Source organism: Butyrivibrio sp. WCD3002 (genome assembly GCF_000424265.1).
Lineage (GTDB): Bacteria > Bacillota > Clostridia > Lachnospirales > Lachnospiraceae > Butyrivibrio.
This window is the reverse complement of sequence record NZ_AUJO01000001.1, coordinates 230,685-288,355: the sequence shown is the minus strand read 5'-3', so window position 1 is coordinate 288,355 and position 57,671 is coordinate 230,685. Positions and strand designations below refer to the sequence as shown.

39 protein-coding genes (2 of these 39 cut by a window edge) are annotated in these 57,671 nt (G+C 40.8%); 3 read left to right on the top strand and 36 right to left on the bottom strand.

What is annotated here, in order from left to right; all coding sequences use genetic code 11:
* The 12 genes from G608_RS22075 to G608_RS0101075 form a co-directional block, all read right to left on the bottom strand.
* Positions 1-2,755, bottom strand: the 5' portion of a protein-coding gene (locus G608_RS22075; protein WP_051208682.1) for a SpoIIE family protein phosphatase. The gene continues 326 nt to the left of window position 1, outside the view; only the first 2,755 of its 3,081 coding nucleotides appear in the window; the start codon lies at positions 2,753-2,755; the stop codon falls past the left edge of the window.
* A gap of 29 nt (positions 2,756-2,784) precedes the next feature.
* A complete protein-coding gene (locus tag G608_RS0101125; RefSeq protein WP_026494452.1) occupies positions 2,785-3,711 on the bottom strand; it encodes a DUF2156 domain-containing protein in 927 nt (308 codons plus the stop codon).
* Positions 3,712-3,875: 164 nt separating this feature from the next.
* On the bottom strand, positions 3,876-5,150 hold the full coding sequence (locus G608_RS0101120) for an SLC13 family permease (RefSeq protein WP_026494451.1): 1,275 nt from the start codon (positions 5,148-5,150) through the stop codon (positions 3,876-3,878).
* Positions 5,151-5,384: 234 nt separating this feature from the next.
* Positions 5,385-6,488: a radical SAM/SPASM domain-containing protein gene (locus G608_RS0101115; protein WP_026494450.1), complete on the bottom strand. Its 1,104-nt coding sequence runs from the start codon at positions 6,486-6,488 to the stop codon at positions 5,385-5,387.
* Entirely contained in the window at positions 6,488-7,318 is an 831-nt protein-coding gene (locus tag G608_RS19465; RefSeq protein WP_051208680.1) for a sulfite exporter TauE/SafE family protein, read from the bottom strand. Before G608_RS19465 ends, G608_RS0101115 begins: the two co-directional genes overlap by 1 nt.
* 10 nt (positions 7,319-7,328) lie before the next feature.
* Positions 7,329-8,207, bottom strand: coding sequence for a carbohydrate ABC transporter permease (locus G608_RS0101105; protein WP_026494449.1), 879 nt, complete (start codon positions 8,205-8,207; stop codon positions 7,329-7,331).
* A 12-nt stretch (positions 8,208-8,219) separates the two neighbouring features.
* A complete protein-coding gene (locus G608_RS0101100) occupies positions 8,220-9,128 on the bottom strand; it encodes an ABC transporter permease (protein ID WP_051208678.1) in 909 nt (302 codons plus the stop codon).
* A gap of 17 nt (positions 9,129-9,145) precedes the next feature.
* Complete coding sequence (locus G608_RS0101095; protein ID WP_035794259.1) at positions 9,146-10,732, bottom strand: extracellular solute-binding protein; 1,587 nt, start codon at positions 10,730-10,732, stop codon at positions 9,146-9,148.
* A 102-nt stretch (positions 10,733-10,834) separates the two neighbouring features.
* The gene (locus tag G608_RS0101090) at positions 10,835-11,566 is read right to left on the bottom strand and encodes a helix-turn-helix domain-containing protein (RefSeq protein WP_026494446.1); all 732 of its coding nucleotides are present in this window, start codon (positions 11,564-11,566) and stop codon (positions 10,835-10,837) included.
* Between the two features lie 9 nt (positions 11,567-11,575).
* Positions 11,576-13,096, bottom strand: a complete 1,521-nt coding sequence (locus tag G608_RS0101085) for a sensor histidine kinase (RefSeq protein WP_026494445.1) — start codon at positions 13,094-13,096, stop codon at positions 11,576-11,578.
* Between the two features lie 27 nt (positions 13,097-13,123).
* Positions 13,124-14,158, bottom strand: coding sequence for a cellulase family glycosylhydrolase (locus G608_RS19460; protein ID WP_155833195.1), 1,035 nt, complete (start codon positions 14,156-14,158; stop codon positions 13,124-13,126).
* A 19-nt stretch (positions 14,159-14,177) separates the two neighbouring features.
* Positions 14,178-15,683 carry a sulfatase-like hydrolase/transferase gene (locus G608_RS0101075; protein ID WP_026494444.1) on the bottom strand — a complete coding sequence of 502 codons (1,506 nt, stop codon included), beginning with the start codon at positions 15,681-15,683 and terminating at the stop codon, positions 14,178-14,180.
* 127 nt (positions 15,684-15,810) lie between these two features.
* Here G608_RS0101075 and G608_RS0101070 point away from each other — a divergent pair, with 127 nt between their 5' ends.
* Positions 15,811-16,647: an AraC family transcriptional regulator gene (locus tag G608_RS0101070; RefSeq protein WP_026494443.1), complete on the top strand. Its 837-nt coding sequence runs from the start codon at positions 15,811-15,813 to the stop codon at positions 16,645-16,647.
* Positions 16,648-16,654: 7 nt separating this feature from the next.
* On the opposite strand, the gene G608_RS0101065 is transcribed toward G608_RS0101070, so the two are convergent.
* From G608_RS0101065 to G608_RS0101005, 13 genes are all read right to left on the bottom strand, one after another.
* Entirely contained in the window at positions 16,655-18,949 is a 2,295-nt protein-coding gene (locus G608_RS0101065; RefSeq protein ID WP_026494442.1) for an ABC transporter substrate-binding protein, read from the bottom strand.
* 49 nt (positions 18,950-18,998) lie between these two features.
* On the bottom strand, positions 18,999-20,636 hold the full coding sequence (locus G608_RS0101060; protein WP_026494441.1) for an Mbeg1-like protein: 1,638 nt from the start codon (positions 20,634-20,636) through the stop codon (positions 18,999-19,001).
* Between the two features lie 66 nt (positions 20,637-20,702).
* On the bottom strand, positions 20,703-22,805 hold the full coding sequence (locus G608_RS0101055; RefSeq protein ID WP_026494440.1) for a DUF6449 domain-containing protein: 2,103 nt from the start codon (positions 22,803-22,805) through the stop codon (positions 20,703-20,705).
* Positions 22,780-23,682 carry an ABC transporter ATP-binding protein gene (locus G608_RS0101050; RefSeq protein ID WP_026494439.1) on the bottom strand — a complete coding sequence of 301 codons (903 nt, stop codon included), beginning with the start codon at positions 23,680-23,682 and terminating at the stop codon, positions 22,780-22,782. The genes G608_RS0101055 and G608_RS0101050 overlap by 26 nt, the downstream gene beginning before the upstream one ends.
* Before the next feature lie 13 nt (positions 23,683-23,695).
* On the bottom strand, positions 23,696-24,082 hold the full coding sequence (locus tag G608_RS0101045; RefSeq protein WP_026494438.1) for a GntR family transcriptional regulator: 387 nt from the start codon (positions 24,080-24,082) through the stop codon (positions 23,696-23,698).
* Between the two features lie 92 nt (positions 24,083-24,174).
* A complete protein-coding gene (locus G608_RS0101040) occupies positions 24,175-25,515 on the bottom strand; it encodes an MATE family efflux transporter (protein WP_026494437.1) in 1,341 nt (446 codons plus the stop codon).
* A gap of 107 nt (positions 25,516-25,622) precedes the next feature.
* Entirely contained in the window at positions 25,623-27,119 is a 1,497-nt protein-coding gene (gene hemZ / locus G608_RS0101035) for a coproporphyrinogen dehydrogenase HemZ (RefSeq protein ID WP_330366824.1), read from the bottom strand.
* 484 nt (positions 27,120-27,603) lie between these two features.
* The gene (locus tag G608_RS0101030) at positions 27,604-28,284 is read right to left on the bottom strand and encodes an MBL fold metallo-hydrolase (RefSeq protein ID WP_051208675.1); all 681 of its coding nucleotides are present in this window, start codon (positions 28,282-28,284) and stop codon (positions 27,604-27,606) included.
* 137 nt (positions 28,285-28,421) lie between these two features.
* Positions 28,422-30,701 (bottom strand): RelA/SpoT family protein, encoded by a 2,280-nt coding sequence (locus G608_RS0101025; protein ID WP_026494434.1) that lies wholly within the window; start codon positions 30,699-30,701, stop codon positions 28,422-28,424.
* Positions 30,702-30,752: 51 nt separating this feature from the next.
* A complete protein-coding gene (locus G608_RS0101020) occupies positions 30,753-31,277 on the bottom strand; it encodes an adenine phosphoribosyltransferase (protein WP_026494433.1) in 525 nt (174 codons plus the stop codon).
* Between the two features lie 135 nt (positions 31,278-31,412).
* Positions 31,413-31,784: a helix-turn-helix domain-containing protein gene (locus G608_RS0101015; RefSeq protein ID WP_026494432.1), complete on the bottom strand. Its 372-nt coding sequence runs from the start codon at positions 31,782-31,784 to the stop codon at positions 31,413-31,415.
* 54 nt (positions 31,785-31,838) lie between these two features.
* A complete protein-coding gene (locus G608_RS23785; RefSeq protein WP_026494431.1) occupies positions 31,839-32,090 on the bottom strand; it encodes a hypothetical protein in 252 nt (83 codons plus the stop codon).
* Positions 32,091-32,311: 221 nt separating this feature from the next.
* Entirely contained in the window at positions 32,312-40,417 is an 8,106-nt protein-coding gene (locus G608_RS0101005) for a hypothetical protein (RefSeq protein WP_155833194.1), read from the bottom strand.
* 877 nt (positions 40,418-41,294) lie between these two features.
* Between G608_RS0101005 and G608_RS0101000 the strand changes: the two genes are divergently transcribed.
* Positions 41,295-42,275: an Rpn family recombination-promoting nuclease/putative transposase gene (locus tag G608_RS0101000; protein ID WP_026494429.1), complete on the top strand. Its 981-nt coding sequence runs from the start codon at positions 41,295-41,297 to the stop codon at positions 42,273-42,275.
* A gap of 97 nt (positions 42,276-42,372) precedes the next feature.
* On the opposite strand, the gene G608_RS0100995 is transcribed toward G608_RS0101000, so the two are convergent.
* From G608_RS0100995 to glgX, 7 genes are all read right to left on the bottom strand, one after another.
* Positions 42,373-43,467: a hypothetical protein gene (locus G608_RS0100995; RefSeq protein WP_026494428.1), complete on the bottom strand. Its 1,095-nt coding sequence runs from the start codon at positions 43,465-43,467 to the stop codon at positions 42,373-42,375.
* Positions 43,468-43,481: 14 nt separating this feature from the next.
* Positions 43,482-44,996, bottom strand: coding sequence for a sensor histidine kinase (locus G608_RS0100990; RefSeq protein ID WP_026494427.1), 1,515 nt, complete (start codon positions 44,994-44,996; stop codon positions 43,482-43,484).
* Between the two features lie 95 nt (positions 44,997-45,091).
* Positions 45,092-45,856 (bottom strand): response regulator, encoded by a 765-nt coding sequence (locus tag G608_RS0100985; RefSeq protein WP_026494426.1) that lies wholly within the window; start codon positions 45,854-45,856, stop codon positions 45,092-45,094.
* A gap of 20 nt (positions 45,857-45,876) precedes the next feature.
* Positions 45,877-48,672 (bottom strand): ATP-binding protein, encoded by a 2,796-nt coding sequence (locus G608_RS0100980; protein ID WP_442852206.1) that lies wholly within the window; start codon positions 48,670-48,672, stop codon positions 45,877-45,879.
* Positions 48,673-48,951: 279 nt separating this feature from the next.
* Positions 48,952-49,629, bottom strand: coding sequence for a response regulator transcription factor (locus G608_RS0100975; protein WP_026494424.1), 678 nt, complete (start codon positions 49,627-49,629; stop codon positions 48,952-48,954).
* 1 nt (position 49,630) lies between these two features.
* Positions 49,631-50,254: a hypothetical protein gene (locus G608_RS0100970; protein WP_026494423.1), complete on the bottom strand. Its 624-nt coding sequence runs from the start codon at positions 50,252-50,254 to the stop codon at positions 49,631-49,633.
* A complete protein-coding gene (gene glgX, locus G608_RS19455; RefSeq protein WP_035794414.1) occupies positions 50,244-52,352 on the bottom strand; it encodes a glycogen debranching protein GlgX in 2,109 nt (702 codons plus the stop codon). The genes G608_RS0100970 and glgX overlap by 11 nt, the downstream gene beginning before the upstream one ends.
* Positions 52,353-52,668: 316 nt before the next feature.
* Here glgX and G608_RS0100960 point away from each other — a divergent pair, with 316 nt between their 5' ends.
* On the top strand, positions 52,669-53,889 hold the full coding sequence (locus tag G608_RS0100960; RefSeq protein WP_026494422.1) for a hypothetical protein: 1,221 nt from the start codon (positions 52,669-52,671) through the stop codon (positions 53,887-53,889).
* Between the two features lie 114 nt (positions 53,890-54,003).
* Here the strand turns inward: G608_RS0100960 and G608_RS0100955 are convergent, their stop codons facing one another.
* The 4 genes from G608_RS0100955 to G608_RS22070 all read right to left on the bottom strand — a co-directional run.
* Positions 54,004-55,404: an oxaloacetate decarboxylase subunit alpha gene (locus G608_RS0100955; protein WP_026494421.1), complete on the bottom strand. Its 1,401-nt coding sequence runs from the start codon at positions 55,402-55,404 to the stop codon at positions 54,004-54,006.
* Between the two features lie 83 nt (positions 55,405-55,487).
* Entirely contained in the window at positions 55,488-56,639 is a 1,152-nt protein-coding gene (locus G608_RS0100950) for a sodium ion-translocating decarboxylase subunit beta (RefSeq protein WP_026494420.1), read from the bottom strand.
* Positions 56,640-56,668: 29 nt separating this feature from the next.
* The gene (locus tag G608_RS0100945; RefSeq protein WP_026494419.1) at positions 56,669-57,037 is read right to left on the bottom strand and encodes a biotin/lipoyl-containing protein; all 369 of its coding nucleotides are present in this window, start codon (positions 57,035-57,037) and stop codon (positions 56,669-56,671) included.
* Positions 57,038-57,068: 31 nt separating this feature from the next.
* On the bottom strand, positions 57,069-57,671 hold the 3' portion of the coding sequence (locus G608_RS22070) for an OadG family protein (protein WP_051208672.1). It continues 240 nt past the right edge of the window; only the last 603 of its 843 coding nucleotides appear in the window; the start codon falls outside the window, past its right edge; the stop codon is at positions 57,069-57,071.

Here is a 57,671-nt window from a genome sequence, read left to right as displayed (position 1 = left end):
CCCTTCTGATTGCGGGATGCTCATGTCCGGCATTTGCTGCCATTCCTTTTCCTGTAGTTATATCAATGATTCCGAGCCATACAGTAACGAAGAGCTCAGCATCATTTCCTTCGCATAGCTGCTCATTGGCATACTCAAGAACCTCTGCAGGACTTCCGCCAAGCTGTGCCCTGTTCTTAATAAGAGTCTTGGCAATGACCATGAAAAGTGCGGCAGGCACTCCCTTTCCTGAAACATCAGCCATAACAAGAGCAAGGTGCGTATCATCAATCATAAAGAAATCATAGAAGTCTCCGCCAACCTCCTTGGCAGGGGTCATTGTAGCGAAAAGATTAAATTCCTTATGCTCTGAAATCTCATCAAAATTCCTTGGCAGCATACTTGCCTGAATCTCAGTAGCAATGGAAAGCTCTCCGGCAATTCTTTCTTCCTTTGCCGTCACTTCCTTAAGATCCTTAATATACTTCTGCAGAGAGTCCGCCATGTTATTAAAGGATCTTGCAAGACTTCCAATCTCATCATTAGTATCAACTTCCGTTCTGTTCTCCAGATTGCCGCCGCTTATACTGCGAACGTCTTTTTCCAGAACCTTAAGAGGATCCGAAATCCTTCTTGAAATAATACCTGCAACAGATGTAACCACAAGCAAAATCAGCGCAACAAGTACAAGGCAGCTCTGGATGACACCAAGAATACCTCGTATTACAGAATTGACCACATTATTGGTATTCTCATCGATACTGTCGTGAATAGTCTGAGCAGGCTTTATTACTGAGCTTACAGGGCTAATAATGCAAAGCTTCCAGCCTGTGGATTCTATGGTTGAAAAGGCAATATAGTTCTCTTTCTCACCTTCACCGGCACTTAAAACTCCGCTTTCGTTTGAAAGAATCTCTTTACCGGCAATCCTGAGGGCCTCATTCTTATCCTCATCAAAGATACTGCCCATATCCTCAAGTGATGGATCAATCTCTCTTCCTGCGATATATCCTCCGTTAGCATCGATCATCACAGCTTCACTTGGAATAACTATTCCATCATTAACCATAGCTTCATTGAGCTCGCTCATGAGAACATCCATGGCAACACAGCCTGCAAATTCACCGTTTTCATCGGTAAACGGCGCAACGCAGGTAATAGTCAGACCTCTTCCATAGCTATCCTGATAGGTATCGGTAAACTTAGCACCGCTGCCACTTTTAGCCATTTCCCACCAACCGGTTTCTCTATATTCGTAATAGCCTTCGCCAACAGTATCACTGTTGTCGGAATTAGGATCATAGCTCACAAGGAGACCGTCATTTGTGCCCATGTAAATTGTTACAAGATTAGGAATAGTATCTCTTAAGGGCTCAAAAACCTTCTCCATGTTTCCAAGGAGCTTACTCTCATCCATAAGACTTTCATAGGCTATATCAGGATTTGCTATAGTTCTTTGCATTACCCATTTGCCGGCATTTTCCTTAAGAGGCTTATTTACCTCTATTTCAGGAAAATCGCCTTTATTTGCATATAAAAGATGAGCATAAGATGCGGCAGTTAAAACAGCATCAGAATAAGCATCAAGCTTCTGCTCTGCAAGAAGGGTCTTATCTCTTGCCTGATTTGAAATCTTCTCCTCAAGCTGATCCATCATGGCAGAGGTACTGATCTCAGTAGCGTTAAGACCAAGCTCCTTTGATCCGGTAACCGCATCTTCCCTGATAAAATGAATTGCAGACAGACAGATAATAGTTGATAATACCAGCGTTACAAGGGAAAAAGTAAGGGTTGTCAGTATTACCTTTCTTGCAACGGAAACCTTTTTACGATCGCCCTCCTCTAAATCTTCTGTCTCAAGAAGGTCCTCATAGCCTATTCTCGCCATGATAGTTTCATCAACCATCAGGGTTGCTATGATCAGCAAAAATGCACCTATAATCTGGAAAACCGTAGCCGGGGTATACTGATTTCCAAAGATCCTGCTAAGTATAGGATTAGTCACCAGAGTTATTATGATTTCAGCTGAAAAAATAAGAGATGCCTTCAATGCTGATACATATTTCTGACATTTGATCTGCAAAAGACCATAGATTGCGCGAATAAATATACCCATAAACAAGGCGCTAACCCAAAAGCTGATTTCCTTTGGAATAGACATTCCTGTATTAGATGCAGCACTTTGAATAGCCCATCCAACGAAAGCAAATACAGATGAAAAAATCATCTGTGACATGGTCAGCTGGGTTGAGTCTTCTTCTTTTCCAAGAATTGATACGCTGACAACGTAGGATGCAAAGAATATATCTGCAATTATCAGATAAATTACTTCCTTTGATGAAAAAAGCGCATCCGTATCTGCCCCAAACATAAGCAGCAGCGCGATAACCGCAATTACTGAGGCTATGGATGAGAAGAAGCTTACTTTTTTCTTTAATAAAATTAAAAGTGGAGTAATAAAGATAAAATATAGACTGACAACGCTTGAAACAATGACAACATCAAGATTTTTTGAGCCTAGTAATACAAAGTAGTTAAAGCCTGTCAGCTCAACCGCAAAGACAATGCCCTTTAACAGGGTCTTTTTCTTTAACCCAATTACCTTCTTGAACTGAACAAGACCAAGAATAAGAATACCTATCAGGTTTGTAATACATACAAACGCAAAGGTAGATACTGTATCCGGCACGTTTTGAAGAAAAATATACTGAATAGCTGCCAGAAAAGTAATAAAAATAAGACCTAGTGATGCTAAACCTTCTTTCTTATATCCCAAAACGATTCCCCTCTTTTAGAAAAATATGATTATTTGTATGATGCAATAAATTTATGTAATAAATACTCAGGCTTATAGGAATTCTTTAATGCACGAAGACCTTCTATTCCGACATCCTCTTCCATATTCACATATTCACAGTCCATGGCGCACTGCTTCACAGACTCCAGCCTTAGCACCTTGTAAATATGGGGTATTTCGCGATTACCTTTTTCTATAATGGCATCATAGAAAGTGTCGCTAAGCTTACCGCCATAGCCAAAGCCCTGAACTACTCCGTCAATTCTAAGCACGATACCGGATAGTCCAAGCTCGTCAAAATGCTGAAGCTGCTTATCTATCATTCTGGATTCTCTTCTCAAAGCATATAAATAGCTTTTATCTGCTTTGCTCTCGATCCATTTTTTCTCAAACTTTAATATTTCAGGAAAATCCTCAGGGGTTATATGCTTAATATGCGCTCTGTCCCCATATATATTCCAGAAAGTATTTGCTTCTGATCTGCGCTTCCTTAAGCTGTTTCCGGAAAAAGTAGACATTCTCTTCGTGGTAAACATGTACTCCGCAAGATCAATGTTTTCTTCTATAGTGAACTCTGCTGGAAATGCCTCAATAAGCGCATCTTTACATTTCTCTGTAAGAGAGATGAATTTGACCTTTTCCCCATATGAAGCGGCATCAGTCATTATTCTTTTAAAGTGTTCTTTTATGTCACCCTCGCCCATGGGAGCAAGATATACTCTGTATTCATCTCCGCAAAGATTTCTTCTGAGAACGTATAGCACATCATCCTCTATGCAATACTCATCACCGTACTTCTCAGACAAGGACCACATACTTACAGGTGAATGCTGACAGGATCCTTCTCCGAACCTTGAAGTATACTTATATATCTTCTGTAGATCATCAAGTGTTATCTGCTTAAATTCCAGCTTGTTATTTTCACTATTATTCATTTTTGCCTTTTCCTGATTTCATATTTCTTCTAGTTTATATTACCATATTTCGTAAATTACTTTTGTTAAAATTGTATAAAACAATTCTAATAGAGTTAATAAAAAACAGCTCCGGGATAGGCTTACCACAGAGCTGTTTATATACATCAATCTACTTTTTAAGTTTATCTCCAAAGCACCCATAAGAATACATAGGCACCGATAACCGCTGCCAGGGTGAAGGGAATACCGATTCTTGTGAAATCTTTAAAGCTTACTTCATAGCCTTCTTTTCTGAGCATTCCTACACCTGCGATATTGCAGCTTGCTCCAACGGGAGTAATGTTACCGCCAAGGGTTGCTCCGCACAGAAGTCCGAAGTACAGAAGGCAGGGATTAACACCAAGGGTTGCAGTAACTGATTTAAGAATGGGAAGCATTGTTGCAACATAAGGAATGTTGTCAATAAATGCAGATATAAGCACTGATCCCCATACTACAATCGTGAAAAGTGCAAACAGGTTATTGCCGCCAACAGAAACTATAAGGTTAGCAAGATCGTTAACAAGACCAACGTTCTTTACTCCGCCGATTACCATAAAGAGGCCTGTAAGAAGGAGTACTGTATCGTAGTCAAGGCTCTTAACTACTCTCTTTATTCTCTCAGCATCATGGTCCTTGAAATATTCCCAAACCATACCGATAAGTGAGCAGATAAGGCAGATCATACCGTTTGTGATCTCGGGCTTTTCAGGAATAAAGGAAGCAGCCATAAGAAGAACTACGTGAGCAACCATCATGATTGTAGGAACATAGTCTTTTACTACTGTCTTCTCTGTAGCTTCAACGGGCTCCTTATCCTTTCTGAATAAGAACATCATGATCGGAACTGTAAGAAGTGCACCAAGCTCAACTGCAAAGAAAATACCAAGACGTCCGTCCATCCAGAAGAAATCGTTGAAGTCCATGTTGGCATACTCTTTTGCTGCCAGCATGATGGATGTGGTATCACCAACAAGAGTTGCAGCTCCCTGAAGGTTTGATGAAACCGCAATTGAGATGATCATGGGTACAGGGTTGATCTTAAGCTTTTTACAGATAGCAAGGCCAACCGGAGCCACCATGAGCAAGGTTGCCACATTATCGATAAATGCAGATATAAGTCCTGAAAAAAGTGACATAAATATTGTTACCCACATAACGTTGGGGGCAAGATCCATGAGCTTTTCTGCGATAAGATTGGGCATCTTGGATTCGATGAAGTAGTCAACCAGAAGAAGTGTACCAAATATCATAAGAAGTACGTTCCAGTCAACGGCTGTTCCGATCTGAGAAACAGGGAGAATTCCCGTAGCCACATAGATAGCAGCAACGATAAGTGCAGTAACAGCTCTTCTCTTGGGAAAAGCTATAAGACACACATACATTGATACAAATAAGATGATTGCAAGTGTTTTCATTTTCATTGTCCTTTCAGTTTTAGGGTGAAATTGTTATCAGCTGCGCATCTCACGAAGTGCTTTTTTTATCTTACGGATAAAAAAAGACCTTCGCTGCATTGCATTTGCAGCGAAAGTCTCGTTAATTACAGCGTATCCGGGGATGAATCCCGTACTGACGAATATGCAACATGCCGAGGCATGATAACTACTCCCTTTCACTAAAAAATAAAATAACAGATTTAGAATTTAGTGTCAATTCAAAATACTGTGTATAATTTGTTGTAACTCCGGTAAACAATTATCCAGAAAAAGCCTGTATCCACACTCATTTTCGCCGTCAAAACCACAAACTTCTTTCCTCATTCGGAGGCATCCGCCATGACAAATTTTTAAATATGGACATCGGCAACAAAAATCTGCTTCCGCATCATCCCGTGTTATAAAGCTGCTTTTTGCAGCCTTATTATATATGTCCTCCACATTCTCACAGGCAAGATTCCCAATGCAGTATTCATCAAGAGCATAGAAGTCGCAGGGAAACACCCTTCCGTCTGCTTCTACCACAAACTGCGGACTGCACTTTCCGGTTATTCCGCAGGCTGTCTGTTTTCCGTAAGCAAGCAGATTTATCAGATCATCAAAGAGCTTAATACTTCTGTACTTTCCGGCTTTAAAAGCTTTTGCCCAAAGGAAAAATAAGTGGCTATAGAAGCCTGCAAAGCTGCAGGGGTTCAGCCGGCAAGACTTCTTTTCGCCCTCTATTTTTCCAAGGCATGGAATAAACTGCGTATACCCTATATTCTCTCTGCACAGATAATCCCAAACCTTTTCAGGTTCCTTAGCGAGGTCATTAGTAAGTACAGAAAGAATATTATATTCTACTCCATAGCTTAGGAGCGCCTTCCTTGCCGCATTTACTCTTTCATAGGTGTCGCTCCCATTCGTATCTTTCCTGTATTTATCGTGAACTTCAGGAAGGATATCCTGAGAAATTCCCACAAGAAAATTATTACTTTTGAAAAACCGGCACCAGCTCTTATCTATAAGAATGCCGTTTGTCTGGATTGCATAGTTTACTAAAACGCTGCCCTTTTTCTTTTCCACTTCTTCTGTAAAGTGTAGAAAAAACGGGAGCCCTGCCAGAGTGGGTTCTCCTCCCTGAAAAACAAAGGAAACCGCATCCATATCATTCAGGCAGGATAACACATTATCTATTATTTTATTAGCAGTCTCCCGCTTCATAACGCCGCAGGATGACATGGCTCTTTTACTGCTTACATCCTCATAAAAGCAATACTCACAGCTCAAATTACACAGTGAAGATGCAGGCTTTATCATTATCGAAATATTTTTCATTATGTATTTACAGATAATATGGCATTTTCATATCCCGTAAGAAGAATGAAATTATGCCTGAAATTGTAAAGGGTTATTCCCATGATTACCACAAGAAGCAGCAAAAACAGTCTGTCTACAGACTTCTGATTTATAAGATCATTTATCCTTCTGCCTGCTATGCCTCCTGCTATTCCCATTGCCACCATCATTAAAAGAAGTACCACATCTACCTTCGGTACAGTGCCAGTTGCAATGGTTGTTACAAAGGAAGCCAGCTGTGACAGCAATATTATAAAAAGGGAGCTTTCCGCTGCCTCCTTTGCCTTCATGGAAAAACAGTAGCTAAGAACCACAATATTTATCGGGCCTCCGCCAATCCCCAAAAACGCTGATATAACGCCAAGTATTGCGCCTATAGTAAAAATCCAGGCCAGTCCTGTAATTTTCTTTTTACTTATCCTTACCTTAAACAGTGTGTATATAAAGGTTCCTGCAGTAATCACAAGTAAAACCAGTGACTGAAGCTCTCCAACCAGGAAGTCATTACCAATATCAGACAAAAGCACAGTAAACATGCTCTTTCCGATCACACCGCCTGCTATGCTGCCTGCAGCAAGGATTATCATCTCATTTGATGCAGACTTAAATCTGCTTTTTCCCGCTTCTCTTGCTATTGAATATGCTGTCATTGAAAGCACTGTGCATCCGGACAGAAAGCTTATTACAGAAACACTGTATACGTTAACAGCATCCAGCACAGGCTTTATTATTACTCCACCTCCGATACCGCAGATGGAGCCGACAAGTGAAGCCAGGAAACAAATATCCGCAATAATAACATATTCCATTTTTAGCCCTTTATCCTTTTACAGCTCCAACCATGATTCCCTTGGTGAAATACTTCTGGACGAAAGGATAAAAGATAAGAATCGGCACACTAGCAACAATAATAAGTGCATATTTCATGGTCTCGCCCTGCATAACCTTTTCATACATGCCGGTCATATCTCCGCCCACTGCTTCAAGACTGTTTTGTAACAGGATTTCTCTTAAAACTATCTGCAAAGGATATAGCTTCTCGTTTCGAAGATAAATTATTGCATTAAAGAAGGCATTCCAGTGCTGCACCGCATAAAACAGCGTAATTACGGCAAGTATAGGCTTGGATAATGGAAGAACCACATGTATAAGTGTCTGAAAATGGCTGCAGCCGTCTATTGATGCTGCCTCCTGCAGCTCTCCCGGTATGCTTGTCTGAAAATAGTTTTTCATAACCAGCATATTGTAGGTATTAAGCGCGTTAGGAATTACCATGGCCCAGATACTGTCTGTGATTCCAAGATTTTTCACCACAAGATAAACAGGAATCATACCGCCGCCAAAAAGCATGGTAAAGGATACTAAAAAGGTAAGCAGAGTCCTGTATGGCATGTCTTTTCTTGAAAGCGGAAATGCACAAAGTGTAGTCAGCAAAAGGTTTATAACGGTTCCAAGTCCGGTATAGATCAGAGTATTGCGATATCCGATCCATATTTGGGGCTCCTGAAAAACCATCTGGTAGGATTTTACGTTAAATCCCACAGGTAAAAAGGTCAGTTGTCCTGAAAGAACAGCCTCCGGCTTACTGAAGGAGGCGATGATGACAAAGTAAAGCGGATACGCCACCATGATCATGATAAGGACACTGATAAAAACAATTACATAATCAAATATTCTGTCATTTAAACTCTTTTTCATCGCTACTCTCCATTACCACAGACTTATTTCAAAATATTTCTTACAAATCCTGTTTGTAAGTATTATCAGTGCCAGATTGATAACAGAGTTAAAAAGTCCGACTGCTGTTGCATAGCCATAGCTTCCCTGCAAAATACCCTGCTTATAAACAAGGGTTGATATTATTTCGCTGGATCTGATATTCAGATTATTCTGAAGAAGATATGCCTTTTCAAAACCAATGGTCATCACCTGTCCTATTCTCAGGATAAGCAGCGTTACGATAGTAGGCGCTATTCCCGGTAAAGACACATGAATGATTCGCTTAAGTCTGCCTGCTCCGTCAATTTTTGCAGCCTCGTAGAGCTCCGGATCAATTCCTGCAAGTGCAGCAATGTAGATTACAGAATTCCATCCGCTCTCCTGCCAAATATCAGATAAAACATACACAGCCTTAAAATATTTGTTGGATTCCAGAAAACCAATGGATTCAAACCCTAAAAAGTTCAAAAAGGTATTAAGAACACCATATTGAGGTGACAGAAACAGATATAACATACCGCACAAAACTACAACTGATATAAAGTGCGGAACATAAGTCAGATTCTGCAGCACCTTTTTAAAGTGCACTCCCGGCAGTTCGTTCAATATGATAGCCAGTAATATGGGAATCGGAAAACCAAAGATTATAGAATATAAGCTGATGGACACTGTGTTCCAGATAATGTCTATGTTATAGTACGAAGAAAAAAATTGCTTAAAGTATCTTAGTCCAACCCAGGGGCTTCCAAGATAACCAAGCCTTGGATTGTAGTTTCTAAAAGCCAGCTGAATTCCGTACATCGGTACATAGCAAAACACTATGTACCAGATGAACGGTATGAGAAACATCACTATCAACTGCCATTTAGAAAAGAATCTCTTCCGAAATGACTTCTTCATGTTGATGTGATTCTCCTTTATTTAATATTGTCATAGGCTTCCTGGTAGATTGATACCCACTCATCAATACCGATATCCTTCAAGGTCTGAACATAGGTATCCCATGAATCGAAGGATTCCTCGCCTCTGATAAACAGCGCTGTGGTTGTCTGAACATAGCTTTCGATATCTGACCAAAGCACTGTAACTCTGTCATTTACCTCTTCTGTGAAAAGCGGAGCTGAATAAATATTTTCGGGAACATAAGGATCCAGTGCCACCTGCGCCTCAAGAGTATTCTTGGAAGCGATTGCCTCACAGTTTACCTCATTAACAAGCTGAGGAGCACCGCCGCCCGGCCAGATTGTGAACTTACCGATTTCTGTTCCGCTGCCGTTAGGACTATCAAGAATACCATCGTTGTATCTGGGCATTCCATCCTCATCGAAGTACATGTTCTCACCTTCAACGCCGTATCTCATCATGATTGAGCCTTCATCACCGTAGAAGTAGTCGATGAAACGAAGCGCTGCTTCAGGATATTTGCAATCACTGCTTATGGCAAATACACCGTTATCACGGGCTATAGGAGCTGACTGAACATACTGTTTATCTGCTGCTCCTGTAAAAGGTGAAATACCAATGTAATCTGTGGAATCAAAGGCATCATCAGCCTGGTTAAAGAAAAGTCCAAGGAGATTTCCTGATGCTTTTGAGAGATACTTTGCATATTCCTGAGTGAATACCTCTTCATCGATAAGACCTTCTGCGTACATGTCATGTAACCACATAAGCTCTTCCTTAAAGCTGTCATCGGTAAGATAAGAAACAACCTTATCATCCTTTACCTCGAGCCATGTATCAAACTGCCACTGATGTCCCCAGACACCTGCAAATCTTCTGATAAGAGTATCAGCATCTGAAGCACTCATAGGTATCTCATCATCGATACCGTTGCCGTTAAAGTCGGTGCCCTTAAATGCCCTGAGTACAGCTTCAAGATCATCAAGAGATTTAGGTACATCCAGTCCTACTTCATCGAGCCATGCTTTGTTCAGCCAGAACTTTTCGTCGCGAGCTGCTGTTAGATCAATAAGTGCAGGAAGCGCATAAATATGTCCGTCCGGTGCTGTGATTCTCGAAAGTATTGCGGGATTTTCCTGAATATGCTTTGAAATATTAGGTGCATACTCATCAAGCATATCCTCGAGAGGAATGAGGATTCCCATTGTTCCGTATTTTACGATTTCAGTATTGGTAAGAAAGGCTCTGACAAACACATCATCATAATCGTCGCTGGCCCACATAAGACTCTTCTTTTCATCATAGCCTTCAGCTGAAAGAACATCTGTAAAATCAAGCTTGATATTTGTCATTTCCTGATACTTCTTCCACATGGACATTGTATCCCAGGGCTGCTGAGCAGGTCCCTGCTGTCCAAATACCCTTAATGTGATCTCTTCATTTACGATAGGGAAACCCTCTTTATTCAGATTTTCTGTAGATGCACCTGTCGATGCTGTAACCTCGGAAACATTTTTTTCTGCTTCGGCACTGCCGCATCCGCTTAATGTACCAAGAAGCATACTTACCCCAATTGCCAATGCTACTATTCTTTTTTTCATTGTAACCCTCCAAATAAACTTCTTTGCAATTTGGTCGACCGCAATTACAGTATAGCTGTCACCCCTATGGAGGTCATCACAATTCCTTGTCCATCAACTACACTATTTTGTCTTTTGAATACATTCTGAAGGTCTGAGTCCTGTGTACTCCTTGTAGACCTTTAAAAAGTAATTGTAGGAGTTAAAACCGGTCTTCTCGGAAATCTCGTAAAGGTTGTGCTCTCCCTCTTCCATGTACTGTCTTGCTTTCTTTACCCTGAAACTGTTTAAGTATTCCGTAAAGGACATTTCCATCTCCCGCTTAAATAGCCTCGACAGATACGAAGGTGAAACATGTATTTCCTTTGCTACGGTTTCAAGGATGATGTCGTTGCTATAACATTTATCAATATACGCAATTGTGTCTTTAACATATTCGGACAAGCCATCAAGATTTTGCTCCTCCAGCTTTTCAAGGGCGAGCTGATAGCTTTCTATCATCTCCTCAGTAACTGAACCTATTGCATAGGGAAGCTGATGCTTTAAAAGATAATCGTAGGAGCCGTATTTCATTGCTTCCCGGACAAACTCGTAGTTATCATAGTTACTAAGCACAAGTGTCGATGGCATGATTTTTTCATCAGACAAAGTTTTAATTACCTGAGTTCCCATCATATCAGGCATATCCATGTCAAGAATAAGCAGATCAGGACTATATTCTCTGACCGCCTCCAAAGCACTTCCTCCATTAATACATTTGGCGAGGACGACACAGTCTTCACACTTTTTTTCCAGATACCCGGCAATTTTGCCAAGCATTATGATGTCGTCATCTGCAATTACTATGCTATACATACTTCCCCCTTACACCGGATATTCCAGGTGTATTTTCGTTCCTTCTCCCTCCAGGCTGCTCACATTAAAAACTGCCCGGTTTTTGTAATTAAGCTTAAGTCTCTCGTAAACATTTGATACGCCCACACTTAAAAATGTGTTTCCGCTTGCTCTATCCTTATCGTGAATATGCTCAAGCTGTTCCTTAGACATTCCGACTCCATTGTCCTCGATGTCTATAATCATTCTATTGTCCTTAATTTCAGCCTTTATGAATACGCGGTATTTCTTTTGAAGACTTATTTCAGTGAAGCCGTGATTTAGTGAGTTCTCCACAAGAGGCTGCAGCAAAAGCTTTAATATTGGCGCATTCCCTGCTTCTTCACTTATATCAGCATCAAAAGTAAAGTCGTAGAGCATATTGTACTTTTTGATATTGATATACATCCGGATGTACTCTATCTCATCATTTAGGGTTATAAACTCACCCTTACTCTTTGATATCAGTTTAAGAAGACCCGCAAAGGAGGATGAAACCTCCTCAATGTTTCCAACTCCCTGAAGCTGTGCGAGATTTGTAATCGTATTTAAGGTGTTATAGATCATGTGAGGATTTACCTGTGTCTGCAGGTTCTTCATTTCATACTGTCTTTTGCTCTCTTCGATCTTTCTGTTGTGACGTATGATCACTATATTTATCAATATAGTAAAGGGCACGAAATAGCTTATGAAAATAATAAGAATCCTTGTGGAATCCCTGTATACTTCAGCGGCCTCCACCAGGAACATAACTGAAATATCATCCTCTAAATCTCTGTGGGACTGCATCAGATAGGTCCTGTTATTCCATTTTATTTTTCCGCCTGCATCATCTTTTATCTGCGCAAAGGGAGTCCCCATCTCAGACTGACTTCCTGCGATTTCATTCTCAAAAATAATATCGCCCTGACCATCCAGAATATAGATCAAATCCTGACTCTCTCCAAAGGGCTCCAGTATTTTATGAATATATGACAGATTTACATCAATGATCACAACTCCAAGGAGCTTGCCCTTTCGATAAAAGCTTCTGATGAGACTTATGCGTTTTCCATCGCCCCTTATAACCTTGCCGCCCTTGGCATTTACACCTTCTGTTACAATATCGCTGTCCATGCTCAGAACAGCATTGTACTCCGCGTTACTATTGTACGTGTAGCGCGGAGTAACTAAAGTAATCCCATATTGATAACTGGTGTAAACCGTAGACATTTTCAAAAATGAATCGATTGTCTTATAAGCCTGATAGCCCTCGTAGGTGACAATACTCTTTGGCTTTTCAAGAATATCGTTTATCTGATCATTTATGACTACTGACTTTGCTATGCTGTCCATCTCCGAAAAAATCTTGGTAATCTGCAGCTCGGCAAGTCTTGTCTTTTCATCGATATAAAGGAGTTCCTTCTCTATTACCTTCTTCTGATAGCTTATGATTGAGAAAGAGGTAAGAACCAGGAAAGGTACTATGATCAGTAAAAATACCTTTACGTAATATGCTGCTTTGAACTTCATTCCTAACCTCTTTCCGAACCTTGTTGCTTAGTTATTACTCTTAATTTCATCTAAATCCTTCTGATACCATTTTGGAAGCTGACTGAATTCTTTTACTTCAATATCCTGCCCGGATACCTTTCTGAAATCCTCTGCGCTGTAAACGCTTCCATCCTCATGAAACATTCCGTTGAAGGTACCGTTAATTCTCTGCTCAGGCAGATACGCAGGCTTAACCATAAGTGACCAGAAAAAGTTTCCAATCCCGGCTTCATTTATGATATCTGCCAGTGATGAAAGCTTTGGAAGCTTATATTCCTCAGGGATATCTGCCTGGCCCCAGCCTGCCCCGTTTTCTCTAAGACGCTGCCACTCTGTTATCCAGAAGGGCTTTCCTGTGACACTTTGTATATGCATCGCTTCTGTGACTACACCCTTAAATGCCTCAAGGGATGTAGGGAAATTATCATGGAACTGATAGATATCTATGATATCTGCAAAGTACAGGTTATGAACCGGCATGATACATCCTATGGTAAGGGGAACGCTGCCTCTTATCTTATTTACATACTCAGCGATATATCTTGCAAATTCCACATTCCCGGTCTCCTTGTGGGGCTCATTCATAATTTCGATTGCAAGGAGTCTTTGATCGTCCCTGTATTTTTCCATAAAATCACTTAAGTAAACCTCTGCCTCATGGAATCTTTCAGGATTACGATCTATTTCCTTACCGGGATATCTCACACATACAGCTGTATATGGGTTCCTATCGTTTGCGGTTTTCTTATCGAATTCTATTCCGCAATCCTCAAAAAGCACGGGCATAATGCGGACATTGTGTCTACTTGCTAATTGAAGCATGATCTCTATTATCTCAAAGAATCTGTTGCTGTCCTCAAGATAAAAATGGTAGCTTACAAAAAGTCTGTAAGCATTTATTTTTGCTGATTCTGCATATCTTAAATCTCTCTCAAATTCGGTCTTATCAAACATTGTAAATGTCTGATAGGCGTTATATGCTCTTGCGGGAAAATAAACCGCTCCGTGTATATCTTCAAAATATGATCTATCAAGTTTCATTTTTTCATACCTTCCAATCTTAGTTTTTTTCATCCTTTGTAGTCTTTTTTCTTACGGCTTCCGTCATAGGAAGTCCGGTATCGTAATCAAGCTGTCTGGGCTCATACTCTTCATTTAGTCTCTGCCTTGTATAGCCATCGTTTGCCCAGGCCTGATGTTTATCCCTTCGCCAGGGTCTGCAGCTCCACTGATATCCTCTGTATAAATCCCTTGTGGCATTCATATGCTCAAGAAGTGCATCATGCATCTCGTTACGAATATCCTCATACTCAGGAGAATTTATCAGGTTCGTGACTTCAAAAGGATCCTTTTCCATATCGTAAAGCTCGTCTGTATCAAGCAGATTTATAACAAGCTTATACCTCTCTGACATGACTGCCCTCATCATCTGAAGGCCGCCAAAGCCGTCGTGATCAACCTCATATCTGGTAAATTCGGTGAACACCTTATCATTTATCCTTACCCCGGTGTCTCTTATCTGCGGAAGCATGCTTTTCCCTTCCATGCACTCGGGAACAGGAATTCCCATGTAATCAAGAATTGTTGGAGCAAGATCTATATGTGATGCGGGATAATCTACAACCTTCCCCTTCTCGCCGCCCTTTATTATCAGCGGAATATTTGCTATTTCTTTATATGCTGCGGCATTTTTCATCTGAAGCCTGTGATTACCAAGCATGTCACCATGATCGGAGGTAAAAATAACCATAGCCTCGGGAAGGTCTTTTTTCACCGCATCAAGGACTCTTCCTATCTCGTAATCAGCAAAGCTGTTACAGCCCAAAAACAGTGAAAGCTGTTTTGATGGTCTGTTTATTTCTTCTGTTTTTTTGTCTATGGCATCTCCTGCCCAAAGCTGCTGCATAAGAGGCTTTTTTGACAGGTCATCCTGAAAATTGGGATTGTCCTCAAACTTAAAGCCCTCATACATCTCATTAAAGGGTGGCGGACAAAGACAGGGACCATGGGGCTCATCATAAGAAACCACCAGGAAAAAATCCTCGTCCTTATACTCATCAATAAATTTGAGTGCTCTGTTCGAGCATCTGTGAGCATAAGTAAAATCCTCTGTCATATCTGCTTCGTAGGCAGTCTCTGATTTTCTGGACCTGACCTTATCCTCATCAGAAAGCTCATCCAGATATCTTCGCATATCGTACCAGTACTCTTCGTCCCAACCTTCAGGACATACGCCGTTTCCAAAGTAATCACTGCCATCTAAGTGCCATTTCCCTATATAACCGCAATGAAGGCCGTTATCGGTAAGGCGCTGGCCTATGGTTTTTACATTTTCGCCCATAGCTATGCAATTTGTTACCATTCCGTTGGTATGGGGAAATGTTCCGGTAAAAATCGCAGATCTGGCAGGCCCGCAAACAGGCTGCGCAGTGTAGGCGTTTTCAAATCTGATTCCCTCATCCGCAAGGGCATCAAGATTTGGCGTGGACATTTTAGGATTACCATAGCAGCCGAGCATATCCCGTCTGGTGGTGTCCGTCATAATAAACACAATTTGTTTTTTCACATCAGGTATCCTCTTTTTTATTTAATTGTTATCAAACATATTGCACATCATAATGCCACGCGTTACTATATTACATACATTTTGCTGGTTTCTATATGGACAATTCTGCTTTTTTAAGGTGATTTTTATGATAGATATTTCAGGACATTTAAGAGAATACAGGCGAGAAATAGGCTTTTCCAACTATAATATACCCCTTGAGGTAAACTGCTGTGGACAACAGAGTTTTCTTACAAGAGATTTTTCCAAAAGTCGTCCTAATGGAAGGCTGGATTATCAGCTTATTTATATTACGAGAGGATGCGGTATATTCAACTTTTCCGGAAAAGAACAGATAGTAAATGCCGGCGGCATTGTTCTATACAGGCCCGGAGAGCCTCAGTTGTATTCCTATTCCTTTAAGGATAAGACAAGCGCATACTGGATTCATTTTACCGGCAGTAATGCAGAAAAAATCCTGAATGAATTTCATATTCATTCAGGCTATATCGGTAACAGCATCCAGATTAAAGATATATTTCAGGAAATCATAAAAGAGCTTCAGCTTAAAAAGACCGGATATAGTATTGTTGCGACTGCAGATCTTGAAAAGATGCTGGCCCTTATAAATCGCAGTATGGAGCTGGAAGCTTCCGAGGACAGGAACGATCTTGTTCTTGAGCGTCTGATAATTCAGCTAAACCAAAGCTACAATAATGCCTGGTCAGTTACGTCCATGGCAAAATACTGCAATCTTAGCGAAGGATATTTTTCTCACTATTTTAAAGAAAAAATGGGTGTTTCTCCCATGAAATATCTTGCGAATTTAAGAATAGAGAAAGCCAAATTCCTGTTGTCGGAAAGTGATATTTCAGTTTCAAACATAGCAGCTTCCCTTGGCTTTAGTGATGTTTTGTACTTTAGCCGCATATTCAAAAAAGCAGTCGGTGAATCACCAACTGCTTTTCGAAATGCTCTAAACTAATTCTATTTTACATGCTCTCGCTTAGGCATATAGAAACTCTGCTCTGTATTATATCTGCAACCTCTTCGGCAGTCTTTTGTCCTTCGAAGAAGGCGCCAACCTCTTCCTCGATTATCTCAGAAACCTTGTCATTGGACTGGTCAACCTTATCAACCGATTTAATAAAGGAAGCCAGACCTTCTGCTTCTTCTTTTGAGAGCTCATCTATCTTGATCTCAATATCGCCAATTCCGTAGTAGCTCTCAGACAGCTCTTTCTTACCTTCTGCATTGATGAAGAAAGGCGGTTCCTGAGCAAGGCTGCACATCTCATCAAAGGCCTTATTACTGATAGGGAAGCCCCACTTTCTATCCTTTACAGTATCCTGGAAATCATCAGACAAAAACTGCTTAATGAACTCCCAGCACACTTCCTTATTTGCGCAGCTGTTACTCATGGCAAGCTGCTGCAGCGGAACAATATATGACTCACCGCCTTTATCGGTAGGATATCCGTTGTATACTATTTCTTCGCCAAAATATCCTCTTGTTGAAACCTGAAAATCCTCAAAGGATGACAGGTACTCACTTCTAAGAAGGGCCTTCTTTTCACGGTACATGGTCTCATACTGTGAGTAGTCATAGTCCTCAGCCTCAGTAGCAGGAAGCTCCTTAATATATTCAAGAAGCTTTATGAATGCAGGATTTTTAAAATCACAGGTTCCTTTTTCATAGTCAATGAAGCAGCTTCCGCATCTTGAGTAGTACATATATCCATAATCTCTTGTGCTGTAGCCCATCATCATTGTAGGATCGATGTTGTTTTTTTCGCAGATATCCCTGAAATTATTGAGGGTCACCTTTTCATCACCAACCATACTCTTAGCAGCGCTCATTGTATCTATATAGAAGCTTGGTATGATCATGTAAAGCTTATCATCTCTTTTGCAGGCATCCATGATATTGGGAAGATAATTATCGAGGGAAATATCAGGATCCTTCTCAATATAGGAATCAAGAGGTTCTATAAGCCCCTTATTTATATAGCTCTCGTAGGGAATATAGGAACTAAGAACAAATATATCAGGCGTATTTCCGCTGGTAACATCAAGGTTAAAGGCCTCCGTTACCTTCTCAAGGCCTTCCATATCGTCACTGTAGGTATCGCTAAAATAATCCTCTATTTTGATGCAGTAATCATCATGAAGCTGATTGAATTTTACAACCTCTTTTCTTACATCATCATTGATAAATACCGTACCAAGGACTAATACTTCCTTATCCTTTATATTCTCAGGAGCAACCTTTGTAAGCTCATAAAGCCCCATATCCTCGCTGGGCATTGAAGCGTAGACGATCAGGTTGCCATTGTCCTTCTCATAGATGTATCTGACGTAATCTATCAATAGATCAGATGCAGTGAGATCGCAGATCTTGGTAGCCTCTGCATCTCCAAGGTTGTATGCCATTATGGCATCACTATTCATGTAGTAAACATCAAAGCTTTTGCCGGGATTTAGCTGATCCCCGCCATAAACACCCTCAGGATAAGCATTTTCTATTTTATTAAAGACTTTAGCAGCCTTATCGAACTTTGATATCCTATAGTTCCAGTCTTCATCGTTGTCCTGAAGGTAGAGTTCTCCGTCTCTTAAAACAAAGAGGGATCTCTCATAATAATACTCTTCCTCATTACCGGAGCGTTTGCCATATTCAAGCATCTCTCCATCTCCGGTTTCAGGATTATAGATAGCAAAGCCTGACTGAGACGCAGTAACTACTCCAACATCCTTAACATAAACTAAGCTGTTGGGATTGCTGCTCTTATCCTCTTCAACAAGCTTTTTCTCCCAAAGCACCTCCCCCGAAGGAGCAACCTTGACTATAAGAGTGTTGGCATCTTCAACATTTTCTTCATCGTCAAATGATTCCTGATACTCGTTTTTGGTGACGTAAATATTCTCAGCATCATCGCACGCAATGTTGCCATAGTAACAATCCGCCGATGACTCTAACTTTACAAAATCCTTGGCTGTCCCGTCCTTAAGTCTAACCCTCTTAACGGAACTTTCTGTGACTTCACCATATTCAGATGTAAGTATATAAATATAATCGCCGTTTCTGCAAAAACTCTCAATATTTCTTTCATTTGAAATTGCATCATCTACGGTACTGAGGCTATATACGTAGTTTTTATCATCTTCGCTGATAGTCTTTTTTTCTTTGTTTATGACCGGTTCATCCTTTTTGCCGCAGCCGGCACCAAAAACCATGCAAAAACAAAGCAGTGCCGCCACTCCCCTATTTATATTTCCTTTTCTCATCCCTTTTCCCTTTCACTTCCTCGTAACACTCAAATCTATGAGTTAAAACTCAAATATCCTCATCCTCATAACAAAAGCCCTTTTCAACACCTCTCTTTGCCTCCCCAAGCAGCTGAATAAGAAGTCTTACAAGGCCCGTTATAACCAGATAACTGCCTACGGTTATGGACTTTCTTATGGACAAATTCATAGGCGACATAAACATGATTACGCTAACATTCAGCGCTATTACCGCAACGAATATCATCCAGAATCTGGCTAACAAAGACATGGTTTTTCTGTTCTTTATTACGTACCTGACACTTGTAGCTGCAAGAACGATAAAAGCTACCGCCACCAAAACATTTGTCCAGGTGGGTATTCTCTCCAGGTTAGAAAGAAGAAAAACCATAAAGCACATTATAACCATCCAGAATATCATTCTGCCTCGTTTCAGTACGCCGTTTTCCTCTCTCATACCTGACTTTATAAGGAAGCTTCCGCTCCAGATAATACCAACAAAAGCAATAAGTGCGCCAAGCAGGTTATATACATTCTCCGGAATCGCAAAGAACAGCAGTCCCAGGAAAATCAGGCTAAGACTGATAATACCCTGCTGAGATTTTATCGTTTCCATAAATCTAAGCTTTTCAAATCTGCCCCAGAAGGTACTTATGAATTTTCCAAATACTATCTTTGTCTTACTCTCAGAATTAGCTGCGGATAAAAGAATCGTTCCAAAGCCGTGCATACCACCATCCTGAATATCCTGGATACTGGTTGCACCGCCTGCCTTTAAGGAATCGAAAATATCCTTTGTAAAAATCTCTCGATGCTCCATGGAGTTGGACTCAATCCAGTCATCAATGATGCTATTGTACATTACGCTGTTTTCATTAAGATGCTTTTTTCTCTTAAAATGGTTGCCGTCTACCTGCCAGGTCATTCCCGTATGCTGGGCAATTCCCTTGGCTTCGCTTCCGATAATTATGTGCCTTACATTAGGCTCGAAAAGCATACCGACAATGCAAAATTCAGGTACGATATGGGTTAATCTCAGTCTTATGTTTTCAAACCGCTCTTCATCCAAAAACTCGGAACAGATTCCCGGTCCGTCGTTACTGTAAATCTGCTTAATTCTTATCTGCAGAGTGTCAAAAATATTCATGGATGCATAAAGAGCAAGATTGCCGCCCTTGGAGTGACCTCCAACCAAGAAATCCCCCGAATATTTCTGCATTACATTGCTAAGATAATTAAGAGCTTCCTTCTGCGCCGGAATCTCCTGAAAACTAATCATGAAATCCATTCGCCAGTCATCTATGTCATAACCCGTTCCACGGTAGGAAACATATCTGCTTCCGTCAGGCAGCTTTACCGTCATGGCAGTTACCAGCATGTTTTGAGACATGTCATTTATATCAAGAAAATCCGACAGCAAAAGATCACCAAAGCGCCTGCTCTTTGCCATATAATAAAGTACCCAGTCGTACTCTATCCTGGCCATATATTTCGGATCATGCTTTTCAAAAAATGCAGCTGCAGCATCCTTGACTTTGATGCTGCCACCGCTCATATATTCAGGCACAATGCCCTTAAGATCACTATATACAACAAGTGACAAGACGAGATTATCAACTTCGTTAAATGGTGATTCATCAAATGTAAGATCACCGCGCCATTTCAGATAATTAATTACATTTGCCATAAGCTCTACCTCCGCCCACATGTTTATTTTACAACAAAATATCGTTAATGTGGACGGAATGAAATTTTATTCATAGGCTTTAGTTTTTTCAATTATTTCCTGTAATTCCTTTGGCATAGCACTGATATCATTTATCAAGAGATAGTCTGAAGCGTTACCGTTTATGAAGAGGTCGGCATAAACACTATCCTTGTCACCACGTCGCCAAATGGAATTAGTATTAAGCCAGTTAGATGTACTGTTATCTAAAACAGCCTTAATCTCATCTTTATCTGTGGTATCCCATCTCTCGTAGGTATTGTTATCATAGTCATAGCACTGAATACCAAGAGTATTGATATTGTTGATATCTCCAAGCCAGTCGGTAGGAATATCAATCTCCTCAAGTACTTTTCTGGACTCGGTAAACGAGGGATACAGATAAAAATTACACAGCTCTAATCCATAGTAACTACTACTATTGGCCAGCCCAATAAGCATAGTAGGATCAGCCTCTGAAAGCTCCTCAAAGGTCTGTTTTTCAATATCGCTTCTTACTGCCTGTAAAAGCTTTGTTCTGTCCTCTTTTGCAATCTTTACCTCATGACTGCCCTTTATGTCGTAGTATTTGATAGTTTCAAAGCTATCCTCAGAGATATTCATTATCTGGAATATGCCTTCCTTAAAATCAGGATCATCAAACAATGCTTTTACACAGGTCTTATTGGCAGGATCATTTAAGTCCACCCTGAAGCTTCTGTAAATCTTTCGACCATCATTCATCTCCCACATAATATCGAAGTAACCATAAAGCATGCCTTCATTTTCAGTAATAGCATTTTCATATACTTCATCATGGAAAATAAAGCTGTAGTGGTACTTTTTGGCAAATTCCACACCTGCTATAAGAAGCGGTTCAATCTTCTCCATATTGGTGAGCCTCATGTTTTCGAAAACATAATTTTCAGACATCACACTGTTTCCGCTATCGTCCGAGTACTGCAAGCCGTTGTAAACATAATTCTGTTCAATAGCGTAAGTCTTCACTCTGTCGGCTCTTGGAATCCAGGTCTCATATCCAAGCGGATCAAATACGAAAATAATGACTATCAAGCCGGCAATTACCACTGATGCAATCAATGACCCAAAATGAGACAGACATGCTTTAAAATCGAACTCATAAATTGTCTCAATCACAGCATGACTCAAAACAAGTCCGCAGATAATGCCAAATATCAGCATGCCAAACTTTTCACCTATGGACTTAAAGAACATTCCTGCATAAAGAGAAACCACAACTGTAATGGCACATTTTATGTAGGGCTTTGTCTTTTCAAATGCCATGGATCTTCCTGCTGCTTCCAGTGGTCTTATCTTGATAAGAGCTCTGCAGATAAGATAAAGGATAATGCACAAAGCAATTATGATAAGAGTCTTTATAAACAGCGCTTTGTTAAACAGCATATAGTTTTTACGATTAACATCACTAAACAGTGTCATATACATTGTGATTGGTGATGTATAGCTGGTATAAGTCGGCTCCTGATTCCAATAGTAGGTCAGGAAAAATGCCTGCTTATAGACCTCAATAATATATACTGTAGCAGGGCCGCCAACAATAAATACAAAGATTGCCATAAATGCCACAACTATATGTCCGGTCATTACGCAGGCCAACGTACTTGTTAGAAAAATCAGCGTATATGTGGAAATTATAGTAACCATCAGCCCCAGAAGCTGTGGCAAAAACGATACCAAAAGATATCCTTTTGCTAAGCAATATATAGTAACAAGCACATTAAATATGATGTAGGGAACCGCAAAAATCCCAATGCCGTTAAGACAGACAGCCCCAAACAGCTTCTCTCTCTTTACGGGAAGTGCTCCGTAAAGGTCGCACATCTTTGAATCGAAAAGGTATCCATAGCCCTGAACTGCATTTATTATGGCAAGTCCCACAACAAGGATTCCTATCTGCCATGACAGACCGCCTGCCATTTCAAAGCATGCCAGTCTTACATCCTCTATAACTGTTCTTCCTTCTGCAAGCCTTTGCTCATATCTCATAACCGCTAGATATGCATAAACGAGCTGTCCAAAGAAGTTTCCTGCTATGCAAAGAGCAATGGGCCATAATCTTCTTTTTCTGTTCTCTGCACATAAATCAGCAAATAATCTTTTTGATGTCATAGCCCTCAACCCCCGTTTCACTAATAAAGATTTCCTCCAGAGAAAGTGGCAGCATCTCCATGAAAATAGGACTTTCTGCTCTTAGAGTCCTCTCTATATCATCCTCACTTCCCCTGATTGTAAGGACATAAAGTTTTCCTCTGTTCTCGCTTGCAATAACCTTAAGCTCTTCAAAGGTACGATTTCTGCTCTCATCATCTCTGAAAACGCACTGAACCTTATGAACATCGGCACGAGCATCCTCGATATTCTTTGATAAAATGATTCCGCCCTTATGAAGAAGTCCTACGGTATCACATATATCCTCAAGCTCTCTAAGGTTATGAGATGCAATTATGGGAGTAAAATCCCTGTTCTCCATATCCCCTGCAAAAAGACTCTTAACTGCCTGTCTCATAACAGGATCAAGACCGTCAAAGGTCTCATCGCAGTACAGATATCTGGTCTTTGCGCAGAGTCCTAAAATTACGCTCAGCTGCTTTTTCATTCCCTTTGAGAACGTGTTTATCTTTCTCTTTTTCTCAAGGCCGAACTTATCCATAAGGTCATTAAATCTTCCCATGTCAAAGCTCTCATATATTTTCCCAAAGAAAACTGCCATATCTACCGGTGTGGTGTTTGCGAAAAATGCCACATCATCAGAGATATAGAAAAATTCCTTCTTAACCTCCGGATTTTCAAACACCGGTCTTTTGTCTATTGAAATTGTCCCCCTGTCAGGCCTTAGTATTCCCGCAGCCATTCTAAGAAAAGTACTTTTTCCGGCGCCATTTGTTCCAATAAGACCAAACACCTGACCGTCCTCAATTTTCAGATCGATACCACTTATCGCAAGTATGTCGCCAAAGCTTTTCGTCAAATTCGTAGCCTGTATCATCTATTCCCCTTTCTTACTTTTCCTCTTCCTTCTTCAGATGTTCCATCAGCTCCTTCTCAGTAATTCCAAGCTGAAGTGCCTTCTGTAAAAGTTCATCAAATTCTTTCCAAAACTCACATTTCATCTCCGGTATCACCTCCGATATTCCTGATGCAAATCTTCCTCTACCCGCAACCGAATAGCACAGTCCCCTCTGTTCTAAATTGTCATACGCCTTCTGTATGGTGTTGGGGTTTATGGAAAGATCCATTGCCAGCGAGCGCACCGATGGTAGCGCTTCATTCGCTTCAATGATGCCGCGCAATATAAGTTCAGACATCTTATCTGAAATCTGCTCGTATATCGGCCGCTTGTCCCTGAAATCAATTTCGATCAGCATCATTTCCTCCTGTTCCAACATCTGTATCTACTGTACTAATCCATCTAGTACACTTAGTATAATATTATAGGGTGCCGACTCTGTCAACACCCTAATATATATAAATTTTTAATTTAGTCTTTAAATTTACGAAGTTCCGATACAGCAAGAGGTATTGTTATAAACAGAGACAAAATATCCGCACATGCCTGAGTTATCTCTACTCCGAAAATTCCAAAAATCTGAGGCAGAATTAGAATCAGCGGGATAAAGCAGATTCCGTTTCTGGCAGATGAAGTAATTGAAGCCTTTACGCCCTTACCGATTGACTGAAGCATCATATTGGAAATGACCAGTACTCCTCCGAAAACAAGAGTAGCTGACTGCCATCTTAGAGCAACAGATCCAACTGCTATTACATCAGGATCATCGCGGAAAATACCTATTACAGAGGGAGCAAAAGCAAAGCATGCAGCACCTACTATTGCAAGGAAAATAGTTGAATACTTAACACAGAAAAAGTATCCTTCACGCACTCTCTTTTTAAGGCCCGCGCCATAGTTAAAGGAGCATACCGGCTGATATCCCTGACCAAATCCGATAAGAGCTGACATAAGCATCATCATAACTCGTGTTGTGATAGACATGCCGGCAATAGCAGCATCTCCGCCAAAATAGCCTGCCATCTTATTCATGAGAAGCGATGATACAGCAGCCATGCCCTGTCTAAAGAGTGAAGGTGCACCGCCGTTAATTATTTCTTTTATGTAATGAGGATTGATGCGAATGTTTTTAAATGAAAGTCTGATGTTTTCACCCTTGCTTGAGCCTATAAGAAGCACAATAAAGCTTGTAACCTGGCCCATAACCGTAGCTATAGCTGCGCCTCTTACCCCTAAATGGAAAACAAAAATAAGCAGGGGATCAAGTGCCATATTCATTACAGCACCAAACATAAGGCCAACCATGGCATACATGGCAGCACCCTGAAATCTCAGCTGATTATTTATAACAAACTGACCTATCATGAAGGGTGCACCGATAAGAATTATTCTCATGTAATTCTCTGTATCAACAAGAGTAGTCTCCGTTGCACCTATCATAAGTGACAGCTCTTTTACATATACATTTCCTACGATTGCGATTATGACACCTATAATAAGCGCTATTGCAAAGCCTGTGGAAGCCATCTCATTTGCTTCCTTATGCTCACCTGCTCCCAGCATTCGTGAAAGATAATTTCCGGAGCCGTGTCCGCAAAAGAAGCCTGTAGCCTGTATAAGAGCCATTATTGTGAAAACAAGACCAACCGCCGCAGTAGCCTGAGTTGAAATTCTACCTACAAAGAAGGTATCTGCTGTATTGTATATTGCTGTTACGAGCATGCTTATTATAGTCGGCACCGCCATAGTCAGAATAAGCTTCGGTATCGGTGTCTGTGTCATCATCTCGTATCTTTTATTATTTGCCTGCATTTAAAGTACTCCCCAATCTTTCTTAATACCCTCTCCCATAAGAAAAATCATAATTTCTGTCTGATACGCCGCTGTTCAAAGTTTAAACTTAGGATTTTTACTAATGCTCAACCGAACAGCTTACGCTTTCTGTCAATCATCTCATCAAGCTTCTCGATGTAGAGCTTTACATCCTTTACATTGTCGCAGCGCTCTATCCTGCCATCACCGTACACTCTTTTTGTGACTGTACCTGCACCAAGAGCAACTATAGACTGAACCTCTTCCATCATAAGAATATTGTAAATACCTGCTTTCCCCTCCTCAGCATAACCGGTATTTTCAAGGTTTCCCGAAATATTCTTCTGACGATACATGTAATAAGGAGTAAGTCCCATTTTGGCAGCACCTTCTCTTGCTATATCCATCATGGCACCGGTATCTCCCTCTAAGAAATATCCGTTAGTTCTTATGTGCTCTGCAAGTCTTGATCCACGCTTTACGGAAAGGCTGTGAACCGTCAGATCGTTGGGTCTTAGCTTCTCAATCTCCGCCATGGTATGACGTACGTCACTTTCAGTTTCTCCGGGAAGTCCTAAGATAATATCCATATTTATATTATCAAAGCCCTCTTCCCTTGCCATGTTATAGGCATCTATGAACTGTGCTACACTGTGACATCTGCCGATTCTCTTAAGAGTTTCATCGCTCATGGTCTGTGGATTAACAGAAATCCTGTCCACGCCGCACTCCTTCATGGCTCTGAGCTTTTCCCTTGTAATTGAATCAGGTCTTCCGGACTCAACAGTAAATTCACTGCAATGTGACAGATCAATCTTTTCTCTCAGATATCCGATAAGTCTTCTCATCTCGTCAGGCTCAAGAGTTGTTGGCGTTCCGCCTCCAATATAAACAGAATTCAGCTTTTTCCCTGCAAAAGCCTGCGCCACATAATCTATTTCCTTTTCAAGACAGGACAGGTAAGTATCCACTGTCTTTTTCCATGTAGCAATCGGATAGGATGTGAATGAGCAGTACAGACATGTGGTAGGACAAAAAGGAATTCCTATGTACAGACTATAGTTATCTTCATAGTCTATGCTATCTAAAATCTTCTTTTCCCTTACAGCGATATTGTAGGCAAGGTCCATCTTCTCATCTGATACAAAAAAAGTTCCGCGCATGTAATCGCGGATTTCCTTCCCGCTCTTGTTCTCATATATCATCTGCATGGGTATTCTGGTAGGTCTTATTCCCGTAAGAGAACCCCATGGAAGCGACCTTCCTGCCTTTTCACATAATCCCTTGTAAAGAAGCTGCTTAAGTGCATTCTTGGGAGTTGCAAGGGATGCTTCTGACCCATTTGTTGATGCGGAAGCATCGCTATCTGCCACGCTATCACACTCTACCGTCTCAGAAGTGTATCTACCCTCCTCCTGCAAAAATGAAATGTCGATATGCCCCTCATCTTCAAGTAAATCTATTCTTATATCAGGCGCATTATTAGCTCCATCTGTATTTTCTCTGGTTTCAAGCTCCTCAGTAGTCAGAACCTGCACATCCTCTGCCGGATAGAATGCTTTTACCAAAGAATGTATGTCATATTTAAATTTATCTTTATTCAAATTTACCAGTATCATTTGCTTAACCTTTATTCAAATTGATTGTGAATTACATTGAAATGAGAACTATTCGTTCTTTTCGCAGCAATTAGTGCTCATATTTCTTTTAAAATTGCATCGATTTGATGTTTTTTTAATCTTCCGCAGCATTCCACGCTCATTATTACATCGACAAGATGCTCTCTTTTCACTTGCGCAGCATTCTCCACTTAGTTGTTACAGCGACTTGACACTTTTTTATCTATTCCGCTGTAATTTGTACTCATTCCATTCAATAAATTACAGCGACTTGATACTTTTATTCTTTCCCGCAGTAATTTAAGCTCACTCCATTCAATAAATTACAGCGACTTGATTCTTTTCATTCTTTCCCGCTGTAATTCACTCTATTATCACTCAGAAAAAATTTATCGATAATAGATCTAATAGTCTGAACGATGTTCACGTGATGTTTAACCAGGAATCTTAGAGATCTTCCTGTTAACTGTTATAAAAACGAGTTGTACATTTTCTCGTCACCGATGGTAGTAAAACCGCCGTGCCCCGGATAAACTACAACATCATCCGGCAAAGTGAAAAGCTTCTCGTGGCAGGACCTTACCAGTGTACTTATAGAGCCGCCCGGGAAGTCTGTTCTTCCAACAGAGCCCTCAAACAGTGTATCTCCGCTAATGAGAATCTTGTCATCCTCAAAATAAAAGCAGCAGCTTCCGGGTGTATGTCCGGGCGTTGCCAGAAGCTTAAACTTAAGCCCTGCTGCTTCGCAAAGAGCTCCATCCTTCAAAAATGCATCAGGTTTAACTGTAAGATTAAGGCCATAGTTTGCAGAAAGATTGTATTCCACATCCTCGCAGAGCTTCTTCTCCTCTTCATAGGCATACACTTTGGCTCCCGAAAGCTCAGAAAGCTCCTTCACTCCGCCTATATGGTCAAAATGAGCATGGGTAAGATAGATTGCATCAACCTTAAATCCCCTGTCTGTCAAAGCCTCATAAATTCTGTCACCCACATCTGCCGGATCAAAAAATACCACCGGTGTAGGATCGTCATATTTTACTCCGGGCTTATGCTCTCTGCCATCCTCTTTATAAACAAAATAGCAGTTAGTCTGCACCATACCAAGGAGCATCGAACCAACTGCCGCTTTTCCTATCTCTTTATTATTCATTTTATTCCCCGAATTTTACATAGATCTTCGGAACCACAGCAAAACATTTACTGTAATCCCGAAGCAATTTCTTATTAAATGAACTGTATCTATTTCAAACAAAACCATCAGACTTTTGTTTTTCTATATTATCACAATCAGCCTGTGGTTCTCTCTATATCAATGACGCTTTCGATATTTCTGATCTTATCAACAATCTCAAGAAGCTCTTCCCTGCTTGCTACCTGGAAAGCTGTCTCCATAGTCGCAAGCCCCTGCTTACTGGTGCGGGTATTCATTGAAATAATATCCACATTCTTCTCAGTAAGAGCTCTTGATACGTCAGCAAGAAGACCTGATCTGTTATTGGCAAATATGTTGATGGTTGCAACATATTTTTCTCCCGGAGCACGGGCTTCCCATCTGGCCTCTATAAGTCTGGTGCGGTCTTCCTTCTGCATTGCTGCAACGTTGACGCAGTCCCTTCTGTGAATGGAAACGCCGCGTCCTCTTGTAACAAAGCCTACAATCGGATCTCCCGGAACAGGATTACAGCACTTCGAAAAACGAACCGCTACATCGTGAATACCCTTAACAATAATGGCATTTCCGCTGCTAGAAACTCTCGGAGTAACACTGCTCTCAGCGACAGCGGCAAGAACCTCCTCATCGGTCATGTTCTTCTTGTTGTCCTTGTCATAGAGCTCTAAGAGCTTGTTTACAACCTGACCTTCCTTAAGTCCGCCGTGACCTACGGCTGCAAGAACCGCATCCCAACTGTGGAAGCCATATTTTCTGACTATAAGCTCCTGATATTCGCTCTTCATTATGCTGTAAAGATCGATACCCTTAGCCTTGCAGTGCTCAAGAAGAAGTTCCTTACCTTTATTGATATTCTCTTCCTTGAACTCATTCCTGAACCACTGATTGATCTTATTCTTGGTAGATGTACTGCCTACAATACTGAGCCAGTCACGGCTAGGTCCCTTGGAATTCTGGCTGGTAAGGATCTCAATTCTGTCACCGTTCTGAATTCTGTAATCGATGGGAACCAGCTTACCGTTTACCTTGGCGCCGATCATTTTGTTACCTACGGCACTGTGTATTGAATAGGCAAAATCTATAGGTGTTGAACCTGCAGGAAGATTCTTAACCTCACCATTAGGAGTGAAGCAGTATACATCCTCTGAAAACAGGTTCAGATCGCTCTTTAAAAGATTCATGAATTCCTGGTTGTCTGACATATCCTGTTGCCATTCAAGAATCTGTCTGAGCCATGTGAGCTTCTCTTCTTCCTGTCCCTCTGCATGCTTACCATCGGAGGCTTCCTTGTACTTCCAATGGGCTGCGATACCGTACTCAGCAGCTCTGTGCATGTCAAAGGTTCTGATCTGTATCTCGAAGGGCTGTCCCGATGAACCAATAAGCGTCGTATGTAATGACTGATACATATTCGGCTTAGGCATCGCGATATAATCCTTAAATCTTCCGGGTATCGGCTTATACATCTCGTGAATGACACCCAGTGCAGCATAACAGTCCTTCACTGAATCAACTATTATTCTTACTGCAAAAAGATCATATATCTGCTCAAGGTTTTTGCCCTGATTGTGCATCTTTTTATAAATACTAAAGAAATGCTTTACTCGTCCGTTTACATCTCCCTTGATACCTGCAGCATCAATGTGAGTCTTGACCTCTTTACATATCTCCTCAACATATCTCTCACGCTCAATCTTGCGCTGAGCAACACGTTTTACCAGATCATAATAGATATCCGGCTCGAGATATTTAAGAGAAAGGTCATCCAGCTCAATTTTAATCTTGCTGATACCAAGTCTTCCTGCTATAGGTGAGTAAATATCCAAAGTCTCCTGAGCTATTCTCTGCTGTTTCTCAGGAGGCATATGCTTAAGTGTACGCATATTGTGGAGTCTGTCGGCAAGCTTAATAAGGATTACTCTGATATCCTTTGCCATGGCAAGGAACATCTTCCTAAGGTTCTGAGCCTGCATCTCCATCTGATCTGGTGTCTTATTAACATAATCTCCCGACAGTTCAAGGAACTGCAGCTTTGTAACACCATCAACAAGAAGGGCCACGTCTGCACCAAACTGCTCCTCCACCTGCTCTTTGGTATAGATAGTATCCTCTACAACATCGTGAAGAAGTCCGGCCGCAATAGTCTCCTTATCAAGCTCAAGGTCTGCAAGAATAATGGAAACACAAAGCGGATGAATAATATAAGGCTCACCTGACTTGCGCCTCTGCTCCTTATGAGCTTCATACGCTGCCTGATAAGCCTTCTCAATAAGCGTAATATCATCGGATGGGTGGTACCTGCGGACGCGACTAATAAGCCCTTCATAGAGGGCTTCCGGTGATTGGAACTCATCTATCGCTTCAATTTTTCCATCATCGAATTCAGTCTGTCCCATTTTTCATACCATCCTAAAGTAAAAAATTCTAAGTAAAATAAAACTCTAAAATTATTTGCCTTCGTAAGAAAGTGCAGAATAAAGCTTGTAATCGCCAAGAGCTGCTCTGCCGTTAAGACCCTTAAGCTCCATAAGAACAAGAACACCTGCAACCTCGCCGCCAAGCTTCTCGATCATCTTGATCATAGCCTTAACTGTACCGCCTGTAGCGATAAGGTCGTCAACGATGATAACCTTCTGTCCGGGCTTAATGGAATCCTTGTGCATCTCAAGAGTAGCTGTGCCATACTCGAGCTCATAATCCTCAGAGATTGTCTCACAGGGAAGCTTACCCTTTTTACGGATCATTACAAAGCCCTTCTTAAGGTTGTAAGCAATAGCTGTACCGAAAATAAAGCCTCTTGACTCTGCTCCGACTACAACATCGAAGTCCACATCCTTAACGAGATTCTGCATCTCATCTATAGCAAGCTGAAGTCCGTCAGGATCCTGTACCACTGTTGTGATATCACGGAACATGATGCCCGGTTCCGGGAAATCAGGTATAGTTCTTACATAATCGTCTAAAGTTTTCATTCTTTTATTTCCTTTTCTAAAAAACACTGATAGTTATAGTTTTTAAATAGTGTTTCAATTAACCTTATAATTATAGCACATTATTTCTTTTTTTTCGACAAGCCCCGAAAAAGTCAGCATATAAAAAGCAGCAGATCATTTGTGATCTACTGCCTTGTCTTTCTGCATTGCTACAAAAGCAGCTACATATCCTAGTATTCTATCCCTGTCCTGCTTTTCAAGCTTATTGAATTCAGCAACAAGAACTCCGGTATCTGTATTTATATCGATTGTGTAGTAAACCTGATTTTTGCCACGGCTTTCCGCCGGATCCACTCCCGATAAAAGCCACTCAGGTGTGACATCCAGTACCTTGCATATGGCCAGTATCTTGTCAGATGATGGATTAGTTCTGTTCTTCTTCCATTCACTGATCGTGCTCTGCTGAATTCCTGATTTCTCGGCAAATTCCTTCTGGGTCATGGAAAGCTGCTTTATTCTCTCAAATATCCTATCACTGATTGTCATATGATTGCACCCAACTAAAAATAAACTCGTATCGACAGCCAAAAGGCCATGGAATCAGCCGTATATCTTCTTCATCCCACTATTAAAAGCCTTTACTGTTTTACCGGCTCTCTTCGCAGCTTCCTTAACATCAAGCAAACCGTCATGAACCAATGAAAAGAGAACTTCATCGCGCCCTCGCTCTATTCCCTGCTCTAGCCCCTGCTCTAATCCACGCTCAAGTCCCTGCTCTAGCCCACGCTCTATTCCTTCCTTAACGTCCTTCTCTATTTCATCCTTCATTAGTTCCCTAAGTGCTTCACACATAGTATTTTCCCTCCTTATCTCCTGATAAAGATCATAATTAGCTGAAACGCTGACCTGCAGGACCGCATCTACATTATACTATATGATTTATAAATGTACCGCAGAATGTTTGCTTATGTAATTAACAAAGGCTACCGCGCGGATGCGCGATAGCCTTTGCGACAATAGTGGCAAAAGTGTCTGTCATTTTCAATCTTTATGAAAGATTGTCACTTGAAAAATTACTTACCTTTAACCTTTGTCTTATCTTTGTTAACGATTGACTTCTTATCAATCTTCTCAACAAGCTTAGCTCTCTGTGCTTTGCTTCCGCCTGTTACCTTGATTGTAAGCTTCTTACCGGTCTTGAATGCGCCCTTCTTGATCTTGTAATTCTTAGCCTTTGCATCCTTCTTCATCTTAACGGTAATCTTCTTTATATTACTCTTGTAGCATGCGTTCTTACCAATCTTAGTAATAGTGTTAGGAATAACCAGGTTAGTTGCCTTTGCTCCCTTAAGAGCATTATCACCAATACTTGTAACAGTGTAGGTATTTCCACTCTGATCTGTAACTGTTGAAGGAATTGTAAGTGTTCCTGTCTTAGCTCTGTCAGCGTCTGTTCCTACAAATGCTACTTCAAACTTACCGGGTGCAACACTTGTTACGATAAAGCCAATCTTGTTGCCGTTAGCATCTTTCAGCTCTTTGTTAAGTTCAACAGGTGTTCCGACTGCAGATCCGTCAGCCTTAGCATCGATAGCATTCTGTGCAGTTGCTGCTGCATCTGTTGCTACCTTTGTTGCTGTCTCTGCTGTCTTAGCTGCATCTGTTGCCTTCTTAGCTGCATCTGCTTCGCCACGCTCTGAAGCTGTCTTAGCTGCTGCTTCTGCTGCTGCCTGAGCTGTCTTAGCTGCTTCTGCTGCTGCCTTTGCTGCTGCAACATTCTCATCTGTAGGATTGGATGTTGCTGTAGCTGCTGCTGCATTAGCTGCTTCTGCTGCCTTTGTAGCTGCATCTGCTGCTGCTGTTGCTACAGCTGCTGATGCTTTATCTGCTGCATCATCTGCTTCAATCTGTGCTGCTGTTGCATCTGCTGCTGCTGTTTCTGCTAATTCTGCTGCTTGCTTTTCGCCAGCATCTCTTGCTGCTGCAGCTGCAGTTGCTGCTTCTGTTGCCTTAACTGCTGCTGCATCTGCTGCATCTGCTGCTGCGGCAATAGTCTCAGCTGAAGGATTCTTCTTTGCTGCATCTGCTGCTGCTTCTGCTACTTTTGCTGCTGCGTCTGCTGCTAATGCTGCTTCGGTAGCTGCTGTGGCTGCATCAATCTGTTCCTCAGATTCTGTAACTGTAATAGTTATAGTCTCTAATGCCCCAGATCTTATTTTATCATTCGCCTCATCCATGTATGCCACAAATGTAATATCTGCGGATTCATCAGCAAATCCTTCTGCAGTAACAACCCATACATTATCCTTTGTATCACTAGGTTCTACACTTACTACGTCAGCATCACTAGATGAAGCTTTTACAACATCTGTAAATGTAAATCCTTCAGGTGCGAGTGAAACCGCAATTTCAGCCGACTCACCCTTTGCTAATGTAGCAGGTACTCCAGAAAGATCAATTTCTTCCTGTGCAAGTTTAAGAGTATAAGTTGCTGTCTTTCTGCCGTTTGAAGCAGTAATTGTTGTTACTCCGTCATTTGCATCGGCGGAAATAGCTTTTACATTAACTGTTAATACACCATCAATAAATTTTTTAGTAACTTCGACATTGTCCTTGCCACTTACAGCTTTAATTTCAAAGTGAGGATCCTCAAACACGTCCTCAGACAGATCTAATGCCTGACCCTTGAGACTCTGAGTCTTAACTGTAAGCTGGAACTCATCATCCACAAGTGCTTTACCTACATTTGCACCTTCTTCATCAGAGATGAGAAGCTTTGCTTCGTCTTTTACAGTAACTACCAAAGTAGCTTCTCTATCGTTATTATCTTTGAATGTTACTGTAGCCTGACCTTTCTTCTTTGCAATAAAGGTTCCATCAGATGCATATACAACATCACGAGTATCACTGTTCCAAGTACCTGTTGTATCTATGGTTCCCTTCTTAGCTTTAAGAGTAATCTGTGTTCCGGTTGTCATCTCTATTGAAGCACCTGAAGCATATTTTACAGTTGAATCATTAGCATCAACAAATGACAGATCTGAAGCTTTTACTTCAATATTTACAGTAGCTAGTGTATCAGTTGCCTCGGCTGACTCCTTAGCTTTGATAGTATAATTACCAGCTGCAGCAACAGTAATCTTACCATTTGTTATTACCACCTGGTCAGATTCACAAGTAAGCACATAGCCGGAAGTTACTTCATCTTCTCCCAGATAGAGTGCACACGCTGCCTCTTCACCTACATAGAGTATAGGAGTTTCAACTATAGCGCCTTTATCATCGAGTACTGCAAGACTATAGGTTACATCGCTTGGTGCTGCTACTACAGTCATCTTAATAGTAGCTGTATTATTTGTATCAGTATTGGATACAGTTACAGTTACCGGATTAGCATAAGCATTAAGTGCTGTAATAACATTTCCATTTACGCTTAAAATGTTCTTGTCTGCATTACTGATTGTAAACTTAGTCTTGCTGTTGTTTGTTACATCCTTACCGTCAACGAATACAGAATAAGTAAATGTATCACCAACGTTTACATGTTTCCATTCAACTGCAGTTGCTTTAGCGCCTGACTTAGGATCTGAATAGCTTGAAGTCTTACTTGCAAGTTTAACTGCAAGAGCGCCTTCTTCAACTTTGACATGAAGTCTTGTTGCTGTTGTAAAGCCATTATAGGTTGCTGCGATGTAATAATCTCCAGATAATGCTGCAGTAAATACACCGCCCTCTACAGATGCTGCACTTGATGAAACTTCTGTTGTTCCAGTTGCTGCAGGATAGATAGCAAACTGTGCGTCAGCTGTTACTTCTTCTGTTCCGTCGTAAGAAACTGCAAGCTGTTCTGCTACGTTCTTCTTAATTGTTGTCAGCTGTTTACCAGCAGCATCATCAAAGCTCTCAGATGTAATGCTAAGTTCACCTACTGTTATTGCTACTGCATCAGATGTAATATAGGTTGTTTCACCTTCAACTATGGATGCTGTTACATAATATGTTCCGTACTCTGTAGCAGAAAATTCATGCTTATGTACACCACTGGTTACGCTATCAGCTACCGAAGCTGTAGTTGCTTCAACTGTAAGAGCACTGTCTGTATATACCTTGAATATATATGCATTAGCTGTATCTGGTGCGTCGTTATGCTTAATTGCCAGTGCTGCTACTTCAGCTTTACCTACATTTACTTTATCAGGATTAATAACAAGGGTTTCTGCCAAAACATCTGCAAATTGAATTGTATCTGTTAATTTGATATCCTTGCCATTCTTGGTATAGGTATATGTAGCTGTGATTGTAACAGGAGTTGTTCCTGCCTTCTTAGGAGTTACTTTTCCACCATCAATAGTAGGTGTAGTTGCATCATATGTAGTAACTGTTGCGATATCCTGTGCACTAGATGTCCATACTACATTAGCATCTGTAAGCAATTCATAAACGGTGCCTTTCTTTCCATATACATGCAGATCAGCATCTGTACGCATTCTCAGTGAACTGCTATCTGCGGATCCTTCAACTGTCTTTTTATCAGCTGAAAGACCTGTTCCAATAACTATCTCACTAGGAGTAGTTGAATAATCAACTACAAAACCCGTATAACCAAGCAGATTTTCCAGTTTTGCTTCTCCAGCAGTTGCAACAAGGACGTAGTTACCCGCTGCTGCACCAGTATTGGTTACTTCCACAGTCTCTTTCCAATTAGAAGTATCAACCTTTGTCAAAGCTTGAGACTTAGATGCTGCCGTTATACCCTCAGCTTCTACTACTTGACCTGTGCCCTTAAATACTTTCATTGCTACTTCTTCAGAAAGGATTGTATAAGTGAGCTTTTTACAATACTCACTCTTATTCCAATCATAATTATAAGGATAATTAAGAGTCTGTGTTGAGGTGTATGTTATTGTCTCGTTTTTAGCAATTATACTTTCCTGATTAACTGCGGTAAATTTTACACCTGCTGATTTTTGAACAGGTATCTCACTACTACTATCAATAACACACTTATTAACAGCATACTCCACAGCTTTAATTGCAACCCTACTTGTAGACTTAATACCCTTATGTGTAGCTTCTACATAATAAGTTCCTGCTACTTTAGCTGTGAATTTACCAGCTTCATCAATAACATATTTGTCTTCAGAAACTGGTACCTTTCCGCCTGCTGATGTGTAGATCTTAAACTCTGTATCTTCATCAGCTGCAACATTGGTATCACTTCCGTTGTAGTTGACAATAAGCTGCTCCGGTTCTTCAACCGCGATAGCAATAGCGGTAACGTTAGGAACGTCAGGATTTACCGGTACGGTAGCAGTGGCTGTAGTTTTAAGATCAACTACATTTCCAACTATCTCTTCGACTGTAAATGTCTTTGTGATTGTCAGGTCTTTATCAGCGTCTGCATAAATACCGATAATGGTCACTTCTTCAGCTGACTCTTCATTAAATGTCAAACTAATTATGCCTTCGCCATCATTTTCTACAGTTACAGCATCAGAGCTGGATGCAAATGACCAATGTTCATCATTTGTATCATCTACGAATGAGTAGTCTTCCTCACCACCTTGTGCGTTATACTCTGTTCCTCTTATTGCACGAAGGGTCAGTGTATCACCAACATGTACACTGGCAACAGAAGTCTGACTATTCAGCACAGTTTTTGCTGTATCGCTATCAGTCTTTAAATATCCAAGTCCGCGGAATATCTCAGTAACATCCTGCTGAGCTACAGCGGTTACAGTTGCTGTTGCAGAAACTGTGTTATTATAGGTTGTATTTGTTCTAGTATATGTTGCTTTAACTTCATATGTTCCCGGATCTTTTGCACGGAAATCAAAGTAACCATTAATATTTTTAACTTCTGCTATAGCATCTATAGGACCATCTACTCTTACGCCATTCTTTGTAATTTCAAATGCTACATCTTCTTTTCCAGAAACTAAACTAGTTACTTCTTTATCATTACGTACAATAGTGAGCTTTGTTCCAACTTTTTCATCACTTCCAAGCTCAGCTACAACAGGTGCTGTAACATTACCAATAGTCAATTTCTCAGGTTTTACTACTAAGAACTGTATGGTATCTGCTTTTTCATTAGCGTGTGTAGCTGTGATTGTAACAGGATATGTTCCTGCCTTTACAGGATGAACGAGACCAGCAGTTTCTCCTGCTACTGCTGCATTTCCTACTTTTGCATTCTCAGGTCTGTCGGTGGTCCATCTTACATCAGCTGTAAAGTCTTTATACTCACCGTCTACCAGTCCATAAGCCTTAAGCGCAAAATCTGAACCCATCCACAGTTCATCAACATCTTCAAATCCTACTACTTCGTTATTTGAAATACCTGTTCCGATAACTAACTCCGTAGGAGATCCTGATGATTCAACCTTGAATTTCGCATACGCATAACTTACTTCCTTTGCAGGAACAGTAGCATCTGCTACTGGTACGTTTGATACAACAAGGTAATAATCGCCTGATTCTACTTCAGCACTGGTTACAGTTACACTCATAGGCTGTTTCCAAGACTTAGTAGACTCATTTATACTTAAAGTTCCAGGATCTACTTTTATACCATTAACAGCTTTTACTTCATACTTATCACTGTTTATAATACTACCAGCTTCACGTTTGTCTTTCGCGTTTTCAAGCTCTGTCCATGATGCGCTGTCAAGTACTGCATAGGCCAGACCTTTAAAGCCTTTATAAGCATTTGTAAACGTTGCAGTCGAATCAAATACTAACGGGTTGTCACCTACACTAATAGCAGTTGTAGCTGCTTCTGGAGTTAATGTTATAGTTGGTAAAGACTGTCCAACTGTAATCATAATCGGCTCTGAAGTTTCCGAATACTCACCAAAGCCATATGAAGCTTCTACATAATACTTTCCAGTCTTTGATGCAGTAAAGTTACCTGTTTCATCAACAGAAGCTATTGGGTTGTCACCAGTAATATAATTTTTAGTAGTTCCTGACATGGTGTAGATTGCAAATTCTGCATCAGCTGCAACGTTGTTTTTCGCAATTTGCTCAGCGCCGTTGCAATAAACAGAAATCGTATCAGTTGTGCCAACTTCAATGCTATAATCGGTTGCGGCAGGTCTATCATCTACTAGAACGACCTCGTCTTTAACTACATTGTTAATCGTAAATAGTTTTTTGATTGTCCAGCCGTACTCGGCGTCTTTGTAAGTACCGGCAATTTTAACTGTACTAGTTGTCGGAGTCGGAGCAGCCTCATGATTAAATGTTAAGCCGATTGTTCCATCGGAGTTTTTAACAATGTTTACTACATCAGGAGCTGTTTCAGTAGCTTTAACTTCTTCAAATGTCCACTCATCTCCTGATATATCTTCTACATATTCATAGCTATCGCTCTCGTTCACTGTCTTCTTCTTTATTGCGTGAATGGTCAATGTATCGCTAGCATATAAAGGATCATCATACCTTTCTACTATTGTCTGAGGCTGAGATGATGTCACTATATCTCCAAGTCCGAAGAATAAATCATTACCATCAAATGCTGTTACTGTTGCAGTTGCAGTAATAGATTTATTATCATCATTTACTACATCTTTGGTGGAAACCGTATATGTACCTGCTGTTGATGTACGGAACTCATACTCACCATTGTTATTTACTACCTTTGCAACACTTGAAGGATTGTCATTGTTGGTAATAGTAAATTTTTCTAAAGGCAGATCAGTTACTTTCTTACCATTATGTACAACAGTAAGCTTTGTTCCTTCAGTTTCATTATTCTGACCAAAATTAGCAACAATAGGTGCTGTAATATCACTAATCGTAAATTCCTCAGGATTTACTCCCTTAAATGTAATGGAATTAATAGATTCTCTTTTTCTAGTCCCGACATCAGGCTTATAGACAGCATCGATTGCAACAGAATAATTTCCTTCATCTACAGGAGTTACGGTTCCAAAATGTTTTGTTACTTGAGCTGTTCCTTCACCTGTTGTTTTAGATGTTATCTCAACTGTCGCATTCTGAGGTCTGGAGGTTAACCATGTTACCTCATCTGAAACATCATCATATCCGTTTCCATCTTCATCTATCAGAACTGCCTTAAGATCTATTTTAGATCCCATCCACAGATACTCATCAGGAAATCCTTCATGGAAGTAACCTGCATCATCAATTGTACCTAGTACTAAATCACCAGGATTTGCAATCGTCGCAAATGCTGAGTATCTATTCTCTTTTAATCCTCCGACAGTATTATTTAGATTAGATATAATGTTGATGTTAGTACCAGCTATTACTTCAAAATTCGCTTGCGTGAACACCTTGTCTGATGCAACAAGATAATATGTACCTACAGGCGCACCATTATTTGTTATTGTTACATCTTGTGTCCACACAAGTCCATCGTTTTCTTTATTGGCGGGCCCAGGGGTAATAGTAAATTCCTGAACCGGATTAACAATATATGTTTCTTCATCCAACAAGCCAGTTTTGTTGATATATCCTCCATGCTTTATGGCATTTTCAAGCTCTATAAAACTTGCACCGTCGAGAACAGCGTAGTACAAATTATGATTTGTCGACCAGCTAGTATCTGGATAATCAAGTCTTTGTGTAGTCGTATAGGTGATTGTTTCTCCTTCACTTAATGAAGTGAGATTTTCCGGTATAGCAGTTGTATTTGGGCTAACTACTATCTCCGTTAAGTTTGACTCTGCAACTGCAAGTTCCAAAGTGTACAGCGGCGCTACATTTGCCACCGTTAGCCCTCCAACCACTGCTGCGGAAGGCCATAACTGCACAAAAAGAGCAGTATTATTAGCGCCAAGTGTCACTAATGAAGAACCATTTCTCAGTTCTCCAGTCAAATTCAAATCCACATGACCAGTATATGCAGTTCCACTTGATGATAACACCGGACTATACATATATCTTTCAGCTGAATGTCCTGCTGAAAGGCTGGTCAAACTTGTCGTACCAGCAGTCATGTAATACTGTTCGTTATCACCAGTAACCGTTATTGTATATGACTGATTTTGCCTAGAGACCCTAGTATGACCATCCTCTCCCGCTAACGTCGGAACTACTGCCGCTTGTGCCGTGATCGTCGTCGCAAACGGGGCGACAAGACCCGACAAATTACTTACAGCCAGGGCTCCGGCCAGTGCCCATGACCATAATTTCTTTTTCTTTATCATTCACGTTCTCCCTTCATAAAAAATATAGTTTTACAAAAATACAACCCTTTTTCATAACTACAAATCAAGAACGAATATTTTCGCAACTACATAACAAATGACAGTAAACATTTTTGCCGTATTAAGTTTTCAAGGTACAAAAGAGGGGTAAAATTATCCCCTGGAAAAATCGATAATATGTACCTATAAGTCTAAGTCTTTTATCCGTAAAAAACACAAAAATGAACAGAAATTTATACACTTTATGGTTTTTTTATATTTACAATTAATTAAAAATACCCCAGTCGCGATGACATCCATTCTGTACGGATGCCACTACGGCCGGGGTGTGTTTTTATCCTCTTACAGTTCTTCCATATGTAGGATTTGCCCCTTTGCCGAAGGCAACTGGAATGGGCAAATCCCGTTGCTGTGAGCACCATAAGGTGTGAACAGTACTGGCATTCGAAAACGACTATTCGGTTGATAGTTACTCGTCGCATCTGATGTATAAAACCGTTCCGGAACCAAAGATTTTATACACCCTCTGATACCTTAAAAGTCTAAAACAAACAATGAAAAAAAATACAATAATGAAGAGAATTTAATAGTCTTTATGGTCTTTTTATAATTTCAAATTAATATATGCAGATTCTTAAGGCACGTCTGCATTATTGCTTTAAACACCTCGTTTTAGCGTTTTTTAAAAAAACCATTATTTTCTTAAGATTCCTAATTTTTCCTTAAGGTTTTCTTAATTCGCTTTTATTTTCAGACTTCCTCTGATATATTCTTTCCTGCAGTCAATTTCTATGACTCGCATTTCATTTGGCGCTTTGCCAATTTTTCCCAAACTTTACCGGTATTGTTAAGTTATAAAATTATAGGAAGGAAAAGAATGAACGAAATAAAAGACAAAAATAAATCTATTAGTTATGAGAATGCCACAGGGCCGATAGAGTTCCCTCTGACAAGTGACATTGTATTCCATTACATTATGCAGAATTCAGAAAAGGCTTTGACTGGTCTAATCTGCGCTTTGAAAGGAATCAACCCTGCAGATGTAAAAAAGGTTTTAGTTAAAAACCCTATTAGTCTAAATAATCTCACCAAAGAGACGGTTTTAGATCTTCTGCTTACCCTTAATAACAACGAAACCATGAATATAGAAGTTCAGGTTTATGAAGATAAGTACTGGATTCCCAGGTCGATTCTCTATTTATGTAGGGCATATGATAATCTTAAAGGCGGTGATAACTATTCACTTCTTAAACCTACTACACATTACTGCATAACAGATCAGAATCTCCTGCCGAATAATACTGAATTTTATTCACATTATCTTCTTCTGAACACTAAAAATCATGTTCCTTACACTGATAAATTTGGAATAAACGTGTTACAATTGAACCATCTAGACAAAGCAACAGATGAGGATATATGCAATAATCTTGTTTATTGGGCAAAGTTATTCAAAGCTAATACGTGGGAACAATTCAAGGTTCTTGCTAAGGACAATCCTGTTATAGAGGAGGTAGGCAATATGATTCTTGAACTTAATACAGATGATGTCACAAGAGAAATGCTAGAAGGCCAGCGCCGTTACAGGGAAATGTTCGACACTCAGTATGTCGCCGGATATACAGACGCTGAGGAAAAGCTTAATCCGATCATTGCAGACAGAGAAGCTACTATAGCTGAGCAAAGTGCCGCTCTCGCTGATAAAGATGTTACTATTGCTAATAAAGACGCCACCATTGCCGATAAAGACGCCACTATTGCTGGCAAAGACGCCACTATTGCTGACAAAGATGCCACCATTGCTGATATAGAATCCCAATTGCAAAAGTACAAACAAAAATATGGTGATTTGAGCTGATTTTGTAGAGATACTATAAGTCATAGACGTTTACTTATTCACCAAAAAATACTCCCGTTACGGGAGTATTTTTTGTGAACATATTTATGATTTTTGTTTATTCCAGATTGAAGGTGATGGTATCTCCGCCAAGGGTTCCGATGAGTCCCAGGGTGTCAACTGTCTTTACCTTATCCTGATTCATCTGCTTGATGAGAACCATGTTCTGCTTAGCTCCGGCAGGAATAGTTCCGGCGAAGCTGCTCAAATCATTATCAAGCATGGTCACATTGGTGTAACCCACATTTGTTCCGTTAAGGATTACCTGGAAATGAGGATTTGCCTTAACCATATCCACAGTTACATCCATTCCGCTGGTATTTATAAGCTTGAAATTAAGTACAAGAAGCTTATTACCCTTTGTGGCTGTGATTGAGAATACATCTCTCTCATCGGCGTAAGAGCCGGCAACGCTGTAGCCTGAATAAGTAAGAAATATACCCTTCGAAATCTCCTGTCTCATTCCATCCACGGTTTCATCGGTGGAGGTAGTAAGTGATTCACCCTCTGCAGGATTATCGGAAACAGTTGTATCCTCAGTGGGCTGATCCGCAAGAGCTTCTAATTCCTCAAGAGTCGCATCCGGTGAGCTTTCTTCTGTCGATGCGCTATCAGAGGCATCCGCGTCACTGACCGGTTCATCTTCCTCGGAAGAATCCGAGCTGTCAGCAGCGTCTGCATTTTCGGCGTTTTCTACACCTTCCTTTAATTGGTCCTCATACTCATTAAGAAGCTCATCCACATCATCATCAGAGTTTCCATCCTCTGAGGAGATATCGACCCTAACGTCATCACCTTCAGAACCATCGGCAGGTCCCTCATCAGCCTGAGCGATAAGACTATCATCTTCCGTTGCTTCCTCAGAAGGAGCCGTCACTGCTCCATTTTCCAAATCCTGAGCGAGCTGAGCATCTCTTTCAGCCTTCGCTGCTTCGCGTTCCTCTTTTTCAATCTGATGCTGCATTTCAAGAGCACTTATTGAGGACAACCTCTCAACGCCGTTATTTGAGTACTTCATCAAAAGGCCCACCGCGTACTGAACGGTCTGGTTGTACTCCTCCTGCGTCATTTCAGGAAAAGTAGATCCGCAGCCGGTGAGAAATACAGAAGCTATGCACCCTGCAGCTATTATTTTTAAAACTCTTTTACCCATAAACTGCCCCCTGTTTAAACGGTTTCGAGTTCAAACCAAAATTCCACTCCGTTATCGTAATTCTTTACACCATACTCCTGGTGCATGGATTCCATTATCGCCTTAACTATAGAAAGGCCAACTCCGCTTCCACCGTATTCACGGGTTCTTGCCTTATCCACCTTGTAAAACTTTTCCCAAATATGATCTATGCTATCTTCCGGAATCGGTTCACCTGTATTAAATACAGAGACGCGAACCTTTCCATCCTTTTGCTCTAACTTGATTTCAATAATGCCCTCTCCATCCAAATGATTAAGCGCATTACTGTAATAATTCATTATGACTTCTTCGATTTTAAAAGCATCTGCCCACACATACAGCGGAGTATAATCTGCCATTCTGACAGTGGCATTTTTCTGCTTCGTTAATATTTCGGCAGATTTTATGTAATTCTTTAGGGTCTGGACTATATCAAATCGCTCCATCTTAACAACATCATTACCAAACTCCAGCTGATTAAGAGTAAGGAGCTTTTTAACAAGGGTATCCATCTTCGATGCTTCATCCCTGATTACGTCGCAGTAAAACTTCATACTCTCAGGATCATCGATAACGCCTTCATCCAAACCCTCGGCATAGCCCTGAATAAGCGCTATGGGAGTTTTAAGCTCATGAGATACATTAGATAAAAACTCCCTTCGCATCTCATCTATTTCTTCTTTGTGAGCAATATCCTGCTTTAGCTCGTTATTGGCTGTTTTAAGCTCTTTTATGGTTGTTTCCAGAGTTTCTGACAGCTCGTTTATATTATCACCAAGGATATCAAGCTCGTTCTTATTTTTCTCCTTGGATTTATATTTTGCTTCAAAATTCAGGTCCTTCATCTCACTTGAGATGTCGCTCAGCTGCAATATAGGCCTCGTGATCTTGTTAGTAAGATAAATTAAAAGGCAGGAACCTATAATTATCGCTAAAATTCCCACAAAGGATATGAACCTGTTGAAAATGCCTATACTCTCTCTTATACCGGCCATGGCACATCTTACCATAACGATATAACCGGTATCTATGACGCCCCAGATTTCAAGGTATTCAGAATTTGTTCTGTTATCCATCTCTATCTGGACAGTATAAGTATCGGTTTTTTCAAGAATATCTCTCTGTCTGGGCATTCGTCTCATCATGGTATCACCGATAAGATTTTCCCAAAGAACAGATGCCATGTAGTCTGCATCGCCCGATGACGATTTTATCATCTGCGAATCTGCGTCAAGCACTATCAGTTCTATTCCATATCTGTCACATATCTGCTGAAGCTCTATATCATATTCATCCGTTGTAAAGCTTCCGTCGTCGGAGGCATCGTCAATGTTTTGATACGCTTCCTTGACAACTCCCATCTGATGATTTAAATATACCCGCTCTAAAAATGCCTTATTGATTACAAGACACATACCGATCATCCCTGCCATAACAACGATGAATAATATGCTAAATTCAACACGCAGCGACCTGCGTACCTTCTTCTCACTTGCGTTCTTACTCATACCTGATCACATAGCTTTCCTTATATCAAATGTTAGTATAATCTTATCACTTAAATAAGGACTTTTCAGTATTTTCACAACTTGTTCACTATTTATCAGTAATTTTTATATTTCTGCTTTTCAAAAAATTCATCAATGTTGGCGATAAGCTCAGCAGGCGGCATTGTCTTTAACAGATATTTCTCCGGCTTAAGCGCAAGCACGTTCATAACGCTTTCCTTATCGCCCTTTACAGTTAAAAACATGACCGGAATACTGCTTGTTGCCGATTCGCTTCTTAGCATCTCAAGGACCTGCGGACCTGTTGTTACCGGCATTTCATAGTCCAGAAGAATGAGATCCACCTTGTTTTTAGCAAGAAAAGTAATGGCATTCATTCCGGAATTCACCATGAAAACCTGATATTTTTCAGAGAGCCAGCTTTTTATGGTCCTGAGCATTGTGCCATCATCATCAACCACAAGAATTCGCTTTTTCTGAAGGCGAACCTCTTCCTGCTCAACAACAGCCATCATCTGTCTGCCAAGCTCCTTGACATTGACGGGTCTCTCAAAAATGGCCGCAAGTCTGTCTCTTGACACCTTGGCTACGATTTTTTCTATCTCATCCGATGAACCTATGATGCTTACGGAAATGTCATCCTCTACCGCTTTGTCCTTTAGATAAACAAAGAATTCCAGCATATCATCAACATCTTCCACATAGATGAGGTATACAGAAGGCTTATCCTCCATCCGCTCTATCTGCGTAACGTCAGGAATTGTCCTAATAACTTCAAAGCCTCCATCCTTTAGTTCATTTGCGATTGAAGTAACCATGAAGCTTTTTTCGCTTCCTATCAAAAGTACTCTTTTTTCCATGTTTTCCCCTCATTTTCTGCTTAGAGAATACCAAGTAATGCATCCCTGTCTACAGCGGCCATCAATTCCCTGACCCTGTCATATTTTTCTTGTAAATCTGCCGGAATGCTGTATCCCTCCAGCATTTTCATAATACCATCTGCGGTATCAAAATCATAAGCTTCTATCAGCTCTTTCATATCTGAAAAAGCGCTCATTAATTCATCCTCCGGAATTTCCGGAAGATCGTTATTATCTTCCGTTTTCGCAGCAGGTGCAAGATATTCCTTATAGCTTCTGTAAAGGCTTAATAGTTCAGGAGTTTTGTTTTCAATCTCAGTCTGATTTTCTTCGTTCCCGCATTTTTCAAGATATGCAGCATCACCTGAAAGCTTAAGCGCTCCTATGAGTCTTGCGGAGCTTTTAAGCGCATGAACCGCAACCGTGAAATTCCTGTAATCCTTAGCAGCTGCGAAATTCTCTATGTCCTTTGATTTTGAATCAATTGCCAGATAGAACTCATGAATAACATCAGTTAAAATATCAAGACTTCCGCAGTTTTTCAGAGCTTCTTTATAGTCAATGCCTTCGAGCTTACTGTACAAGGCTTCCCTATCACTTGTAGCCTCTTCGCTCTCATGAGCCTCTTCAGGATCTGTTCCGTCTCTGATATCCACATAGCCTTCATCACCGGGATGAAGAATCTTTGAAGAAGGAAGAAGCCCTTCAAGCATCTCCTCCAATACTAGTCCATCTACCGGCTTTGAGAGATAATCATCAAAGCCCGCCGCCATGTACTCTTCCTTTGCGCCTTCGCCGGCATTGGCAGTAAGTGCTATGCAGGGTACCCCGACGTTCATATTTCCATCAAGTGTCTTCATGGCTGTCAGTGTCTCTATTCCATCCATGACCGGCATTCTGTGATCTATGAAAATAGCATCGTACTTTTTCTGTTTTACTTTTTCCAGAGTCTCCGGGCCGCTTTCAGCAGTATCGACCTGAATCTGAGTATTTTTCAAAAGGCCCTTTACTACGGTTAAATTCATGGGCGTATCATCCACAACAAGGATGATAGCATCCGGAGCCTTGAATTTTTCATGATATTTCTCGATGCTTTGGAGATATTCTTTATATCTTTGTCTAAAGTCGCCAAGCTCTTCCCAGGATTCAACCTGCTGTTTTACTTCAAATGAAAAATCAGAGCCTTGGCCGTAAACACTTTTTACTTCAAGCCTTGTGTTCATAAGAGCAAGGAGCTTTTTAACTATGCTCATTCCAAGACCTGTACCCTCTATGGAACGGTTACGGATTTCTTCTATTCTCTCGAAGGGCGAATAGAGCTTATTTATGTCCTCTTCCTTAATGCCAATTCCGGTATCTGCCACCCGGAACCTCAGCATGATATTCAGATCATCGACCTTCCTATAACTTACTTCTAAGGTAACAGTTCCTTCTTCCGTGTATTTAACTGCATTTGACAATATGTTTGTAACACACTGCTTTATTCTTATCTCATCTCCGATAAGCTGCGTGGGAAGTGTTTCGTCTATATTCAGCTCAAGCTTAAGGCCTTTATCCTTTGCCTTTACATCCACCATATTTATGAGATCATTTATGGTAGATCCTAAATGGTACTGAACAGGAAGAATATCCATTTTTCCCGCTTCTATTTTTGAAAAATCAAGAATGTCGTTTATTATTCCAAGAAGAGAATTGCCAGCACTTTTCACATTGTTGGCATACTCAAGAATCTGCTCATCAGACGATTCCCTAAGTATCATCTCATTCATTCCGAGAACAGCATTTATGGGTGTTCTGATCTCATGGGACATATTTGAAAGGAAGGATGATTTTGCCTCACTGGCTTTCTGCGCAACCTCCAGTTCTTTCTCAAGCTCCTGTTTAGCCTTGATTCTTCCGATATAGTCTTCCACAGAATGTACCGTGGTTTTCATGGATTCATGCAAAACCTTGATTTCATCCCTTGAACCAACGACTATTTTGTCCACCTTACGTCCTACTTCAAGCTTCATATCATCATCCGCTCTGGCGTATTCAAACATGAAATCAGACATACTTCCTATAGGTCCGCCAATTGTTACTTTAGTGAAAAAATTGGCGAATGCTGCCATAGGCACTCCGACGCAGAGCATTAGAAGAATCATCTTGATATCAAAACCAAGGGCAACATAGTCAAAGGTGTAGTCCATAGCCTCTATTTCAGCCATGAACTTCTTTCGCTGATAAGCCATGGTTCCTTTCACTGTACCATCATTAGCTTCAGAATCTTCTAATTCGCTGTCAGCACTTACTGTCTCTTCTGTTTCTTCATCCTGCAAAGACTGCTCGATAGCTTCATGCCTCTGCATTCCTCCCACAAACATATCCTTTAAATCAGGGAACAAAACCATCATGTAAACAGCAACTGCCATGCCAAGAACCAGCTCAACAGCTATTATGATTGAGGATATCTTGATGCTTAATCTGGTTTTTCTTAGATTTTTCTGAAGCTCCTTGTTTTCCTTAAATGCCTTTGTGTAGGACACGCCTATAGGGAAAATAATTTTAAAAATATCAGGGAATTTTGCAAAAAGAAGGTAACAAATTACAGCGACAATCAGAATTGTCAGCATATCTCTTGTGAAATAGGTGATTATATTTCCAATGTTTTCAAGATTATATTCATTGGTTCGTATTACGGAAAGGCATGCAAACTCAGCAAGAGAAGTTATGCACAGCGTACAAATCGCCGCAATAACTGTCTTTCTTACTTTTGCAAAGAAACCATACTGAGCAAAAAGAGCAAAGCACAGGGTTGCCACCAGATGAATAGCCATATTGTAAGCTCCGGTGGGTGATAGTACAAGGGTCGTAACAAACGCCATAACAAAGGAAATCATGCTGATAAAATACCCGTACAATGCCCCTACCATAACATATGGAAACAGATAAAAAGTCAGGTAGACGTTTCCATCCCTTGAAAACATAAAGGATTCACCATGTATAGACGCATGAATACAAAGGGCTGTCAGAGCGGCCCATATTAGAACCGATATAACTTTGCATATAACACGCAGCTTTTTAGTATGTTTCTCCATAATACCTTTCCGAAGGAATCAAACTTCGAACTTGTAACCCATGCCCCAGATAGTCTTTATCAGGTCACCCTTCTCTCCCATCTTTCCGCGGAGTTTCTTTACATGGGTGTCTATGGTTCTGGCATCGCCGAAATAGTCATAATTCCATACATTATTAAGAATCTTTTCTCTCGATAATGCGATACCTTTATTCTCGATAAAGTAAGTCAAAAGCTCAAATTCCTTGAAGCTAAGCTCAATTTCTTTTCCATCAATCTGAACGCTATGAGCTGCTTTATTGATAATAATTCCGCCTGCTTCAATGATATCCTCACTGGTAACCTGTGTGGTTCTTCTTAAAATAGCATCTACTCTGGCAACAAGGATTTTAGGACTAAAAGGCTTAGCTATATACTCATCAACGCCAAGCTCAAAGCCCTGCAGCTCATCCCTTTCCTCTGTCCTTGCTGTAAGCATGATGATCGGCACCTTGGAATAAGCTCTCACCTCTCGGCAAACCTGCCAGCCATCCATTTTGGGCATCATAACATCGAGGATTATAAGTGCTATTCCATTCTGATCCTCAAAGAAGATATCAAGAGCCTTCTGGCCATCCTCAGCCTCTATTACGTCAAAATTACTTTTAACCAGAAAGTCCTTTACAAGCTTTCTCATTCTTGCTTCATCATCTACTACTAATATTTTCAGTTTATCCATTTTAGTCTCCATCTATCTCTGAACCATATTCGGTATCATCCTGTATGTTCAGATCCCGTTCCTTTATTCTGACAGCCTTCTCTCTTTCCTTAAGAGACTGCTCCCACTCCGCAAATCTATTGGTTACATTCTGCTTATAATTGATGATATTGTCCGTCTCTGACATGGCCGCAATTACAAACATAGTAACAACCAGCGCAACCAGTACAATATTCATCGCAATCAGCAGAGCCATTGCCAGCTTTTTATCCATTGGCTGCTTCTTTTTCGGAGGCGTAAAATATCGCTCCGGATGATATTCATCAGGAAGCTGAACATTTGTGATCTTAACCTCAACAGGAATCGGAGTAAGCTCATCCTCCGGAACTCCCTCTGCTAAAAGCTTTCCGCGAAGCTTTGCAAGGTACTCCCAGCCAACAGGCGTCGCAAAGATCTTGTTGGAAATAGCCTTCTCGTAGACAGCCTCCATATCAGAAACCTTTGCAGATTTAACCTTCTGACCAAGAATTTCTATCTTCTTTTTATCAAGCTTTGCCTTTTCAGCATCCTGCACAGATAAAAAGGTATATCCATCTACGGTCAGATCTTCGTCCGTTGGTCTGTTGTTTACAATATCATCTGCCATACTCTACTCCATAAGCTGCGATAAATACGCTGACGCTTCTGGCCTTCATTCTCCAGTTGGGAACTGACAAGGGCTTAGGTCTGTTATTGAAATAATGGCGATCTTCTGCGGCTGTATCCACAACAAGTGTCCAGTAAGCACCTTCCGGCGGTGTGGGAAGGGTAATCTGAATATCCTCCCAATAGGAGTTAACCGACATTATTACAATGTCATCATGGCCCTTTTTCCTTACAAATCCGGCATACATGACGGTAATTATCTTCGTATTGTCATTAATATCCGTATTGAAAGGATTATCCGTGAAAACAGAGATATGCGGAAGTCCGCTTACTGCCGGCTTTAAGTCCTTTCTTATTGCCGGATGCTTTCTTCTGAACTGTATCATATCCCTGTAAAAATCAAAGAATGCCTTGTTCTTGGTAAGTAAATCCCAATTTAGCCAGGAAATCTCATTATCCTGACAGTAGGCATTATTATTTCCAAACTGAGTATTCGCAAACTCATCACCCTGAAGGATCATGGGTGTTCCGCGGCTGCACATAAGAACAGAGATGGCATTTCTCATCATTTTAAATCTGAGATTATTGATTTCTTCGTTATCAGTCTCACCTTCTGCACCGCAGTTCCAGCTTCTGTTGTCATTGGCACCGTCTGTATTGTTCCAGCCATTTGCCTCATTGTGCTTTTCATTGTAAGCGAACATGTCATAGAGGGTGAATCCGTCATGACAGGTTATGAAATTTATTGAGGAATCATAGCCTGCATAGTTGTAGCCATACATATCCATGGAACCGGTAATACGTCTTACAGCATCAGGTGCAGCCCAGTAATCTCCCTTAACAAAGGATCTTATGCTGTCTCTGTATTTACCGTTCCACTCTGCCCATCTGCCCCAGGAAGGGAAGGATCCTACCTGATACATTCCGCCGGCATCCCATGCCTCCGCTATAAGCTTTACATCGCCAAGAAGAGGGTCAAAGGCAAGTCTGTGAAGAAGCGGCGGCTGCTCCATGGGCGCGCCGTTAAGATCACGACCAAGAATACTTGCAAGGTCGAATCTGAAACCATCAATTTTATATTCCTCTACCCAATAATGGAGGCAGTCCACGATCATCTGCTGAACAATGGGATGATTACAGTTAAGCGTATTACCGCATCCGCTGAAATTGTAGTAATCTCCGTCCGGTGTCAGCATGTAATAAATGTTATTATCAAATCCCTTAAAAGATATGAAAGGTCCGTTCTCATTTCCCTCCGCAGTATGGTTAAATACTACGTCCAAAATAACTTCTATTCCGTTTTCCTTAAGAAGCTTGATCATCTCCTTAAGCTCAAAACCTTCTTTGTTGTATTCAGTGTTATAAGCATAGCTTGTATTTGGCGCAAAAAAGCTGACGGTATTGTATCCCCAGTAATCAAGAACTGTCCTTCCGTTAACGGTTCTCATATCTCTGGTCTCGTCAAACTCAAATATGGGCATAAGCTCAACAGCTGTTACCCCAAGTCTTTTCAGGTAATCAACCTTCTCCATTACACCCGCAAAGGTACCACGGCATTTAACCCCGGAGGATTCATCCTTGGTAAAACCGCGAACATGCATCTCATATATGATGGAATCGCTCATGGGAGTCTTTAGCCATGACGCATCTCCCCAATCGAAATCGTTTTTTACAACCCTTGCATGGTAGGCTCCTTCAAATTTCGTGGCCTGTCCCCAAATTCTCTGGCCTACTACTGCTTTTGCATAGGGATCAAGAAGGACATGGTTATAATCAAAAAGGAGTCCCTTTTTCTCATCCCAGGGTCCGTCTACACGATATCCGTACTCAAGATTCTCTATCTCAAGACCGAATACGATCATTGACCTTACTTTACCGATTCTATATTCCTCAGGGAAAGTAATGGAAGCATAGGGTCTGTCCTCTCCTCTGTGGAACAGAAGCAAAGTAACCTTGGTGGCTCCATTAGAATAAACAGTGAAATTGACACCATCCGGAAGAACTGTAGCGCCGTTCATACCATATAAACCGGGACGCACGCGAAAACCATTGATGATATCAACAGCGAGGAGCTGTCTGTTCTCCTCTGATCTTCGCATATCTGCGTGCCATGATCCCGGCACAGCATTAATTTTTTGTTTCTTATTAAACTCAGCCATAAGTGCTCCGTTTTTAATAGCGTTTTCTTATGCTTTAAGTCAGTTACCCCTACCTAGAAAAACATATATAGTCATTATACTACAATTAACGTTAAAATGGTTATTTTGTTGCGATAAACTAATTTTGTACCGGGTTGTATTTTATGTCTATAATGGCATTTTATATTTAATTTATGATTTTTATTATATTTATATAGAAAATTCAAATTTTTAATGATAATATTTAATTACAGATTTGTCATGGAGGTATTGAAATATGATTTCAAAAAAGAACATATTATATTCCATAATATCTATTTTTATATATACATTATTCTTTTCTTATTCACCAATAACAGCAAATGCAGCAGTAATTTCAGACGGAGTAATTGAACTTGTAGGAGGCGAAGAACCTTCCTTCAGTACTGCTCTTATATCCGGCGATACCTTAAAGAGCGGTGTTAAAATCAAAAACAATTCAAGAAGCACTGACTTAATCGTAGTTCTTGGTGATGAAGAAATCACGATAAAGGTTGGAGAAGAACTGGTATTAGACGGCGATTGGGAAATGGAAAGCATCGGCAAGAGATCTGTATTCTCAGATTCTCAGGACGATACTGAAGATGCTGACAACTCCGATTCTGATGAGAATAATGAATCAAATAAAGACGAAAAGAATGACCAGGATATTGAAGAAACAAATGCTTCAGACTTAAGTAAAAATGATGAATCAAACAAAGAGGAAATCTCTGACAAAGCAACAGAAGGAGCTTCTATTCCAAATGAAGAGCCACCTGCCTCAAGCATTGAAGAAATAAGTTATCAGGTCCCGGAAGATACATCTTCTAATAGTGAACTGGTACCTGATTTAGTTCCGGAGGATTCAACTGCAACAAATACTGAAGTAATACCGGCTTTAATCCCGGATGAATCTTCTACTACTACAAATGAAGAGGATGCGAATAATAATGATAATGCACTCCCTCAGGATACATCTTCCGATAATTCAAACGATCAGGCTGATATCACTTCCTTACAGGATGAGAATGTAGGTTCAGTTATAATAGATGCAAATGGCAACCCTACAGGCTACGTAATCAGCAGCAATGTTGAATCCGGACTTGAAGCATCATATGTGGGATCAACATCAGATAAGCATTCAAAATACGTAAAAGTTTTGGATACGATCACAAGCATAAATGGTAAGACATATTCTGTTACATCCATAACTGATGAAGCTCTTAAGAATGCCAGCGGAAAAGAACTGACAATAGGCAAAAACGTTAAAAGCATTGGAAAAGGTGCACTATTTGGTTCCAAATACAAGAAGATTACAGTTAAGACAAATCGCAATGGTTCACTCAAAGTAGGAAAGAATGCATTCAAAGTAAGTGCAAAAAAAGCCAACATAAAAGTACAGGGAGTTAAGGGCAAGAATAAGGTATCAGTCATAAACAGAATAAAAAATCAGGCATCAAAAGGTGTTAAGGTAAGATAATAAAGACTGTTCGCTTTTTCCATACCAATTTATTTAAAGCATTTAAAAGGAGCTGAAAAATGATTTCTCATTTTTCAGCTCCTTTTAATTTAACGATATTTAATGAGACTCAGCTCATGCGGGATATGCGCCGTTCTTTGTGTCAGCTTCTGACATATCCACTTTCTCCTGCTGTGCCATACGATATTTGAAGAAATCTGTAGCAACCTGAGGGAACAATGCATAGGAAAGTACATCCTCATCCTGCTGCTTCCAAGGCTTAACCTCTTCCTCAAACTTAGGAAGTCCGGGCGCCAGCTTATCTGCAGGTCTGCAGGTAATAACTTCTCTGTCTCCGATGATCTTCTTCTGAACTTCAGGATTGAAAGGTTTGATTGTCTTACCATACTCACCAGCAAGGAGGTCCTTAGTCTGGTCGGTAGCAACCTTATATCTCTCACCCATAAGTACGTTCATAACAGCCTGAGTACCAACGATCTGTGAAGAAGGTGTAACAAGCGGAGGCTCACCAAAGTCCTTACGAACCTGAGGGATCTCCTCAAGCACTGTATTGTACTTATCGCTTGCATTCTGCTCCTTCAGCTGGCTAACCATGTTGGAAAGCATACCGCCGGGAACCTGATACATAAGAGTCTTGATGTTAACGCCAAGAACCTTAGCATCCATAAGTCCGCTGGCAAGGCACTCTTCTCTGTAAGGTCTGAAGTAATCAGCAACCTCAGCAAGAAGCTTCTGGTCAAGACCTGTATCGAATTCCTGTCCCTTGAAGGCTTCAACCATAACCTCTGTAGCAGGCTGTGAAGTACCAAGAGCGAAAGGTGAAATAGCACAGTCGATGATATCAACACCTGCCTCAGCAGCCTTCATGTATGTCATGCTGGCAACACCTGAGGTATAGTGTGTATGAAGATCGATAGGAAGTGATGTAGCACTCTTAAGAGCCTTAACAAGCTTCTCTGCCTCGTAAGGAAGAAGAAGTCCTGCCATATCCTTGATACAGATGGAATCAGCGCCCATTGCCTCGATATCCTTAGCAATGTTCATCCAGTACTCTTCTGTATATGCATCACCAAGTGTGTATGCAAGAGCGATCTGAGCATGTCCACCCTCTTTCTTGGTAGCCTTTACAGATGTCTCAAGGTTTCTAAGGTCATTCAGGCAGTCGAAAATACGAATGATATCAATACCATTTGCAATTGACTTCTGAACGAAGTACTCAACTACATCATCAGGATAGTGCTTGTATCCAAGAATATTCTGACCGCGAAGGAGCATCTGAAGCTTTGTATTCTTGAAACCATCTCTGAGTTTACGAAGTCTCTCCCACGGATCTTCTTTAAGGAATCTCATGGAAGCATCGAATGTTGCGCCTCCCCAGCACTCAACTGAGTTGTAGCCAATTTTATCCATTGTAGGGATAATGGGAAGCATTTTTTCTGTAGGCATTCTGGTGGCAATAAGTGACTGATGTGCATCACGCAGAACTGTCTCTGTAATCTTAACTGGCTTTGCCATAATAGTTCTCCTTTTTTTACTTTTTTACCCTCATCCGTCAGCTACGCTGACACCTTCTCCCATGGGAGAAGGCAGAGGCTTAATTAGAATACTCCAAATACAGCCATAAATGTTCCTGCAACGACTGCAGTACCAACTACACCTGCAACGTTAGGACCCATAGCATGCATCAGAAGGAAGTTACTGGGATCATACTCAGCACCGACTTTCTGTGAAACTCTGGCTGCCATAGGTACTGCGGATACTCCGGCTGATCCGATAAGAGGATTAACCTTTCCGCCTGTGATAACGCACATAAGCTTACCAAACAGACATCCTGCCGCAGTTCCGATAACAAAGGCAATAAGACCGAGAACAACGATCTTGATTGTTGTGATGTTAAGGAATGCCTCAGCACTTGTTGTAGCACCTACAGATGTACCGAGCATGATAACTACGATATACATAAGTGCGTTAGATGCTGTCTCCTGAAGCTGACGAACAACACCACTCTCTCTGAAGAGGTTACCAAGCATAAGCATACCGATAAGAGGAGCTGTTGTAGGAAGGATCATACTTACAACGATAGTGACAACTATCGGGAAGAGGATCTTCTCAAGCTTGGATACAGGACGAAGCTGCTGCATACGGATTTTTCTCTCTTTATCCGTTGTAAGAAGCTTCATGATCGGGGGCTGGATAATCGGTACAAGTGACATGTACGAATAAGCAGCAACCGCGATAGGTCCAAGAATAGTGGTCTGATTAAGCTTTGTTGCAAGGAAGATGGATGTCGGTCCATCTGCTCCACCGATGATGGAGATTGCCGCAGCCTGCTGGTCATTGAAGCCCATAGCAATAGCCATGAAGTAAGCTGAGAAGATACCAAACTGTGCTGCTGCTCCCATCAGGAAGCTCTTCGGGTTCGCAATAAGGGGACCAAAGTCCGTCATTGCACCTACACCCATGAAGATAAGTGAAGGCATTATAGCCCACTCATCAAGTAAGTAGAAATAATACAAAAGACCGCCTACGCCATTTGATGAATTCTCGATTGAAACCATAATATCAGGATAGATATTAACAAGTAACATACCGAAAGAAATAGGCACCAAAAGAAGCGGCTCGAATCCTTTGGCAATAGCAAGATACATGAATATAAGCGCTACAACAACCATTATGTAGTTGCCGGGTGTCATAGTTGTAAACGCTGTCTGTTGCCAGAGATTCGATAATGTGTTAGCAATGTAATCCATTTAACGACCTCCGTTTAGTCTCCTTTTTCTTAGTTCATTGTTGCGAGAACGCCACCGGCTTCAACCTGATCGCCAACTGCAACATCTATACTTGCGATTGTTCCATCCTGAGGAGCAACCATAGGAATCTCCATCTTCATGGATTCCATAGTGATAACTGTGTCGCCCTTCTTAACTGCCTGACCAACACTTGCATCAATCTTAAGAACCTTACCTGCTGCACCGGCTGTTACCTTAACGCCGCCTGCACCTGCAGATGCCTTCTTAGCGGGAGCTGCGGGAGCCTTAGGAGCAGGAGCTGCTGCTCTGGGTGCTGCTGCGGGAGCTGCTCCGCCTGCGCCTTCTTCTACTGTTACGTCATATACGTTTCCGTTAACGGTAATTGTATAGTTTTTCATTATTTATATCCTCCTAAAATTAGCTAAATCCTTATGCTTTTTTCCAATTTCCATTGGGTCTCTTACGAATAGATCTTACAACATATCCATCCGCTAATCCGCTGCCTTCATAAGCAGCGATTGCTGCTGCGATAACTGCTACGAGTTCTGAATCGTCAGAAAGCTCTTCTTCCTTATCAGCTATCTGAGCAGTAACATTTTCCATTGACTTCTGAGTAATCTCTTTATCAGTCTCAGGCTTCTTCTCACCGATCTTGCCGATAAGAGGGAATAAGGAAATAACTATTGCAATTATAATAAGAACAGTAAAAGCCATTCCCATTCCAAGAAGTGTATTAAGTCCTGCACTCTTAAGCTTCTCGCCAAGTGAATGATTTACATTAACAGAAATAAGTGTAGGATTCATATTTCTGTCAAGGCTGTACTCAAGGATTGCTGTGTGAGCATTAGGACCTGAACCCTCTACGATAGAATCTACAAAAAGGCGTCCTTCCTTGTTTACATAAAACTCTGTGCTCTTTACGCTGATGTCGCCGGCAAGACTTCCCTTGTCGCCATAACCGAGTTCATCAACCGCATCGAACCAGTTTCTATAACCTGCTTTGATGATGTCGTAAGTCTCTTCATCAAACAT

What these genes read in the sequence shown, in the direction of transcription:
- G608_RS0101125 (WP_026494452.1), bottom strand. Translation starts at nt 3,711, where the DNA reads ATGAATAATAGTGAAAATAACAAGCTGGAATTTAAGCAGATAACACTT.
- G608_RS0101120 (WP_026494451.1), bottom strand. Translation starts at nt 5,150, where the DNA reads ATGAAAACACTTGCAATCATCTTATTTGTATCAATGTATGTGTGTCTT.
- G608_RS0101115 (WP_026494450.1), bottom strand. Translation starts at nt 6,488, where the DNA reads ATGAAAAATATTTCGATAATGATAAAGCCTGCATCTTCACTGTGTAAT.
- G608_RS19465 (WP_051208680.1), bottom strand. Translation starts at nt 7,318, where the DNA reads ATGGAATATGTTATTATTGCGGATATTTGTTTCCTGGCTTCACTTGTC.
- G608_RS0101105 (WP_026494449.1), bottom strand. Translation starts at nt 8,207, where the DNA reads ATGAAAAAGAGTTTAAATGACAGAATATTTGATTATGTAATTGTTTTT.
- G608_RS0101100 (WP_051208678.1), bottom strand. Translation starts at nt 9,128, where the DNA reads ATGAAGAAGTCATTTCGGAAGAGATTCTTTTCTAAATGGCAGTTGATA.
- G608_RS0101095 (WP_035794259.1), bottom strand. Translation starts at nt 10,732, where the DNA reads ATGAAAAAAAGAATAGTAGCATTGGCAATTGGGGTAAGTATGCTTCTT.
- G608_RS0101090 (WP_026494446.1), bottom strand. Translation starts at nt 11,566, where the DNA reads ATGTATAGCATAGTAATTGCAGATGACGACATCATAATGCTTGGCAAA.
- G608_RS0101085 (WP_026494445.1), bottom strand. Translation starts at nt 13,096, where the DNA reads ATGAAGTTCAAAGCAGCATATTACGTAAAGGTATTTTTACTGATCATA.
- G608_RS19460 (WP_155833195.1), bottom strand. Translation starts at nt 14,158, where the DNA reads ATGAAACTTGATAGATCATATTTTGAAGATATACACGGAGCGGTTTAT.
- G608_RS0101070 (WP_026494443.1), top strand. Translation starts at nt 15,811, where the DNA reads ATGATAGATATTTCAGGACATTTAAGAGAATACAGGCGAGAAATAGGC.
- G608_RS0101065 (WP_026494442.1), bottom strand. Translation starts at nt 18,949, where the DNA reads ATGAGAAAAGGAAATATAAATAGGGGAGTGGCGGCACTGCTTTGTTTT.
- G608_RS0101060 (WP_026494441.1), bottom strand. Translation starts at nt 20,636, where the DNA reads ATGGCAAATGTAATTAATTATCTGAAATGGCGCGGTGATCTTACATTT.
- G608_RS0101055 (WP_026494440.1), bottom strand. Translation starts at nt 22,805, where the DNA reads ATGACATCAAAAAGATTATTTGCTGATTTATGTGCAGAGAACAGAAAA.
- G608_RS0101050 (WP_026494439.1), bottom strand. Translation starts at nt 23,682, where the DNA reads ATGATACAGGCTACGAATTTGACGAAAAGCTTTGGCGACATACTTGCG.
- G608_RS0101045 (WP_026494438.1), bottom strand. Translation starts at nt 24,082, where the DNA reads ATGTTGGAACAGGAGGAAATGATGCTGATCGAAATTGATTTCAGGGAC.
- G608_RS0101040 (WP_026494437.1), bottom strand. Translation starts at nt 25,515, where the DNA reads ATGCAGGCAAATAATAAAAGATACGAGATGATGACACAGACACCGATA.
- G608_RS0101030 (WP_051208675.1), bottom strand. Translation starts at nt 28,284, where the DNA reads ATGAATAATAAAGAGATAGGAAAAGCGGCAGTTGGTTCGATGCTCCTT.
- G608_RS0101025 (WP_026494434.1), bottom strand. Translation starts at nt 30,701, where the DNA reads ATGGGACAGACTGAATTCGATGATGGAAAAATTGAAGCGATAGATGAG.
- G608_RS0101020 (WP_026494433.1), bottom strand. Translation starts at nt 31,277, where the DNA reads ATGAAAACTTTAGACGATTATGTAAGAACTATACCTGATTTCCCGGAA.
- G608_RS0101015 (WP_026494432.1), bottom strand. Translation starts at nt 31,784, where the DNA reads ATGACAATCAGTGATAGGATATTTGAGAGAATAAAGCAGCTTTCCATG.
- G608_RS23785 (WP_026494431.1), bottom strand. Translation starts at nt 32,090, where the DNA reads ATGTGTGAAGCACTTAGGGAACTAATGAAGGATGAAATAGAGAAGGAC.
- G608_RS0101005 (WP_155833194.1), bottom strand. Translation starts at nt 40,417, where the DNA reads ATGATAAAGAAAAAGAAATTATGGTCATGGGCACTGGCCGGAGCCCTG.
- G608_RS0101000 (WP_026494429.1), top strand. Translation starts at nt 41,295, where the DNA reads ATGAACGAAATAAAAGACAAAAATAAATCTATTAGTTATGAGAATGCC.
- G608_RS0100995 (WP_026494428.1), bottom strand. Translation starts at nt 43,467, where the DNA reads ATGGGTAAAAGAGTTTTAAAAATAATAGCTGCAGGGTGCATAGCTTCT.
- G608_RS0100990 (WP_026494427.1), bottom strand. Translation starts at nt 44,996, where the DNA reads ATGAGTAAGAACGCAAGTGAGAAGAAGGTACGCAGGTCGCTGCGTGTT.
- G608_RS0100985 (WP_026494426.1), bottom strand. Translation starts at nt 45,856, where the DNA reads ATGGAAAAAAGAGTACTTTTGATAGGAAGCGAAAAAAGCTTCATGGTT.
- G608_RS0100980 (WP_442852206.1), bottom strand. Translation starts at nt 48,672, where the DNA reads ATGGCTATTCATCTGGTGGCAACCCTGTGCTTTGCTCTTTTTGCTCAG.
- G608_RS0100975 (WP_026494424.1), bottom strand. Translation starts at nt 49,629, where the DNA reads ATGGATAAACTGAAAATATTAGTAGTAGATGATGAAGCAAGAATGAGA.
- G608_RS0100970 (WP_026494423.1), bottom strand. Translation starts at nt 50,254, where the DNA reads ATGGCAGATGATATTGTAAACAACAGACCAACGGACGAAGATCTGACC.
- glgX (WP_035794414.1), bottom strand. Translation starts at nt 52,352, where the DNA reads ATGCGAAGATCAGAGGAGAACAGACAGCTCCTCGCTGTTGATATCATC.
- G608_RS0100960 (WP_026494422.1), top strand. Translation starts at nt 52,669, where the DNA reads ATGATTTCAAAAAAGAACATATTATATTCCATAATATCTATTTTTATA.
- G608_RS0100955 (WP_026494421.1), bottom strand. Translation starts at nt 55,404, where the DNA reads ATGGCAAAGCCAGTTAAGATTACAGAGACAGTTCTGCGTGATGCACAT.
- G608_RS0100950 (WP_026494420.1), bottom strand. Translation starts at nt 56,639, where the DNA reads ATGGATTACATTGCTAACACATTATCGAATCTCTGGCAACAGACAGCG.
- G608_RS0100945 (WP_026494419.1), bottom strand. Translation starts at nt 57,037, where the DNA reads ATGAAAAACTATACAATTACCGTTAACGGAAACGTATATGACGTAACA.